Genomic DNA, 54,568 nt, shown 5'->3' with positions numbered 1-54,568 from the left:
CTTTGTCTCATACGGCGCGGCCCGGCTGGTCGGCGGCCAGGGAACGTCTTATGGCGCAAGATTGGCGTTGTTTTGGGCGCTATTGTCCTCAACACCTCTGGTTTTGTTGAATGGTTTGGTCGGTGGTTTCATAGGATCTGGCCCGGCCCTGACACTCGTCGGGATCGTCTGGTTCGCAGTTTTCCTGTGGTTCTGGCTGGCAGGTCTCAGTCAAGCGCAAAGGCGGCAAGAATGAATCCCACTGGCTTTGTCGATCTTGCGATCTTGACCCTGACACACCCCGCCCAAGCGGCCCGACGCCTTTTGGACATGCGGCCGGGGCGTGAAATCCTATGGCTGGCTTTCTTTCTGGCTGTGGTGCTGAACGGCCTTGTGCAACTGGGTATTGATCACTTGATTCCGGTCCCCAATGGTGAATCCGTACCCCCACCTACGCCGGTGTTCCTGGGTCTGGTCCGATCTGCGGGCGCCATGTTGCTCAGCGTCGGGGCATTCCTGTTCGTGGGGCGGTTACTGGGTGGCCGTGCAACATTCGATGACATTCTGACGCTGACGATCTGGCTGCAATACCTTCAGATCGCTGCGATGGTTATCACGCTGGTCATCACCATCGTGCTGCCGTTTTTGATGCTGATGTTTTTGCTGGCCACGGCGATTATCAGCCTTTACGTCACGCTCCATTTTCTGAATGAAGCGCATCAGTTCGGTTCGCTTGCTAAATCCTTCGGGGTCATCGTGTTATCTGCTTTGATTGCAGTGCCCTTTGTCCTCGCATTAACGCCCGGCGGCCCCGTATAGGGAATAAAAGACCATGTATGACGTGCAGAAAATCCGCTCAGATTTTCCAATCCTGTCTCGGGAAGTGAACGGCAAGCCGTTGACCTATCTGGACAATGGCGCATCGGCGCAAAAACCGCAGGTCGTGATTGATGCGGTAACACGGGCATATTCCGAAGAATACGCGAATGTTCACCGCGGCCTGCACTACCTGTCCAATCTTGCAACCGAGAAATACGAATCCGTTCGCGGAACCATCGCCCGTTTTCTGGGCGCGGCGGACGAGGATGAGATTGTCTTGAACTCGGGCACGACCGAGGGGATCAACCTGGTCGCCTATGGCTGGGCCATGCCGCGCATGGAGGCCGGAGATGAGATCGTGCTGAGCGTGATGGAACACCACGCCAATATCGTTCCCTGGCATTTCCTGCGTGAACGTCAGGGCGTCGTCCTGAAATGGGTCGACGTGAACGCGGACGGAGGGCTTGACCCGCAGGCCGTGATCGACGCGATCGGTCCCAAGACCAAGCTGGTTGCAGTGACGCAGTGTTCGAACGTGTTGGGCACGGTGGTCGACGTCAAAGCGATCACGGAAGGCGCGCACGCGAAAGGCGTACCGGTGTTGGTCGATGGCAGTCAGGGCGCCGTGCACATGCCTGTCAACGTCGCCGACATCGGATGCGATTTCTATGCAATCACCGGTCACAAGCTTTACGGCCCTTCGGGGTCGGGTGCGATTTACATCAAATCCGAACGCATGGCCGAGATGCGCCCCTTTATCGGTGGCGGCGATATGATCAAAGAGGTCAGCAAGGACCAGGTGATCTACAACGACCCGCCAATGAAGTTCGAGGCCGGAACGCCCGGTATTGTCCAAACCATCGGTCTGGGTGTTGCGCTGGATTACATGATGGATCTGGGGATGGAAAATATCGCCGCTCATGAGGCCGGGTTGCGCGACTATGCCATGCAGAAACTGACCGGTCTGAATTGGTTGCAGGTTCAGGGCACACGCCCGGACAAGGCCGCGATCTTCAGCTTTACGATGGACGGGGCCGGGCACGCACATGATGTCTCGACCATTCTGGACAAGAAAGGCGTGGCTGTTCGTGCCGGGCACCATTGCGCTGGTCCTCTTATGGATTTCTACGGTGTCACGGCGACTTGCCGCGCAAGCTTTGGTCTGTACAACACCACGGACGAGGTCGACATACTGATCGACGCGCTGGAATTGGCACATGATTTGTTTGCGTGAAACCTGGCCGATCCGGAAAGATTTGCAGTTGCACCCGGATCGGAACAAGGTTAGCTAACGGCCAAGGCACCTGTAGCTCAGCTGGATAGAGCGCTGCCCTCCGAAGGCAGAGGCCAGAGGTTCGAATCCTCTCAGGTGCGCCATTACTATTAATGGCTTACGGCTAGCTGGGTGATGATTTTGCCCTCTTAAGCCCGCTTTCGCTTCGGCATTCAATTGATCGGGCCGTGAAATGCACCAGCTCAGAACTGCCGCTATCGTGAAAGACCGAATGCCTTGCGATACTTTGGGATAAAAAGCTCTTTTCCCTTCATCTTGCGGGTGATCCAATCGCCAACCGTCGCAAAGAGCCAACTATTGCCGACATGAGGTCCCAGCGGAACGAGGATTGGTGCCTTCTTCCAAGGCGCATAGGGCTTTTGATCTTCGACCGCCTGTCCCTTCAACACCTGTTTCAATGTCTTGATCAACCATGGGTTTTGTCTGGTGATCGCGACAATCGTCATACCGTCACCAATGTCGGCGATGTCGCCCGCGATGAAGACATTCGGAAAACCCGACGGGCGCATCCATTTGTCGGTCTTGACCCGACCGGATGGTAGAGCATTCACGCCAGGTAAAGTCTGAATCAAGGTCGAATTTGGTTTTGATCCGACGACCGGAAACACCAGATGAGCCGAGACAACCCGGCCATCGGTCAGTTTCACTGATCCCGCGTAAGGCATATCCATACGCTGTAGATCCTCGGCCCTTTGACCAAGCACGACAGATACACCGGCGCGTTCAAGTTTGCGTTTGATCTGGTTGCCAAACTTAGCGGGATACATCGGGAAAAGGGTGTCGTCCGACGAAATCAAAGTGATGTCCTTGTCCGGTCGTGCCGCAGCAATTTCCCCCGCCAGTTCTGTGCCAACAGCACCAGCCCCGACGATTGCCACCGATTTCGCGGCTGCCAATTGCGCGCTGACATCCGCGCTGGCCCGACGAAAATCATCGATGCTGTCGCCCGATGGTTTGAACGGTGCCGCATAGGACGAACCTGTGGCCACGACGATGAAATCAGCGGGATGGACATTGCCATCTTCCAGGGTCACTTCGGTTTGAGACACCGATACAGCGCGGCCACGCACGACCCGCCCGGTCTTTAGCAGGCGATCATACGGCAGAACGATCTGATCCAGCAAAGCAGGGTCCAGGAGCGCCCGGATTGTCGCTGGCGGCTGCATAAAAGCTTCGCGTTGTTCGATCAGTGTGACATCGGCATGTGCATCCAATTCTTTAGCAACTTCAAAGCCGACATATCCGCCACCAACAATCACTACTTTCTTCTTGGGCATCCCGATCCTCATTGCGTTTGCGTGTTCCGGACAGTAGTTAGAATTACATGATCAAAACGACAAGTACGGTCATTTAGGATACTGTCATGACAACTCTCGAATCGAAAGAGAATTGCCTCATCGAGCCGTTGATCGAAGCGATTTCTGGTAAGTGGAAACTTTTGATTGTCTATTGGCTGGCGCAGGAAACCTCGCGGTTTAATCAGCTTCAGCGAAACCTTGGCAGCATAACGCACCGGACACTGACCCGCCAGCTAAGTGAGTTGCAAGAAGCGGGCTTTGTGTCACGCAAAGACTTCAAAACCATCCCGCCCCATGTGGAATACAGCCTGACACCTTTAGGGCAAAGTTTGATACCGCTGCTGCAGGCGATGCATGACTGGGCGGCGAGCAACGCGGATCTGCTGCGCGATCCGAAATGATGGCACTGTAGTAAGCTGAGCCGCAATAGCGGGCGTACTGCCATTCGTCACAAATAGGTCGAGAAAGTGCGCTGAGGCAGCGGCGCCCGGAAACCCACAAGCGCTGGCGCCCTTGCGCGGAATGAAGCGGCGCGTGCACCCCAATACCAGACGGGGCGGTTATACCAGAACCAAAAGCAGATAGGCGGCAAGGGCCACTACAATGGAAAACAAAACCACGGGTGGCGGTTTATCAGTATCCTTGAGTTCTTGCTGAAACGAACCAGCGTAGTACGCCAGATAAAGCGCGGCAACCAGCAGGAACAAAGCTATGACTTTGGTGACAATCGAAATCATTAATCTTTCCTCTAACGCCGCAATATGACTCCTTTCTCGTAAAAAATCTCTTCATAAAGTCGCGATATTTTTCATCATGTTATGAACTTGTCGGTGAGATACGAATGGTGGCTCACCAAAGAATGATGTTTCCAAGTTCGTGAAAATACTTTTTTGGCCGCCAATTCCGGACTTGTAAGCGCGGCAATTGGCAATCCCGTATCCGGGCAAAACATGTGCGCAGGTCGTCCAAAAAACAAAGAGCGCCCAAGGGCGCTCGTCGTTGAGAAACAGTTTGGGTGTCTTTTAGCCGCCCCAGCTGCGAACCTCGCCGCAATCCATATGGACGAAGTTCGAGCGGTGGTACTTGCCAACACCACCAGCGCGGCAAGACATGGCTGCTTTGGCCATCTGGGACACAGAACGAGACGAAAGGCGCAAGTCAGCAGCCTGACCTTTCATGTGCAGCGAGTTCTTGGCCACACGGCGCGAACGAGACCGCAGCATTGCATTGGTTTGGGGGGAGCGGTAGCCGGACAAAAGAGTGTAGGGCTCATTCACGTCCAGAAGATTGTGAGAGGCTGCCATGATATCGATGGTGCGCAGATCCATAGACTTGGCCTGGTCAGTGCGCCAGTCGCGCATGAAGTGGTTCACTTCTTTGACGGCGTCCTTGATGTATTTGCCGTCGACCCAATAGATCATATCGATCCGTTCGCCCGTGCGGCCCGAATACATTCGGATACGACGGATATCGCCGCCACCGCGCAAAAAACCTGCTGCATTGGAATAAGTCGGTGCTGCTACAACTGCTGTTGCAGCGAATGCGCCCAATAGGGCACGCCGGGTCAAGCCCGATGTACTGCTCGTGGTCATTTCGTTTCGTCCCGTACTGTTCCTGCCTGCACACGATGTTACGCGCGCGATCTTAATTTTTTCCCATCCCAGATGCGGGATTTATGACACAGTCCGAAAAGCCAGCCAAGAAATCTTTCACATTCATCTTTTCAAGGGGGAATTTTCGGCGAATTTTTGCGCAGGTGATGCAAATCGGTATACTATTGAGGCAATTAGGCGTTCGCGCAACATAGCCGATGCAAACGCGCATCAGGCTCGGATGGATGCTTTGGATTGATGTATTTGTGAATGGACAAAACGTCCAGCTGAAAACCATATTCGTTCGGAACGCGCCTCAGAACGCGCAAAGTATTGAATAATCAAGGTCATCCCATGCGAGCACTTTTTCAGTTGCCTAAAAGTCTTATCTTCGCCGCTTGCATTACGGCGTCAGCCTCTGTGGCAAGTGCCCAGTCGGCACCCGGAACGGCATTTCAAATGGCTGTTGCCGAGTTTGCGCCTGCAGGTTCGGGCCTGGCAGAGTTCTATCGTACCAACGCGTTTGCGCCAATCTGGGTCGGAGACACGCCCGAGCACGAGGCGCGTAGGGCGCGGTTGATCAAGGCTTTGTCGACTACGAACTTGCATGGTTTGCCAGAAGGGGCTTATGACGTTCAGTCGATTGTTTCAAAGATGCAGGACGCCAGATCGCTGCGGGACTTGGGTGCGGTTGAAATTGAACTGAGCAAGGCGTTTGTCAGCTACGCAAGTGATCTGTTTTCGGGCGCATTGCGTCCTGCGCAGATCGACGATGGGCTGGTCCGCAAGGTGTCGCGTCGGTCAGTCAATGACCATTTGCAGGGCCTGCTGACTGCGGAGGGTGACGGGTATTTCGATCAACTCGCGCCGCAGTCCACCCAGTACCGCGCATTGATGAAACAGAAAATCGCGCTGGAAGCTTTGGTCAACCAAGGCGGTTGGGGTGCCGGTGTGCCCGTGGGTAAGTTGGAGTATGGCGATACCGGATCTAATGTAATTAAACTTCGTAACCGTCTGATCACAATGGGGTATCTAAGTCCGACCGCAAGCCCCGAATTCGATGAGGCAATGCTGGGTGCTGTCAAAGACTTCCAGCAGGCGCACGGTCTGGCCACCGATGGTGTCGCCGGAGAGGGCACGATCACCGAACTTAACCGCACGGCGTCCGAGCGTTTGAAGGCCGTGTACGTTGCACTGGAACGAGAACGCTGGTTGCCGCGGGAACGGGGTGAGCGGCACATTCTGGTCAACCAAGCCGACTTTTCGGCCAAGATCGTGGACGATGGCCGGGTTACCTTTGAAACCCGCGCCGTGATCGGCAAGAACGTGCATGACCGTCGTAGCCCGGAGTTTTCGGACGAGATGGAGCATATGGTCATCAACCCCAGTTGGTATGTACCGCGTTCGATCATCACCAAGGAATATCTGCCAAAACTGCAGTCAAATCCAAACGCCGTAGGTCACATCCAGATCACGGATCGCAGCGGTCGTCTGGTCAATCGGGGCGCGGTTGATTTCACCCAGTTCAACACCAGAAACTTCCCGTTTGCTATGCGTCAACCCCCGAGCAAAAGCAACGCACTTGGGTTGGTGAAGTTCATGTTCCCCAATAAGTACAACATCTATCTGCATGATACGCCTCAGAAATCTCTGTTTGCACGTGAGACGCGGGCGTTCTCGCACGGGTGTATCCGTTTGGCGCAACCTTTTGAGTTTGCCTATGCGCTTTTGGCCAAGCAGGAAGAGGACCCAAAGTCGTTTTTCCACCGTATATTGGCGTCCGGCAAGGAAACGACTGTCCCGCTGGAACAGCATGTTCCGGTTCACCTGGTCTATCGCACCGCCTATGTCGGTCCGAAAGGTGAGGTTCAGTACCGCCGCGATGTCTATGACCGGGACCGAAAAATCTGGGACGCTCTGCAGAAAGCAGGGGTAGCCCTGCCGGACGTTCAGGGGTAATCACCGGGGGCAGGTCCTTAATTCGGGAAGCCCGTCATGCAGTACACTATTCAGCAAATCGCCGAAGCCTTGGGCGCGGACTGTCAGGGTGATCTTGGCCTTGTCATAAAGCGCGCCGCAGAACCGGCCGATGCCGGGTCGTCTGATCTGGCAATGGCGATGTCGCCGAAATATGCTGACGCGCTTAGCACGGGTGCCGCCCGTGCCGCCGTCTTGTGGGAGGGCGCGGATTGGCAGGCTCTAGGGCTGGAGGCCGCTATTTTTGTGCCACGTCCACGCATGGCCATGGCAGGTATCACGTCGATGCTCGATCGCGGGCAGGGGGTTGAGCCGGGCATTCACCCTTCGGCCGTAGTCGACCCGACAGCGGAGATCGGCGACGGCGCCTCGATCGGTCCATTGGTAGTTGTTGGTGCCGGTGCGCGTATCGGCAAAAATGCGGTTATCGGCCCACATTGCGTGATCGGTCTGGAAGCCGTTCTGGGCGACGACGCGTTTCTGCGCGAGATGGTGAGTATCGGAGCAAGGGCTCAGATCGGTGATCGTTTCATTGCGCAACCCGGCGCTAGGATCGGCAGTGACGGTTTCAGCTTTGTGACGCCCGAGGTATCAGGCGTGGAAAACGCCCGCAAATCCATGGGCGATCAGGGTGAAGCCCGGGCGCAAAGCTGGCTCCGCATTCATTCTTTGGGTGCCGTTGAGATTGGCGATGATGTCGAAGTCGGTGCGAATTGCACCATTGACAATGGAACCATCAGGAACACCCGCATCGGCGATGGCTCAAAGCTCGATAACCAGGTTCATATTGGGCACAACACACGTGTCGGGCAGGATTGCCTGTTATGCGGGCAATCCGGTGTGTCCGGATCAGTTGAAATTGGAAACAACGTTGTTTTGGGCGGACAGACCGGAGTGTCGGACAATATCTTTATCGGCGATGGTGTGATTGCGGGCGGGGGCACAAAAATCCTATCCAACGTTCCCAAAGGGCGCGTGGTTATGGGCTATCCCGCCATCAAAATGGAAACGCATACAGACATTTACAAAGCGCAGCGCCGGCTGCCGAGATTGGCACGTGACGTTGAGGCGCTGAAAAAGGCTGTTTCCAAACAGCCTCCGAGCGATTAAATCAACCACAACATGATAATTAGAGGATCGACATGAGCATCAGCGACCGCGTCATCGCAATCATTGCAGAGCAGGCCGTGCTGGAGCCGTCGGATGTGACACCCGAAAGCACGCTCGAAGATCTGGGTATCGACAGCCTTGGACTGGTCGAGAGCATTTTTGCCATCGAGGAAGAGTTCGATATCTCGATTCCGTTCAACGCAAACGAGCCGAGCGCCAGCGACTTCGACATCTCGAATGTCGCGGCCATCATCACCGGTATCCAAAAGCTGGTGTCGGAAAAGGTCTGACATAATCCTATGAAACGCGTCGTTATCACCGGGGCCGGTACAATCAATTCACTGGGCCATTCGGTGCCTGATACGTTAGAGGCTATGCGCGAAGGGCGCTGCGGTATCTCTGCGCTTGAATTTCGCGATGTTGAAAGACTGGCCATTCAGATTGGTGGTCAGGTCCGCGGGTTCGAGGCCGAGGGGCGGTTTAACCGCCAGCAAATGACCCTGTATGACCGGTTCACACAATTCACTCTGACAGCGGCCAAAGAAGCAATTGATCAATCCGGGATCGAATTCCACGGTGACCTCGCGGCCCGCTCGGGCGTTGTGTTGGGAACCGCTGGTGGAGGCGTTTCGACCTGGGATGACAACTACCGTTCCGTTTACGAGGATGGCAAAAACCGGGTGCACCCGTTTGTCGTTCCCAAGCTGATGAACAATGCGGCGGCCAGTCACGTCTCGATGGAGCATAACCTTAAGGGCCCCAGCTTTACGGTGTCGACGGCCTGTGCCTCGTCCAACCACGCAATGGCGCTGGCGTTCCAGATGGTACGCAGCGGTGCTGCTCCGGCGATGCTGACCGGTGGGTCAGAGTCGATGTTGTGTTTTGGTGGTGTCAAAGCCTGGGAAGGGCTGCGTGTCATGTCCAAGGACGCCTGCCGCCCGTTCAGCGCGAATCGCAATGGCATGGTGCAAGGCGAAGGCGCAGGTGTCTTCGTGTTCGAAGAATTCGAGCACGCCCGCGCCCGTGGGGCTGATATCCTGTGTGAGGTCGTGGGTTTTGCGATGTCGTCAGATGCGTCGGACATTGTCATGCCCAGCAAACAGGGCGCTGCGCGTGCCATGTCGGGCGCGCTTGCGGATGCAGGGTTAAGCGCGGACAGTGTTGGATATATCAACGCGCATGGAACCGGCACCGCGGCCAATGATAAGACGGAATGCGCGGCCGTGGCCGGTGTTTTTGGCCCCCATGCAGATGAGCTGATGATTTCTTCGACAAAGTCGATGCACGGCCACCTTATCGGTGGCACCGGCGCGGTCGAACTGCTGGCCTGTATCATGGCACTGCGGGATGGCGTGATCGCTCCGACCATCGGCTATGAAGAGCCGGACCCCGAATGCGCGCTGGATGTTGTGCCAAACGAAGCCCGCGAAGCGAAAGTGGACGTAGCACTTAGCAACGCCTTTGCTTTTGGCGGGCTGAATGCGGTAATAGCCCTAAAACGCATATAAATGCTGATTTCAAACAAAGACGCCGCCGGTAAATCCGGGCGGCGTTTTTAGCTTAGCGAAACCTCAGTTCTGCAGAACTTTCAAGCCTTCAAAACCTGCTGTAAAGCCTGACAGCGATACTTCAAGTTGCAGCAGTTGGTTTGGTGCGAGAACCGACACAAGCGACAAGGTCGCTTTGGTTCCGACCTTCATTGCCTCCACGTCGCCCTCGGTAAAGCCCATCTGCGCGACACAGCCAACGGGGTTACAGTGGTGGTAGTCATAGCGCTTGCCCGGAGCACCATCGATCGAAAGCGCCAGCTGCGCCTGTAGCATCGTTTCCAGCGGGACAACCACAGTTGCTCCGGCAACCGCGGCCACGCCTTCGGGCAATTTTTCCAGAGTAATTTCCGCGATCGGCTGGCCTTGCTCGCCGGTCAGGATCTGACGCATCGCGCAGGGGTCTTCGTCGGCATCGGTCTTGATGCACAGGATCGCCCAGTCGCCTTTTTCTTCCTTGACGTATTGTTCGCCGTTACGCGGACCGGTTTCACCCAGGTCCAGATCGTTGCCGATCTGAGTTTGCGAGGTCTGGGGTTGCTGTTCGGTTTCCTGCGTCGTTTCCTGAGCGTATGCGACTCCGCACCACAAAGAAGCGGTCACCAGGCTGACTGAAAGGGTGTTCTTGATCATGATTGCCTCGGTCTTATGTTGGACTTTTTCACTCGTCTATCACCCTTGTCCCACACTGTCAGGGGCTAAGGTGGGTCATTTCAACATGTGAACGGTTTTTCGCCGGGTTATCGGAAATCTAGCGCGACGGCAAAAAGAACAAAGGGAGCCGGTGGAGCGGCTCCCTTCTAAAAATTTTCTCCCCGTCGGACTGGCCGACTTATTTATGCGCAGACGTTACGAAAGGCAGGGGCATCGGTCAACTGAAAACCTGAAATTTTAATGTAACGGCCATGATTTGTGAAAAAAACCGCGCCCGAAGGCGCGGTCAGTCGACAGGGAGGAAATATGCCGCCCCGTAACCTTAGCGACGTGGGCAGCAATTAGACTTTCGCAGTTAAAGGTTAACTTTGTATGCTGGCCGCAGATCGGTGGAAATAAGGCCTTACATTCATGGACCAAAACATATTCTTGGGCGGCGGTGGTAACGACTACGGCCAACCGCAGTCGCTGACGCTGAAATATGCCAACCGCCACGGCATGATCGCGGGGGCGACGGGAACAGGTAAAACGGTGACGCTGCAAATTCTGGCCGAGGGGTTTTCCCAAGCCGGTGTTCCGGTTTTCCTGTCTGACGTCAAAGGGGACCTGTCCGGTCTGGCCAAGGCGGGCAGCGAAGGTCACAAGCTTCACAAAGCGTTTCAGGATCGCGCCCAGCGGATAGGCTTTACCGATTACGCGTATGGCGCGTGTCCGGTCACGTTCTGGGATCTGTTCGGGCAACAGGGACATCCCGTTCGGACAACCGTGACCGAGATGGGGCCGCTTCTGCTGTCGCGCCTGATGGATCTGAGCGAAGCGCAAGAGGGTATTCTGAACATCGCGTTCCGGGTTGCAGACGAAGAAGGGCTACCGCTGCTGGACCTCAAGGATCTTCAGTCGCTGCTGGTCTGGATCGGGGAAAACCGGGCACAGTTGTCTTTGCGATACGGGAACGTCTCAACCGCTTCGATCGGGGCTATTCAACGCCGCCTGCTGGTGCTGGAAAACCAAGGCGGCACCAAACTGTTTGGTGAACCCGCATTGGAACTGGCCGATCTGATGCGCGTGGATGAACGCGGGCAGGGCGTCGTGAACATCCTTGCCGCCGACAAGCTGATGGGGTCACCGCGTCTGTACGCAACATTCCTACTGTGGCTGCTAAGCGAACTGTTTGAGGAACTGCCGGAAGTTGGCGACCCGGACAAACCCAAACTGGTGTTCTTCTTCGACGAAGCGCATCTGCTGTTCGATGATGCGCCCAAGGTTCTTGTTGACAAGGTCGAACAGGTCGCCCGCCTCATTCGCTCCAAAGGTGTGGGCGTCTATTTCATCTCTCAGAACCCGGCGGACGTTCCGGAAGATATTCTGGGACAACTGGGCAACCGGGTGCAGCATGCCTTGCGCGCATTCACGGCGCGGGATCGCAAGAACCTGCGGCTTGCAGCAGAAACCTATCGTGAAAACCCAGCCTTCGACACCGAAGAGGCGATCCGTGAGGTTGGTGTCGGTGAGGCCGTGACCTCGATGTTGCAGAAAAAAGGCGTGCCAGGGATCGTAGAACGCACTCTGATCCGCCCGCCGGGAACGCAACTGGGGCCAATCACCAAGGCCGAGCGGAAGGCGCTGATGGATGCGTCAGCGATGAAAGTGAAATACGGGCAGTTGAAGGACCGGAAATCTGCCTTTGAAATCCTTCAGTCCCGCGCAGATGCAGCAGCGCAAGCAGCGGCCGAGGCCGAGGAACAGTTGGAAACGCAATCCACGGCCGAGCGTGAATTTGCGACAGCAAGACGCTATTCCGGCAGCCGGGTTGGGCGGTCATCCTCTCGCGTGATGCGTAAGAAAGACACATTCGCAACCGCTATGAGTGAGGCTGTGATCAAGGAACTGAAAGGAACAACCGGACGTCGCATTGTACGCGGCATTCTTGGCGGTTTGTTCAAGGCCAGATAAGGGTAGTGCCGGGCAGGAACCTTCTGCCCGGCGCACGTATTTTACTTCAGACGGCGCTGGCCTTCTTGCTTGCAATAGGCGTCCGCTTCGGAGACCGACATTTTGGTGGCCGGGAAGTTGGTCGCTCGATCCCAGATCACACGGTCTGGACGATATAGTTGGCACGTAACTTCACCCTTAGGCGTCTGCACTTTTACCGGGGCCGTTTCCAACTCTTCCGGCGACGGGATACATCCAGCCAGCATGGCGAGCAGCGGGACGGTAAGGGCTATTTTAGTGAAGGAAGTATTCATTTGCACTCTTTTTAAACTCGTAGGTTTCCCGAATGATCGCGGGCCAAGCATCAATTTAGCGTAAATACTGGCCAAAAAGAGGGCTGGATCAAGGCGGTACTGGGATTCGTCTAATCCGTATACCGTATAAAATCAAGAAACCGCACCAGTCAGTTGGCGCGGTCTCAAGAATTGATGGAATGTGATCTTACTTTTCCGGAATCAATCCCCTTGGACTGAACCTGAGAACAATCAGCAGGATAAGGCCCATGGTGAACAGACGCATATGCGCGGCACTGTCGATCAAATGAGACTTAAGCGCGCTGCCATCCGGCATGCTCGAAGTGATCAGGTTCATGAACCACAATCCCATCGGCTCGACCTGAACCCATAGGAACCAGATCAGGAATGCGCCTAAAACAGCACCGAAATTGTTGCCCGAACCGCCCACAATGACCATCACCCAGACAAGGAACGTAAACCGTAGCGGATTGTATGTGCCCGGCGTAAGTTGCCCGTCCAGAGTTGTCATCATCGCACCGGCGATGCCACAGATGGCCGAGCCGAGCACGAAGATCTGTAGGTGGCGGCGGGTGACATCCTTGCCCATTGCCTCTGCCGCGACCTCATTGTCGCGGATGGCGCGCATCATGCGGCCCCACGGGCTTTTCAACGCCATTTGCGCCATCCACAGCAGGACAAGCAGAACGATCATGAACAGCAGCGAATAGCCCAGTTTGACCGACAGGGTCGACGCGATGACCGGATCCAACCCGAGCCAGTCAGCGCGGGCGACAAAGCTGGGATCGTTCTGCAATTCGACCTCGTAACCAACCACAGGGGCAGGGCGCGGGATGCCGTAGACGTTCTTTACACCTCGGGCCAGCCAATCCTCGTTCTTCATGATCGCAATGATGATCTCGGCAATGCCCAGTGTCGCGATCGCCAGATAGTCAGAGCGAAGGCCCAGCGCCGTCTTTCCGATCAGCCACGCCGCACCAGCGGCCAGCAAACCGCCCGCAGGCCAGGCCACAAGGACCGGCAGGTTCAAACCGCCGAGATTTCCGGCAACTGCGGGTTCGATTGCCTCGACCCCCGCAACGCTTGGATCAAATATTGCGCGGTAGACAAAGAACCCAACAAGGAGAACGGCAATAATCGTCAAGGTTTGGGCACGCCCCTTTGGCATCCGGGTCGCCACCAGCACAGCCGCCACAACGGTTGCTGCGCCTAAAAGCAACGCCAGAAGAATGCCATAACCACCCGAGGACCATGCTCCTGGGGTCGGCGGGGTCGATACCAACACAACAGCCAGTCCACCCAGTGCGACAAAACCCATGACGCCGACGTTAAAGAGGCCGGCAAACCCCCATTGCAGGTTTACCCCAATCGCCATGATGGCCGAGATCAACCCCATGTTCAGGATCAGGATCGCGGCGTTCCAGCTTTGTGTGAAACCGGTCAGCAGGATCAGACCGCCAACGACAATGAAAAGCAGCGTGTTTTTGACGGACTCGGTCATACCGCTTTTCCCTTAAACAGGCCGGTAGGCTTGAACAGAAGCACGATCAGCAGGATGGCAAAGCTGACGGCGAATTTGTAATCGGTGGACAGGAATTGCACCAATCCCGAAGGCGCCAGACTTTCTGGCGCTACGTAAGTCAGTACCTTTTTCCACGCATAAGTAACGGTGACTTCAGAGAAAGCGATAATGAACCCGCCCGCGATGGCACCCAGCGGGTTGCCAAGGCCGCCGACAATGGCCGAAGCGAAGATCGGAAGCAGAAGTTGGAAATAGACAAAAGGCTTAAAGCTCTTGTCCAAACCATAAAGAACACCAGCGGTGGTCGCCAATGCTGCCACGATGATCCAGGTGATCATCACAACACGCTCGGGGTTAATACCTGAAAGCAGCGCCAGATCCTCGTTATCGGAATAGGCCCGCATCGATTTTCCCGTGCGGGTCTTGTTGAGGAACCAGAACAGCAGCGCCACCGCGATAACGGCAACTACCAGAGTGATGCCCTGAGAGGTCTTGATCGCAAGCCCCTCACGCAGTCCGGTCATCGCCTTGAAATCACGGGCGGATATGATGAACCGCGCGCCGTCCGAAAACCTTTGGTCATCCGGCCCGATGATAAAGCGAACAAGCCCGTTCATGATGAACATGACACCCATCGAGACGATCACAAGGATCACCGGCTTGGCCTTTTGTTCCCGGTAGAACCGATAGACCAACCGATCGGTTATCAGAACAAGTACGATACAGCCCAGGATCGCAAAGGGCAGGGCCAGCAGCGCGGTGGGTAGCGGGCCAAAACTCACGCCGGCGGCTTGCAGGCCCCAGGTGACCAGCACGGCAATCATCGCACCAAAGGCCATCGTGTCGCCATGGGCAAAATTCGAAAACCGCAGGATGCCGTAGATAAGCGTGACCCCTAGCGCGCCAAGCGCCAATTGGCTGCCGTAAGCAACCGCAGGCACGATGACAAAGTTTGCCAGCGCGACTAACGCATTCAATAAGTCCATTTGATCGTCTCGTTCTTTCGGGTGCGGCTTTATGGCATGCGTTTTGCCATTTGCACAATCATCCCCGCGTCTTTTCCGGCGTTAATTTGGGAAATTTTCAACCCGAAAGCGATAAAATCGGCATTGCTCCGATTGCTGATGACAGCGGCGTTCTCTTTGTGCGTGTTCAGGCGGGGCTGACCCGCCAGAACGGTTGTGGTTTGGGACCCCAACGGGGCGTATTGGACCTGGTGTCGTCAGCTGACCGTGCAGGTTCCACGCTCGTTTCGGCTGTTGGCTCCCGTTGCCCGGATCGCGAGCGTACCGCTTTCGTCGATAGTGTAACCGACGCTGCCGCCATTGGTGATTTGCAGAAATTCATAAGAACCAAGCCCTTTGAAAACATGCAGCTCGGCAATATCGCCATCGACGCTCAGGGTTCCTTTGGATGCGCCCTCAACACGTTTCAGCATGATTTTCTTGGGCGCTGCGGCAGGGGAACATTTGCCGGACTTGCAAATCTCTTCAATCTGACACTCGTAAACAAACTCAGCTCCCGGTGTATTCTGCGTTGTGGCCTGCGCGACAGCGGGCAGCAACAAGGCAGCAAGAGCGGCCAGATATTTCATATAAGCTCTCCTAAAAGGTGTTGGCCGACAAATCGGTCCATGTGTTGGTAAACCGGCCATCGAAGGGCGCGATTTCTGGGCCTCACTAGGTGGGAAAAATGGCGAGAATTAATCCTTCTGGGGACAGATTTCTGAATGCTGAAATTTCCAGAAGTCTGAGGCCACAGAAATTATACATTGAAAACTCAGGATATAATTCGATGAAGATTGGTTTCCTGACCGTTCCAGCGTAAAATCCGCCTTATTTTGGACAGATTTACCGACCGTCGCTGTAACGTTGTGCAAATCCTTGCGTACCGACATTGAAACAACCAGATTCGGGGATGCTCTCAGTAACCAGCAAATTATGGCGTCCGACGTTACGAACAGTATCACGCAACCTCAAGATGAAGTGATCCGCTTGGGACAACGCTTTGATCTCGGTGGGATATCCCTAGCTTTCCAGAACGGCTCGCCGGGAAATGCGAAGCCCAACTTACGGAATACGGATCACGTCATGGCGCAGACCCAGCGGCTCCGGGGAACAGAAAGGCAAGACATGAAACACGCGGCGATTTTGGTTTTAAGTTTGGTAGCGCCCGGTGTTGCGGCGGCTCAGAACGATCCTCTGAACGGTGAGGATTTTGTAGTGAACTGCGTCTCGGACAGCACGGGCAACGCGGTGACTCTGGCGCGGTCAGGGGCCACGGACAAAGGGTTCATTGTGACAGACGAGATCAAGGGCGAGGCCACAATCATAGGCGGGCTGAACTCGCTGACGTTTTTGCACATTAAGGACAAAGATGTGATTACCTTTGTCGTCGACTTCGAGAATCTTGACTACGACATGTCGATCAAGGGCCCGCATGCCGCGCAGGACTTTGGGTCTTGCGGTGATCCGATAGGGTAGGATTTTAAACTTCCTGCCAAAAACAGGGCTTTTGGAGTCCTGTTTTTTTTGGGGATGGAGTTGTAGTGACCTGAAATTCATGGCCGGTATTTAATCAGAATGCTGTTTTGCATTCTCCTGAGAATACCAGGCGAGAATTCTGGAAGTCCGTATACTCCTGATAGCGCATCGGAACTTCAACGAGAGTAACGACCAGTTCGTTTGGTGCGGGCTTTGCAATGTACATTACGGCCGTTCCATTTTCGGTCCTGTTGGTCGCTACTAGAAGATCGCTTGTTGTGACAACCTTGTATTCCTTCCCGTCGGCCATCTGAATCTTTGATGTCGTTTCTCCTGCCTTGGCGATGGACGTGACGGTGAAGGTTCCAAAGTCGCTCCTAACATCGTTGGGAGGACTACCAACAAATTCAATTTCCAAAGTTGAGTGCTGGCAGTCGCTTTTTTCCGGGCAGTTTTTTTCCAGGTGACAAGTTTCAGCGATGGCAGCTGTGCTTAAGGAAATCAAAGCCATAGCTGTCAGCGTTCGCATTCTCAGCCCCCGAGGAAACTCTTCCGAACTTCCGGATCTGCCAACAGTTCTTTGCCCGTTCCGGTATAGGCATTCCGCCCCTGTACCAACACATATCCTTTGTCCGCGATCTCCAGCGCCTGACGGGCGTTTTGCTCTACCATCAGGATCGGCAGACCGGTCCGCGAAACTTCTATGATCCGGTCGAACAGTTCATCCATCACGATCGGCGAAACACCAGCGGTCGGCTCGTCCAACATCAGAACTTTGGGCTGGGTCATCAGCGCTCGACCAACAGCGACCTGCTGACGTTGACCGCCCGATAGCTCTCCGGCCGCTTGATTTCGCTTGTCGCGCAGGATGGGGAAGAGGTCGTAGACCTGTTCCATGGTTTGGCTGATGTCGTCGCGACGGATGAAAGCGCCCATCTCAAGGTTTTCTTCAACCGTCATCGAGGTGAAGATGTTTGAGGTTTGCGGCACAAACCCCATCCCGCGGATAACGCGGTCCTGCGGGGTGAGATTGGTGATATCTTCGCCATCAAGCCGGACAGATCCCGACCGGACATCCAGCATTCCGAAAACGGCCTTCATCGCAGTAGACTTACCTGCGCCATTGGGGCCAACGATCACCGCGATCTGACCTTTGTCCACGGCGATGGTGCACTCATGCAAGATGTCCGGCCCCTTGCCATAACCACCGGTCATGGTGTCACCGATCAGAAACGGCTCAGACATTCACGGGATCCTTCTTCATCTGGCCTGCCAATATCCCGAGGGTTTGGGGGCAGAGCCCCCATTCGCGCAAACTGTGTGCACTCACTCTCATCACATCGCTCATGCCCCGGCCTCTAGTTTGTCTTTGTTCTTCAGGCCAGTGCCCAGATAGGCTTCGATCACGTGCTCATTGGCCTTGATCTCGTCCAGTGTACCCTCGGCCAGGACTTTCCCCTCGGCCATACAGATGACCGGGTCGCAAATCTTGCCGATAAAATCCATGTCGTGTTCGATAACGACAAAGGTATAACCGCGTTCTTTGTTCAAACGCAGGATGGTGTCGGCGATGGTCATCAGCAGGGTGCGATTCACGCCCGCGCCGACCTCGTCCAGAAACACGATCTTGGCGTCGACCATCATGGTGCGGCCGAGTTCCAGCAGCTTCTTTTGCCCGCCAGAGACCTGACCTGCCTTGTGGTCGGCCAGGTGCTCAATGGTCAGAAACTCCAGAACCTCATCCGCTTTAGCCTTCAGGGCTCGTTCTTCGTCGGCAATGCGCTTGCGACCAAACCAGGTGTTCCACAGGGATTCACCTGATTGCGTGCCGGGCACCATCATAAGATTCTCGCGGCAGGACATCGAAGAGAATTCGTGCGCGATCTGGAAGGTGCGCAGCAGACCCTTGTGAAACAAGTCATGCGGAGGCAGGCCGGTGATCTCTTCGCCGTCCATGAACACTCTGCCGCTTGTCGGAGGCAGAACGCCCGCGATCACGTTGAAAAGGGTGGTCTTTCCCGCCCCGTTTGGCCCGATCAGGCCTGTGATCGAACCTTTTTGGATTTCCAGCGACGCCCCATCCACCGCGTGAAACCCGCCGAAATGCTTGTGCACGTCCTCGACGACGATCATCTATTCCCCTAGCCACCCTTGTCGGTGTTTCTGCTTCCTTGACCCCAAAAGGTGAGGTGCGGCCTTTTTTCATTGAAACAGCCCGGACACAAGGCCCGGGCTGCTTGATTTTATGACGTTTAAGACCGGATCAACGGAAGTTGACGGTCTTGTTTTCGCCGTCGGTCACTTCGATCTCGCGATAAGAACCCGCGCTTTCACCGGGGCCGATCAGCTCAACACCCGACGCGCCGACATAGTCGATGTCCTGACCAGCGGCGAGAAGCTCCAGACCTTTGGCCAGTTCACCCGGATAGATCTTCTCACCCGGGGCGTTGGCGACATCCAATATCTTGGCGCCGTATTCAGCCGGGTTAGTGGAACCTGCCGCCTGCATGGCCAGCATGAACAGCGCGGCAGCGTCATAGGATTCAGGCGAATAGGGCGACGAACCGTCAAAGCCTGCGGCTTCGGCCATGGCAAAGTACTTTTCAGCACCTTCACCGCCCGAACCGGCGATCTGACCGAACGAGCCGTTCAGGTCGGGACCGACGTTGGAAGGCAGCGAGTCACCGATCATGCCGCCCGGCAGACCGAATGTGTCAAACGCACCGCTGTCCAACGAGGACTGGATGATGCCCAGACCGCCCTGGTCCAGATAGCCTGCGACAACCAGAATGTCGCCACCAGCCGATGCCAGCGCACCAACTTCAGCCGAGTAGTCAGCCTTGCCGTCTTCGTGCGCGGCAACGATGGTCACTTCACCGCCGGCTGCTTCGAACGAGGATTGGATCGCGTCTGCCAGACCCTTGCCGTAGTCGTTGTTGGTATAGGTCAGGGCGATCGAGTTGATGCCGCGATCCTTCAGGATGTCAGCCATCACTTCGCCTTCACGCGCATCCGACGGTGCGGTGCGGAAGAACAGACCATTGTCTTCCATAGTCGACAGACCCGGCGATGTTGCCGACGGCGAGATCATGACCATGCCATTCGGGATCGCAACGTTTTGCAGGATCGCGCCGGTCACACCCGAGCAGTCGCCACCGACGATGCCCGCAACGCCGTCCGCAATCATGCGTTCGCCGTTCGATGTCGCCAGACCGTTGTCGATACAGCCGGTGTCAGCGCGCGATGCGGTGACCTTTGAGCCGTCCAACAGTTTGCCGGATTCGGTGACTTCGGCCATCGCCATTTCGGCGCCTGAACCCATTGCCGGTGCCAGCGATTCAATCGGACCGGTAAAGCCGAACAGAACGCCCAAAGTGACGTCTTCGGCCAGGGCCGGACCGGCCAGCAGAGCGGATGCTGCGGTTGCAGTAAGCAGCTTTTTCATATGGTTACTCCCTTATTGGAACGTATTCGTTCTGGGCAAGACCCTAGGCAAGCTGTCTGGAAAAGAAAAGTCCTAACGCAAATGTGTTTTTGCCAAGAATAAACCTATTTGTTTTGATGAGTTTGTCACGTTTTACCAAAGTTGGAGATTCTCATGCTTAGGGCTGCCGCGATTCTGGTCCTGTCGGTTTTTGCCGGCCCCATCAGCGCCGATACCCTTCAAACCTCAGCCGGGACGGTTCAGGTCACGGCGATGGTCACCGGGCTGGATGCACCTTGGGCGATCGGCTTATTGCCCGGAGGCGGAACATTGGTGACCGAACGGGACGGCGATCTTTTGTTTGTCTCGCAAGGCAAGGTCAAACGCATTGCCGGGGTGCCCAAGGTGGCTGCGAACGGGCAGGGCGGGCTGCTCGATATCACCGTGGCACGGGATTTTCCGCAGACCCGCGAAGTATTTCTGACCTTCTCCAAACCCCAAAATGGCGGGGCGGGAACAGCGGTGGCCGTGGCGCGCCTGTCGGAAAACGGGAGCCGCTTGAATAACGTGCGGATCATTTTCGAAGCAGTTCCGGGCGGTTCGACTGGCCGACATTTCGGTTCGCGCGTGGTCGAGGCACAGGACGGAACGCTGTTTGTAACGATTGGGGATCGCGGCGACCGTCCGTCAGCGCAGAACAGGTCAAACCACATGGGCACCGTTATTCGCATCAATCGCGATGGCACGGTACCTGCCGACAATCCTTTTGTCGGACAGGCTGAAATTCGCCCTGAGATCTGGTCATTTGGTCATCGCAACCCGCAGGGCGCTGGGTTGGACAGGCAAGGTCGCTTGTGGATTTCAGAGCATGGTGCGCAGGGCGGGGATGAGGTGAACCTGATCCAACCGGGGCGGAATTTCGGCTGGCCGGTGATTTCCTACGGCGTTCACTATTCGGGCCAAAAAATCGGAGAGGGGACCTCGAAACCCGGTATGGAACAGCCGGAACACTATTGGGATCCGTCCATCGCACCGTCCGGTTTGCTGGTCTATTCCGGCAAGCTTTGGCCAGAGTGGCGGGGCGATATCTTTGTCGGGTCGCTCAAGTTTGACTACATCTCGCGCCTTGAAGGATCACCGCTGCGCGAGGTCGAACAGATCAAAGGGCCGGAAACCGAGCGCGTTCGCGACATTGTCGAAGCCCCGGATGGGGCAATCTGGTTTATTTCGGTGGGACAGGGAGCCATCTATCGCATGACCCCCAAATAGGCGCGGATCAGACGGACAGCCGCCCGCTTTGCGCACCACGTTCACGATAAGGCGTGGTGTTATAATGCGCCCGATAGCATTTTGAGAAATGGCTGGGCGAGGCAAAGCCGCAAGCAAGAGCCACATTGATCACGCTCATATCTGTCTGCATCAGCAGGTTGCGCGCTTTGTGCAGGCGCAGTTCCATATAGTATCGCTTGGGCGAGCGGCTGAGGTAGCGCCGGAACAGGCGTTCCAGCTGGCGCGTGGACATGCCGACATCCTTGGCCAGTATCGAGGGTGAGATCGGCTCTTCGATGTTCTTTTCCATCATCAGGATGACCTGGCTTAGCTTGGGGTGGCGTACACCAATCCGGGTCGGGGTCGACAGGCGCTGTGTGTCCTGATCGGTACGGATCGAGGAATAGATCATCTGATCCGCTACGGCATTCGCCAGATCCTCACCATAATCATCGGCAATGATCTTGAGCATCAGGTCGATTGAGGATGTGCCGCCCGCGGTCGTCATCCGGTTACCGTCGATCTGAAAAACCGATTTGGTAAGCTCAACCTCGTCGAATTCTTCGATAAAGCTGTCAGAATTCTCCCAGTGGATCGTGGCGCGTTTGCCGTCCAGCAACCCGGCTTTGGCCAACGTATAAGCTGCCGTACACAATCCGCCGATGCGCAAACCGCGCCGGGCCTCGCGCCGGACCCAATTCAGCACTTTCTTTGTTGTCGCCAATTGAACGTCTACGCCACCGCAGATCAGAATCACGTCGTCGCGTTGCAGTTCGACCAAGTCGGTTTCAACATTAAAGGTAGTCCCGGCAGAACAGCTGACCGTATCACCACCTTCACCGGCCAGGGCCCACGTGTAGAGTTCTTTGTCTGCCATACGGTTGGCAATCCGCAGGCTGTCCAACGCCGAGGCAAAAGACAGCAGGGAAAACTTGTCCAAAAGGACAAACACGAAATGCCGAGGATTGGCCTCAGCGCCTTCCACTGTGACAACTTGGCGTTGCTCTTGCATGGCTTGGTGTCCTTGATTCGGCGCGTTGTTACGTCGCGTCCGGCGTCGTTGTTGCCAGCCACCATGATCAAAGCTTGTTTCCGACGTCAAGAGGCGCAAAAGGGATATGGTCAGTCTTCAATGCATTTTGTATAGAGACGACCTGACTACTTCAGCGGAGATCAAAGCTATGACCGAATGGCAAAAAACGAACTGGCGCAACAAGCCCCGGGTTCAGATGCCAGACTATATCGATGCGGCCGCGTTGGCCAAAGTCGAGGCTCAGCTTTCTCAGTATCCCCCGCTGGTCTTTGCTGGCGAAGCACGGCGTCTCAAGCAACATCTGGGTGCGGCCGGTCGCGGCGAGGCTTTCCTGTTGCAGGGCGGGGACTGTGCTGAAAGCTTTGAACAATTCAGCGCGGATGCAATTCGTGACACCTTTAAGGTGATGCTGCAGATGGCGATGGTACTGACCTATGGAGCCAAGGTGCCCGTGGTCAAAGTGGGCCGCATGGCTGGCCAGTTTGCCAAGCCGCGCAGTGCGCCGACCGAGATTTTGGACGGTGTTGAGCTGCCCAGCTACCGTGGTGACATCATCAACGAGCTGGCCTTCACACCCGAAGCCCGCATCCCGAATCCCAGCAAGATGCTGCAGGCCTACACGCAGGCTGCCGCAACCTTGAACCTGTTGCGTGCATTCTCGACCGGCGGATTCGCCGATATGAGCATGGTGCATTCGTGGACATTGGGCTTCACGGATGAACAGGATGTTCAGAAATACTCGGAAATTGCTGACCGTATTCAAGACACGATCGACTTCATGGATGCCGCCGGAATCACAGCGGACACTACGCATGAGTTCTCAACCGTGGAGTTTTACACCAGCCACGAAAGCTTGCTGCTGGAATACGAAGAGGCTCTGACCCGTCTCGATTCGACTTCTGGCAACTGGTTGGCAGGGTCCGGTCATATGATCTGGATCGGCGACCGTACGCGTCAGCCAGACGGTGCGCATGTGGAATTCTGCAGCGGTGTACTGAACCCGATTGGTCTAAAATGCGGCCCGACCACGACAGCCGAGGACCTCAAGGTTCTTATGGCCAAGCTGAACCCGGAAAACGAAGAGGGTCGCCTGACCCTGATCGCACGGTTTGGCGCAGGCAAGGCAGGCGAGCACCTGCCGCGCCTGGTCAAGGCGGTTAAGGAAGAGGGCGCCAAGGTCACCTGGGTTTGCGACCCGATGCATGGCAACACGATCAAGTCGGCAACCGGGTACAAAACCCGTCCGTTCGACTCGGTCCTGCGTGAGGTACGCGACTTCTTTAGCGTTCATCAGGCCGAGGGTACGGTTCCCGGCGGTGTGCATTTCGAGATGACCGGTTTAGACGTCACCGAATGCACCGGGGGTGTGCGCGCGGTGACCGAAGAGGACCTGTCGGACCGCTACCACACAGCGTGCGACCCACGCTTGAACGCGTCGCAGTCCTTGGAACTGGCATTCTTGGTCGCAGAAGAACTGACCAACTTGCGCCGCGACCGCAAAAAGCGCGCAGCAGGTTAAGGTTATAAACAAAAATCGGAAAAGGCGGGCTGCACAGGCCCGCCTTTTTTGTTTGAGATTAGTCGTCGCGCGACACAACCAGCCTCAAATGTGAACCGGGGCGGTCAAATTTTTGCTGATCTTCGGCGAAGCCAGTCTCGACCGTTTGCGACGGTTTGGGAACCTGCACATGCGACACCGGGCGCAAGTTGGTTTCTGAGATTGTGAACCGTCGGGGTGTTGCGCCGATAGCGCCGTCGCTGACCATTACACCCAGAATGCGGCTGACATCACCCAGATCACTTTTCAGGGGTAACAGAAGCATGCGGGCTTGTAATTGCACACGCCCCAACCGACCTGATGATTCCAGGGTCAGATTGGCGATAGCTGGTTGTGCGAATACCTGTTCCGACACGGTCTTGATCTTGTCCCGCGCGCCGGGTTCAAAGAAAGAGGTCAGCGGCATACCGCGCACTTCCATCCCGGCCAACTGGTTCAAATGCCTCCCGGCCAGACGGAACCGGGTAAGTCCAGGGGCGATGCGTTCCAGAACGAAAGTGTATTCCAAAATGTTTTCAAGCCCGCGCGGGTCGATTTGCGACCGCATGGGAACCCCGTCACCTGTCAAAAGTGCCTTCCAATACGCCTCGGCCTGCCGGATGGGCGAAAGGCTGCGCCCGCTGTCAAAACGATCCATAGAGACGATCTTTCCAAAACTTGACCCGAAACCGTTCCCGAAAAAGGTTTTCATCATTATCACCCTGGCGCCTATCGACCGTCATTTTCCTAAAATGCGAAGTACTGGGGACCTCTATCCGAGACCGGTGTTCGCAGCTGTAAGACTGACGCAGGTTGATTCAATTTTGGAGTAAATCTTTAACGAATGGTTAACGACTGGCAGACAAAGGCAGAGTCAGCAAACTCTTGCCCTGTGCGCGCAGTTCGCATTAGGTGCGCCCAGCAAACTGAAAACGGGCAGCTATGGAAAGGGCAGGCATGATTAAATCCATGACGGGTTTCGCCTCGGGCAAAGGGGCGTTTGGCCCGCATAGCTGGACGTGGGAGTTGCGCAGCGTGAACGGCAAGGGGCTGGACATGCGTCTGCGCGTGCCGGACTGGTTGACCGGGCTTGAGGCTGCGTTGCGCGCCGCGATGTCGAAAAAACTCAGCCGGGGCAATGTGACATTGTCTTTGCGCCTCAGCCGAGATGAGACGCAGGCGGACCTGGTCCTGAACGAGACTGCCATGGGTGCCGTTCTTGAGGCTGTGGCGCGAACGCAGGAAATGGCCATTGCGCGGGACGTGACCCTTAGGCCCTCGACGGCCGCTGATCTGATCTCGCTCAAGGGTATGTTGGATGCGGGCAGTGATGGGGATGACCCGGGCCCATTGGTTGGCCAACTGACGGCAGAATTCAGTGGCCTATTGGGCGAATTCATAGAAATGCGCCAGTCCGAGGGTCGGGCGCTGGCAACTGTTCTGGAAGATCAACTAGGGCAGGTGGCTTCATTGACGGCCCAAGCGGCAGAGCTGGCAGAGCAACGCAAGGACAAGATGACCGAGGCGCTGCGGGATAATCTGGCGCGGGTAATGGACAACGCGCAGGGGGCTGATCCGGACCGCGTCGCTCAGGAATTGGCGTTGATCGCCGTCAAGGCGGACATCACCGAAGAGATTGATCGCCTGAAGGCGCATGTCGTGGCGGCGCGGGATCTGCTGGCGCAGGACGCGGCGGTCGGGCGCAAGCTGGATTTCCTAATGCAGGAATTCAACCGTGAGGCAAATACTCTGTGCTCAAAGGCGCAAAGCGCGGAATTGACAGCGGTCGGCCTTGAGTTGAAGGCCGTAATAGATCAGATGCGTGAGCAAGTGCAGAACGTAGAATAACCACAGGAGCGCCCAAATGGCGGATCGACGCGGCCTATTAATCATTCTGTCCTCGCCTTCGGGGGCCGGTAAATCGACCCTGGCGAAACGGCTGATGCAGTGGGATTCCGAGCTTGAGTTCTCGGTCTCGGCCACCACCCGCGCACCACGCCCGGGTGAGGAAGACGGGCGCGAGTATTACTTCCTGAGTGAAGATGCGTTCCGGCAGCAGGTGTCCGAGGGACAAATGCTGGAACACGCGCACGTGTTCGGTAATTTCTACGGCTCACCGGCGGGTCCGGTACGCGAGTCCATTAACAGCGGCAAAGACGTTCTGTTTGACGTGGACTGGCAAGGCGAGGTGCAAATCCGCAATTCGGATCTGGGCAAGCACGCTTTGTCGATCTTTATCCTGCCGCCGTCTATCCCCGAGCTGCGCCGCAGGCTGGAAAGCCGCGGTCAGGACAGTGAAGACGTGATCGCCAAGCGGATGTTGAAAAGCTGGGATGAGATTAGCCACTGGGGCTATTATGACTATGTTCTGATCAATGACGATCTGGATGCCACCGAAGAGAAGCTGAAAACCATCGTCAGCGCCGAACGCATGCGCCGCATCCAGCAGCCCAGCCTGCAGAACCATGTCCGCACGTTGCAAAACGAATTTGAGGGCTTGGCATGACCATTTACGCTTTGGGTGACCACGCGCCGCAAATCCACGAAGACACCTGGGTTGCGCCGGACGCCAACCTGATTGGGAAAGTCGTTCTGGAGCAGGGTGCCTCGGTCTGGTTCGGCTGCACCATCCGCGCCGACCACGAAGAGATCCGCGTGGGCGAGGGCAGCAACGTCCAGGAAAACTGCGTCATGCATATCGACGCCGGGTATCCGCTGACCATTGGTAAGAACTGCACCATCGGACACAAGGTCATGCTGCATGGCTGCACGATCGGGGAAAACACACTGATCGGAATGGGCGCGATTGTCTTGAACGGCGCAAAGATCGGGAAAAACTGTCTTATCGGTGCCGGCGCACTGATTACCGAAGGCAAGGAAATACCCGATAACTCTCTGGTTATGGGGTCACCGGGCAAAGTTGTGCGGGAACTGGATGCGGCGGCAGCGCAAAAAATCACCTTCAGCGCGCTTCACTATCAGCAGAATATGCGCGCGTTTCGCAAAACTTTGAAACCTGTGTCTTAGGTTGATTCCAAACGCATCAAGAGTGACGGAAATGCCAAACGACCTGCTTGCTGAAATTGTGTCGGCCATTCCGATGCCCACGCTTATGGTTGATCAGACCGAGCGCATCATAGCGGCAAACACCGAAGCCAGAACTATGCTGGGTCAGAACATCGAAGGCCGCCATTTCGCGACGATCCTTCGACAACCACAAGTCATCGACGCGATGGAGCAGAGCCTGCGCAGCAAGGGCCCGTCCAAAACGCGCCATTTGTCCAATGATGGCGCCCAAGACACCACTTTCGAAGTGCAATGCCGTTACATGAACGGCGTGGGCGCGGTGGAGGGCGGTGCCGTGATGGTCGTTTTCCAGGATGTCACGTATCTGGAACAGGCCGGACAAATGAGACGCGACTTCGTGGCGAATGTCAGCCACGAACTGCGCACACCTCTGACCGCTCTGATGGGCTTCATAGAAACATTGCGTGGTCCGGCGCGAGACGATGCAGCCGCCCGTGAGCGGTTTCTGCAGATCATGACCGACGAAGCCAACCGGATGAACCGGCTGGTCGGCGATCTGCTATCCCTGAACCGGGTCGAGAGCGAAGAGCGGGTTCGCCCCAGGGAGCAGCTTGATCTGACAGGTCTGTTGCAATCAACGCTTACAACGCTGCGTCCCCTTGCTGAGGCCGCAAAAGTGGACCTGACACTGGATGCGTCATCAGGGCCAATCTCGGTGACCGGAGACAGCGACCAATTGCGCCAAGTGTTCACGAACCTGATCGAGAATGCCATCAAATATGGCGGTAGCGGCGGTAGTGTTGATGTGCGCATTCAGTCATCTGAGCGCGACACCGCCATGCGCGGCCCTGCGGTTCGGGTACAGATCGCAGACAAAGGCCCGGGTATTGATGCCGTTCATCTGCCGCGCCTGACCGAGCGATTCTATCGCGCCGACAGTCACAGATCCCGCGAGTTGGGCGGTACGGGGCTGGGCCTTGCGATTGTAAAACATATTGTAAACCGCCACAGGGGGCGGCTGCGGGTCGAAAGCGATCTGGGCAAAGGCTCTGTATTTACAGTGATTTTGCCGCGCTGATTTTCGGCCAATGACGCAGGTTCATTTCAGACGCGCGCGGTGTTCCGCACTGTCCTGTTAAGAAAACTTAAGAAAATCGTTACGTGTCATAAAACCGTTACGTACTTGTCACAAAAGGCTTACGCACGGCTTTTAGGAGTTCGCGCAGATCATCATGGGGTGATCACAATTTATCTTTTCAGGGAGACTGAAATGTCCTTTGTAAAACTGTCGGCTTCGGCGCTTACCATTGCTGCTGTATCGGCCACCGCGGCCGCCGCTCGTGATCAGGTTCAGGTTGCGGGTTCTTCAACCGTGCTGCCATACGCCTCGATCGTAGCAGAAGCCTTCGGTGAGAATTTTGACTTCCCGACACCGGTTGTTGAATCGGGTGGTTCCTCGGCAGGTCTGAAGCGTTTCTGTGAAGGTGTTGGCGAAAACACCATCGACGTTGCGAACGCATCGCGCCAGATCCGTGAAAAAGAAATCAAAGCCTGTGCTGAAAACGGCGTTACTGACATCATCGAAGTTCAGATCGGTTATGACGGCATCGTTTTCGCATCCGACATCAACGGCAACTCTTTCGAGTTCACGCCGGAAGACTGGTACAAAGCTTTGTCCGCTCAGATCGTCGTTGACGGTGAACTGGTCGACAACCCCAACAAAACCTGGGCCGACGTAAACCCTGCATTCCCGGCACAGCCGATCGCAGCCTTCATCCCGGGCACCAAGCACGGCACTCGTGAAGTGTTCGAAGACAAAGTGATCCTGGCTGGTTGTGAGCACCTGGGTGACTTCGACGTCTACAAAGCGGCCAATGGCGACGACAAGAAAGCCGCCGAGAAAGCCTGTATCGCTCTGCGTACCGATGGCGTTTCGGTCGACATCGACGGTGACTACACCGAAACTCTGGCCCGTATCGACAGCAACAAAGACGGCATCGGCGTCTTTGGTCTGGCGTTCTACGAGAACAACACCGACAAGCTGCAAGTCGCAACCATGTCTGACGTTGTTCCTTCGACCGAGTCGATCGCAACCGGCGAATACCCGGTTTCGCGCCCGCTGTTCTTCTACGTGAAGAAAGCGCATATCGGCGTGATCCCCGGCCTGAAAGAATATGCTGAGTTCTTTGTCGCTGACGAGATCGCAGGTCCCGACGGTCCGCTGGCAGAATACGGCCTGGTATCCGACCCTGAGCTGGTCAAGGTACAGGAAGCTGTTGCCAACGAAACCGTCCTGGGCGGCGGTTCCTAATCACTCTTACGAACGGAACCGGGGCGGTTTTTCTCGCCCCGGTTCTTTTTGACTCCATCTCTGCCATCCCCACGGAGTTCTCATGGCGTTATCCTGGCTGTTGCTTATCCTGCTTGCGCTGGCAGTGATCGGATTTTTTGCGGGTCGGTCCCGCGCTCTGGCAAGTGCGGGTGGTAACGTCCGCGATTTGCATTCTTTACCGTCTTACTACGGTTACAATGTTGCGTTGACGGCTCTGGTTCCCGCAGTTGGGGTGCTGATCGTTTGGCTGCTTGCCCAGCCGATGATCGTAAACAGCACGGTATCCAGCCTCATTCCTGATCAGGCAGTGCCCGAAGGGTCGGAGCGTGGCCTGATCATGAGTGAAGTGCGCCGCGTCGCATACGGGCTGGACGGCGCTGTGGCCAGCGGTGCGATGACCGAAACTCAAGCCCGAAACGGCAATGCGGATATTGAAGCGCTGACCAAAACGCTTAAAGACGCAGGCCAGGTTCTGACTCAGGACATCACACAGCCGATTTTGGTCGCAGCACAGAAGTTCCGCAGCATGACGTCCACAGGGACAGTTGCGATGCAGGTCGTGGTTTTGGCCTTGGCACTGCTTGGGGCCGCCTTTGCTTATGTGCGTACGCACAAGGAGTTTAGGGCCCGCAACGTGGTAGAGCAGGGGGTTCTGGCCCTGCTTTTGTTGGCCGCGTCAATTGCGATCCTGACAACCATCGGCATTGTTCTTTCGATGCTTTTTGAGACGATGAACTTCTTTCAGCTGCATTCGTGGAAGGACTTCTTCTTCGGCAGCACATGGGCACCGAACTTCCGCGGTGGCAGTGAGCTGTCGATCCTGCCGCTGTTGTGGGGCACGCTGTACATTTCAGTGATCGCGTTGCTTGTGGCGGTCCCGATTGGCCTGTTTGCCGCGATCTATCTGTCCGAGTATGCCTCGGGTGTGACGCGGTCCATTGCCAAACCACTGCTGGAAATCCTCGCCGGTATTCCGACCATCGTTTACGGTCTGTTTGCGCTGCTGACTGTGGGTCCGGCGTTGGTGTCGATGTTCGGCGACGGTGGCATGCTGGGAGTGGGTTGGATGGCCAGCTCAAATGCGGTTCTGACTGCCGGGTTGGTTATGGGGATCATGCTGATCCCGTTTGTCTCGTCACTGTCGGACGACATTATTAACGCGGTACCACAAACCATGCGCGACGGCTCGCTGGGTCTGGGTGCGACGCATTCGGAAACCGTGCGCAACGTGATCTTACCGGCCGCGCTGCCCGGCATTGTCGGCGCGATCCTTCTGGCCGCAAGCCGCGCCATTGGCGAAACGATGATTGTTGTGATGGCCGCCGGAGCGATCGCCAAATTCTCGGGCAACCCGTTCGAAGCGATGACAACCATCACCACGCGGATTGTCAGCCAGCTGACCGGCGATACCGATTTTGCCAGCCCCGAAACGCTGGTGGCCTTTGCGCTGGGTCTGACCCTGTTCATCATCACCCTGGGGCTGAACATCTTCGCCCTCTACATCGTACGCAAATACCGGGAGCAGTACGAATGACCGATATTTCCCAAACGCCTGACGCTGCTCCGACCGCGAAGCCCAAAGGTGGTTCGCTGTTCGAAAAGGACGCACGCACCAAGCGCCGCAATGCGGCTGAAAGCCGGTTCAAAATGTACGGCATCGCCGCCATCGGGATCGGCTTGCTGATGCTAATTGTGCTGGTGACCAATATTGTCACAGCCGGAACCGGTGCCTTTCAGCAAAGCTTTCTTGAATTGAATGTCGAGCTTAAGGCCGACAAGCTGGACAAGAAGGGCAACCGGAACATCGAGGATATCAAGAAGGTTTCGACCTTTGGCTATGCCCCTCTGATCGCGTCTGCGCTGGAAAGCGAAGTCGAAAAGCTGGGCATCCAGACAGACTTGAAACCCAAGGAGATGGGCAAGATCCTGTCCAAGGCGGCGCAGGCTGAGTTGCGAAACTATGTCATCGCCAATCCCGATGAGATCGGCAAGACCGTCAGCTTCCGCTTTTTGGTCAACAGCCGTGTCGATGGCTACATGAAAGGCCGCGTAACCCGCGAGTCGATTGCCAACGACAAAAGCATTTCGGTCGAACAGTTGGATTTCGTGGATCAACTACGCGATGCGGGTGTGCTGTACAAAGCCTTCAACCTGGATTTCATTTTCGGTGCGGATGCCTCTGATCAACGGCCCGAAGCGGCTGGGATCGGTGTCTCCATGCTGGGATCATTGTTCATGATGTTGGTGGTTCTGGCGCTGGCCTTGCCCATCGGTGTAGCGGCTTCGATTTATCTTGAAGAGTTCGCACCGCAAAACCGGTTGACCGATATCATCGAGGTCAACATCTCGAACCTGGCCGCTGTGCCGTCGATCGTGTTCGGTATTCTGGGTCTGGCTGTGTTCATCAACTACATGCATCTGCCTACTTCAGCCCCGCTGGTGGGTGGACTGGTACTGACACTGATGACGCTGCCAACGATCATCATCTCGACCCGCGCGTCGCTGAAGGCGGTGCCGCCATCGATCCGAGATGCGGCGCTGGGGGTAGGGGCCTCGAAAATGCAGGCGGTGTTCCACCATGTCCTGCCGTTGGCCGCACCCGGCATTCTGACCGGTACCATCATTGGTCTGGCGCAGGCGTTGGGGGAAACCGCACCGTTGTTGCTGATCGGGATGGTAGGCTTTATCGCCTCAAACCCGCCTGATGGGATCGTCGCGGGCTTCTTGTCGCCGAACTCGGCCATGCCGGCGCAGATCTACGAATGGTCCAAGCGCGCTGACCCGGCCTTTTATGAACGTGCATGGGGGGGCATCATCATCCTGTTGATCTTCCTCGTTACAATGAACACCATTGCGGTACTTCTGCGCCGCCGCTTTGAACGCCGCTGGTAAATGGGGGCTATTATGAATGATATGACACGAGTGGAGAGAACCGTGGACTCCAAAGCCATCAAGATCGCCGCCAACAACGTTCAGGTCTACTACGGCGACACGCACGCCATCAAAGACGTGGACGTCCAGATCGAGGACAAGACCGTAACGGCCTTTATCGGCCCATCGGGCTGCGGCAAGTCCACTTTTCTGCGCTGCCTCAACCGGATGAACGACACCATCGACATTTGCCGGGTCGAGGGCGATATCCTGCTGGACGGCGAAGATATCTATGACAAGCGTGTCGACCCGGTGCAGTTGCGTGCCAAGGTCGGAATGGTGTTTCAGAAACCCAACCCGTTCCCCAAGTCGATCTATGACAACGTGGCCTATGGCCCGCGCATCCATGGTCTTGCAAAGAACAAATCGGAACTGGATGATATCGTTGAGAAATCTCTGCGTCGTGCTGCGATATGGGATGAGGTCAAGGACCGCTTGGACGCCCCCGGTACAGGCCTGTCCGGTGGTCAGCAACAGCGCCTGTGCATTGCCCGTGCCGTGGCAACGGAACCTGAGGTTTTGCTGATGGACGAGCCATGCTCGGCGTTGGACCCGATTGCCACTGCGCAAGTCGAGGAACTGATTGACGAACTGCGCTCGCGCTATTCGGTGGTAATCGTGACCCACTCGATGCAACAGGCTGCGCGGGTGAGCCAGAAAACGGCGTTCTTCCATTTGGGCAATCTGGTGGAATTCGGCGAGACCGGGCAGATCTTTACCAACCCCGAAGACCCCCGCACGGAAAGCTACATCACCGGCCGTATTGGCTGAGGACAGGTATTTGAACATGACCGAACAACATATTGCATCCGCATTCGACCGCGACCTTGAAGCGGTTCAGGCCCATATCATGAAGATGGGCGGTCTGGTCGAGGCCGCGATCATGAACGCCGCGCGCTCGCTTGAAACCCGGGATGTCGAATTGGCCCAACAGGTGCGTCAGGGCGACAAAGCCATTGATGCGCTTGAGGATCTGATCAACGAAGAAACCGCGCGGGTGATCGCGCTGCGGGCACCCACAGCGAGCGACCTTCGTCTGGTTCTGTCGGTTCTGAAGGTCTCGGCAAACCTGGAACGTATCGGCGACTATTCCAAAAACATTGCCAAACGCACCACGGTTCTTGTCGACGCCGGCGAGATCAACGGCAGTGCCGCGGCCCTGCGCCGTATGGCGCGCGAGGTTGAGCGGATGCTGCGCGACGCGTTGGACGCTTATATTCAACGTGACGCCGAATTGGCCGCTGACGTGATCCAGCGGGATGAAGAAGTAGACCAGATGTATAACGGCCTATTCCGCGAGTTTCTGACCTTCATGGCTGAAGATCCCCGCAACATCTCGTCGTGCATGCACCTGCATTTCATCGCAAAGAACATTGAACGGATGGGCGATCACGTTACAGCCATCGCTGAACAGGTGGTTTATCTGGTGACTGGGGAACGGCCGTCGGAAGCACGTCCCAAAGCCGATACCACCTCGCAAACCGCCTAGGAGGCAACGATTATGTCCGCTGATCAGCCTACGGTACTGGTTGTTGAGGATGAACTGGCCCAGCGTGAAGTGCTGGCTTACAACCTCGAAGCAGAAGGGTTTCGTGTATCCAAGGCAGCCAATGGCGACGAGGCATTGCTGCTAGTTGATGAAGACAGCCCGGACATCATCGTTCTGGACTGGATGATGCCCAACCTCAGCGGGATAGAAGTGTGCCGCCGCCTTAAAACGCGCCCGGATACACGATCGATCCCCATCATCATGCTTTCAGCCCGGTCGGAAGAGGTCGACAAGGTGCGCGGGCTGGAAACCGGGGCGGATGACTATGTGGTCAAGCCGTATTCGGTTGTCGAGCTTATGGCGCGCGTGCGCACACAGTTGCGCCGTGTTCGCCCGGCGACGGTCGGTATCAAGCTTGAATTTGCGGATATCATTCTGGATTCCGAGACACATAAGGTCAGCCGCAACAGCAAGCCGCTGAAACTGGGCCCGACCGAGTTTCGTCTGTTGAGCACGTTCATGGAAAAACCGGGTCGTGTCTGGAGCCGCGAACAGCTGCTGGACCGGGTCTGGGGGCGCGATATCTACGTCGACACTAGAACAGTTGACGTTCACATCGGCCGCTTGCGCAAGGCGCTGACTCAGCATGGCGGTGAAGATCCCGTGCGTACGGTTCGCGGCGCAGGGTATGCGCTGGGGTAAAAACACGGGGCAGGGCGCACTGCCCTGTTCTATGCGGTTTACTCATGGTTCGTTGCGAAACTGTAGCTGTTATTTGCGGTTACGGCAGGGTATTTTGCGACAAAGCCGACTAGCGGAGAACCAAAATGAACGCCCCGAACACCAAACCAACTTTGCGCGCCAAAGATGCACCTGACATGGGGGCGTTCTCGTGGGACGATCCATTTCGTCTGGCGGATCAGCTAACAGAAGATGAGCGCATGATCGCCGCGAGTGCGCAGGCATATTGTCAGGAAAAGCTGCAACCACGGGTTCTGGAAGCTTTCCAGAACGAGGAAACGGACCCGGAAATCTTCCGCGAAATGGGTGAAATGGGCCTTTTGGGCACTACGATCCCCGAAGAATACGGCGGTCTTGGTGGCGGTTATGTGTCCTACGGCCTGGTCGCGCGCGAGGTTGAGCGTGTGGATTCTGGCTATCGCTCGATGATGTCGGTGCAAAGCTCATTGGTGATGTACCCGATCTATGCCTATGGCAGCGAAGAACAGCGCCGGAAGTACCTTCCAAAACTGGCCAGCGGCGAATGGATCGGTTGCTTTGGTCTGACAGAACCTGATGCCGGCTCGGACCCGGCGGGCATGAAAACCCGCGCGGAAAAGATCGACAGTGGTTATCGGCTGACCGGCAGCAAGATGTGGATCTCGAATTCACCCATCGCAGACGTCTTTGTGGTGTGGGCTAAATCCGATGCTCATGACGGCAAGATCCGAGGCTTTGTTTTGGACAAGAGTCTCAAAGGTTTGAGCGCGCCCAAAATTCAGAACAAGATGAGCCTGCGGGCATCGATTACGGGTGAGATCGTTCTGGACGGCGTCGAAGTGGACGAGGGCGCCTTGCTGCCGCATGTTCAGGGCCTGAAGGGTCCGTTTGGCTGTCTGAACCGTGCGCGCTACGGGATCAGCTGGGGCGTCATGGGCGCCGCTGAAAGCTGTTGGCACGGTGCGCGTCAGTATGGTCTGGACCGCAAACAGTTCAACAAGCCGCTTGCGCAGACGCAGCTGTTCCAACGCAAACTGGCGGACATGCAAACCGAGATCGCCCTGGGCCTGCAAGCCAGTCTGCGCGTTGGCCGTTTGATGGATCAGGCAGAAGCTGCGCCCGAGATGATCTCGATCGTTAAGCGAAACAACTGCGGCAAGGCTTTGGAGATCGCGCGGAATGCCCGCGACATGCACGGCGGCAATGGCATCTCACTGGAATTCCAGGTTATCCGTCACATGGTCAACTTGGAAACCGTAAACACCTATGAAGGCACACACGACGTTCATGCGTTGATTTTGGGGCGGGCACAGACCGGACTTCAGGCCTTCTACTAGGATATTTTAAATACCGCATAATCGGTATTATGGTAAAAAACCAGCATTGGCAGTTTCCGGTTTTCCCAAAATTGCCAATGCCTTACGATGCCTTTCAAAACGTCCAATTCGGAGCCCCTGATGAACTTGAATGGCAAGACTGTGGTGATAACCGGTGCAGCCAACGGTATCGGTAAAGGTCTGGCAACCCGGTTTGCGCTCGAAGGTGCAACGGTCGTATGCGCAGACATAGACACCGAAGGCGCGCGTTCCGTGGCCACGGAAATCAACGGACACGCGGTCACGTGCGATGTTTCGGACGAAGACAGTATCAAAGCGTTGATTGATCACGTCGAAGATGAGATTGGCCCGATTGATCTGTTCTGTGCAAATGCTGGTATCCTGACCCTTGGTGGCCTGGACGTTCCGGACGAAGACTGGGATCGGATCTGGAAGATCAACGTCATGTCGCATGTCTGGACCGCGCGTCATCTCGTTCCGCATATGATCGCGCGCGGCGGTGGCTACATCATGACAACGGCCTCGGCTGCAGGACTTTTGAACCAGCCTGGCGCTGCACCGTACGGCGTTTCTAAACACGCCGCCGTGGGCTTTGCCGAATGGCTGTCGCTGACATACAGCCATAAAGGCCTGCGCGTTTCCGTTCTATGTCCGCAAGCGGTTCGGTCCGAAATGACACGCGGCTTTGAGGATTCGGTAGCGTCTATTGACGGCATGCTAGAGCCTGAAGACGTGGCCCAAGCCTGTGTCGAAGCCATTGAGTCCGAACAGTTTCTGGTGCTGCCGCATTCGAAAGTGTTGGACTACATTCGGCACAAATCCAGCAATTACGACAGTTGGCTCAGGGGCATGAACAAGTTAAATCAACAATTTACGGGCGATGAATAAAGTTTCTTCTGCGCCTTGCGCATCAGGCCTTCCTGTGTGACCGAAGCAACCAAAGTGCCGTCTTGTGCATAGATCGACCCTCGGTTGAAGTTGCGCCCTCGCCCACTCCATGGCGATTCCATCGAATACAGATGCCAGTTTTCGAAATGTATCGGCGCGTGGAACCACATAGCGTGATCAAGGCTGGCCGCGTTGACTTCACCCGTAAACCAGCTGAGGCCGTGCGGTCGCATACCTGATCCCATCAGATACATGTCAGACGCGTAAGTCAGCAGCAACTGCTGAGTGGCAGCATCAGCGCCCGCGGCACCTGGCATACGGAACCAGATTTGATTTCTGTCATCCGTCTTTTCGGGTGTAAACGGATCAAGATGGCTGGCCTCACGGACCTCGATAGGTCGCTCGCGTGTCAACTCTCCGCGCAGGTGTTTGGGCACCAGATCCACGTACTTCGCGCGTAGTTCTGTGCGTGATGGATAACTTTCGGGGGCTTCCATCTGGGGCATCTCGTGGTGATGATCCCAGCCTTCATCCTGAATGTGAAACGAAGCCGACACGTTCAGGATCTGTTTGCCATGCTGGATCGCGACCACACGCCGTGTTGTGAATGAACCTCCATCCCGCGCTCTATCGACCTGATAAATAACAGGAATAGTTGGATCGCCGGGGCGAATGAAATAGGCGTGCAACGAATGGCACAACCGATCATCCACAGTTCGGTACGCCGCCGCCAGAGCCTGCGACACCACCTGCCCGCCAAAAATTCGCGTCGGTGTTTCGCCGCCTGAACCTGTGCCCCGGAACAAGTCCACTTCGAGCCTTTCGAGGTTCAAAAGGTCAAGAAGGACACGTTCTGCTTCGGTCATTGGCGACTCTCCGATTGGCTATGAAAAAGGCGTATCAGCGCCGCGCGGGTCATTCAACCAACGCGCCCATTACTAGCGCCTTAAGCTCGGATCGGGACGGGTAAGAGCTGGATGGAGACAATTGGGTGAAGAATACGGCCGACAGATCATTGCTGCGGTCAATCCAAAAGAATGTCGAAGCCATACCGCCCCAACTGAAATCCCCCAATGATCCAGGTGTTCGGGTTCTGCCGGGGTTGATGATGACTGACCCGGCCAGACCAAATCCCATGCCTTCCATCGGTTGCTCGGCAAAGCTCTGCGGGCCCATCGAGGCGATATCGCCCGGCAAGTGGTTTTGCAGCATGAAGTCGACTGTCTTTGGGCCCAGCAAGCGGTGGCCGTTGCCCTGCCCCCGGTTTCGCATCATCTCGGTGAATTTGACGTAGTCGTCGATCGTGCTGACCAGACCACCACCGCCCGAAAAGGTCGTGGCCTTTTCAAATGGGGATGCGCCTGCCTCGTCTGTCAATCGCAGGGTGTCATCGCCGGTCTCGGCCGAATTCAGCGCCATCGCGTCCCCGGCCAACGGCGTATAGAGAGACGCGAACCGATCCCCTGCCCCTTTGGGCACAGAAAATCCGGTCTCGGCCATCCCAAGCGGCTCAAAGATTTCTTGCACGAAGAACTGATCCAAGGTTTTGCCGGACACAACCTCGACCACGCGGCCCAATACATCAGTGGAAACTGAATATTCCCAACGGGTTCCGGGCTGGAACGCCAATGGCAGTTGTGCCAGTGCGCCGATCCTGTCCTTCAAAGGCCCTTGATTGGGGCTAAAAATCAGCTTCTGTGCATCCATCGCTGCCGGGAGAACACCGGGATTGAACGGATAGCTGAATCCGCTTGTATGTGTCAGAAGCTGATGCAGTGTTGGGGATGGTGCATCTTCGGTTTGATCCAGCCTCTCCGCCCCGGGAACAAGAGCCTGAACGGAAGCAAATTCAGGCAGAAATTCAGAAAGTTGCGCGTCGAGGTGAAACAACCCACGCTCAGCCAGCATCATCACCGCAACCGAGGTGATGGGTTTCGTCATAGAATAGATCCGCACAAGCGTATCGCGCTGAAATGGTAGGTCCTTGTCTACATTTCTAAGGCCACAGGCGTGAAAAAATCCCTCGGACCCGTGGTGGGTCAATAGTAATGAACTGCCCGCGTATTTGCGCTCATCGACATAGCGCTGCATCCAGTCCCGTATTCGGTTCAGGCGGGCAGGATCAAGGGTCGTCTGGCTGCGCATGGGTTTCTCGAACCTCCTCGGCGGTTTCGTTGATCTTGACCGGTTACGCACTGAATTGACAGAGGAATCCCTGATTTCCCACATCGTGACCAACGGCCAGTGCGCGCCAGCCTTCCCGCCTGTACACTGGACGCGTTACAGATTCGTCTGGTGGTTCAGAGTTCATTTCACAGATCGTCGTATCGGAGTTTAGACAATGACGCAGACCATAGATTTCATTTTCGATTTTTGCAGCCCAAACGCATTTCTAGCCCATAAGGTCTTGCCCAAACTGGCGGACCGAAATGGCATGCGGGTAAGCTATGTGCCCGTGTTACTGCCCACGATATTCAAGGCGACGCATAATCAGAACCCGTTTGAGGCATTTTCGGAAAACCGCCAGAAAACAGCCTATTTGACCCATGATCTTCATCGCTTTGCTCGCAGACGCGGATTGAGCTTTCATATGAGTCCGCATTTCCCGGTGAACACAAAATTTGCCATGCGCGGTGCTGTATTTGCCTCCGGTAAATCCTGGGAATCCAAATTTATAAACGCAATATTTGATGCGATCTGGGTACATGGTCAAAAAGTCGATGAACTGGGTGTGCTGATGGATATCATGCAGGAAAACAAACTTCCCGCGCGCAAGATCCGCGACGCTATGACGGGTGCCGAAATAAAGCAGCAGCTCAAAGAGCAATCCAAGGCCGCCGTAAAACGAGGCGTATTCGGAGTGCCCACAATGTTTGTGGGCACCGAGATGTTTTTTGGCAAGAACAGCCTGGGCAATCTGAAACTAGAACTTTCCAAAGCGCCGGACTGACACCCGAACTACGAATCCAGCGCGGCAAGCCCGTGTTTTGCAAACACCGATACATAAGCCCCAAACACCTGCGCGCGTTTGGGATCAGATGCGTTCCCGTCCAAAGCGCGCTTATACACCCCCTGTAGAATTCCGGCCATTCGGAAGAAATTGAACGCCAGGTGGAACCCGAAATTCTCAATCCCAGGCAAACCGCGACGCTGGCAATATCGCCCGATAAACTCTTGATCCGACGGTATTCCCAGGGCTTGACGGTCGACGCCTGCCAATCCGCGCCCCTCGTTTCCGGGGGGTAATTGCCACTGCATGATGACTGCCGCCAGATCTGCGTATGGGTGCCCAATCGTCGACAGCTCCCAATCCAGAACGCCAATGCAGCGCGAACCGTTTTGCTCGAACATCAGATTATCAATGCGGTAGTCACCATGCACCAAAGTTCGCTGACCGTCATCGTTTGGAATGGCCCCCTCAAGCGCGGAAATAAGCGCGTCCATTTCGGGGATGGTCGTTGTCTCGGATGCGCGATACTGCTTGGTCCAACGGGCAATTTGGCGCTCAAAGTAGTTGCCCGACGGGCCATAATCGGACAGGCCTACCGCGTCCACATCGACCTCATGCAAATCGGCCAGCACGCGGTTCATTTCGTCGAATACACCACTGCGAGTTGCGTTGTCGGCCTCATCCACCGTCGGCTCAAGGAATACACGCCCCTGCAACCGTTCCATGACATAAAACGCCGAACCGATGATGTCGTCATCCTCGCAAAGCAGCATCATCCGAGGGACCGGAACCGCGCTCTTGGCCAGTGCGCTTTGAACGCGAAACTCGCGTTCCACGGCATGGGCTGATTTCAGCAAAACGCCTGGCGGTTTACGGCGCAGCACGTAAGTCTTAGACGGTGTGCGCAGTTCGAAAGTCGGGTTGGATTGTCCAATGGCGAATTTCGTCGCTTCCAGCGGCCCCATGTAACCGTCCAAATTTGCGCTGAGATAGGTGTCTAGCGCCGTCAGGTCGAGTTGTGATTTATCACGCATTTCCAACAACTATTCCCCCGGCCCTATAGTGCTTCGGCGAAGAGATTACCGGCGGTCACCACGTTTAGGCCCCCAGAAACCGGGATGACGGCTCCGGTCACATAGCTGCCGCCACGCCCGCACAGGAACAACATGCACCCGGCGATATCCTCGTCGCGACCAACACGGCCCAACGGAACTGTCTTGCCAACCTTTTCGCGCGTGCCCTCGTCTGCCGTCGCAAAGGCTGTCATCCGTGATACGAATGGTCCCGGTGCAAGCGCGTTAACAGTGACGTGATAGGGCGACAATTCCTTGGCCAGAATCTTGGTCAAGTGCAGCACCGCAGCTTTGGATGCGGAATAGCTGTAGGCACCGTCGCCCATCGGTACCTCACCCATTACCGATCCAACGTTGACCACGCGCGCCGGATCATCAGGTGTTCCGGACTTCATCAGCATCGGCAACAGACGCTGCGTCAGTTCGAACAGACCAGCGACGTTGACGGAATTGACCTTTTCCCACGCGTGATGGGGAAACTGTCCCAGCGGTGAACCCCAAGAGATGCCCGCATTATTCATCAGGATATCAAGGGTATCCGTGCGATTCTTGACCTCATCGACCATGGCCAGAACGCCTTCTTCCGTTCCGACATCTCCGCTGAAACCTTCGGCGCTTCCGGGCGCGTCCAGAGCATTCAGCTCGGCCGCGACGGTTTCACAGGCTTCCCCCTTGCGCGACGCGATCAGCACGCGTGCCCCTGCCCTTACAAGCGATTCCGCAGCCATCCGACCAATGCCGGTGGCACCGCCTGTCACCAGTGCGGTTTTTCCCCGCAGCGAAAATAAGGTTTCAGGGGTCATGGTCTGCTCCTCGGTTTTGAATTGTGGCACAGGTGGCTACTTTCGGCGAGATTTGCACCCAGCGGAATTCTTGACAACATTCACCGCTGCGCCAAAGGTCCTCTCAACCGAATAACAAGGACAAGACAGTCATTATGCAAGCGTTACTCAGCGTCGCGCCGGGCGGACCGGATACATTGGAACTTACGACCCTGCCCGACCCGGTGCCAGGAAAGGGAGAGTTGCTGATCGGGGTCAAGGCTGCCGGCGTCAATTTCCCCGATACGTTGATGATCCAGGACCTGTATCAGATTAAACCACCCAGACCATTTGCCCCGGGTGGGGAAATCGCAGGTGAGGTATTGGGCGTTGGCGAAGGCGTAACTGGGTTCGAGGTTGGGGACAGGGTTCTGGCGTTGACCGGATATGGCGGTTTTGCCACGCAATTGACGATCAAGGCGGCCACAGCCGTGAAATTCCTTACATCGATGCCATTCGATGACGCCGCATGTTTCATTTTCACCTACGGCACGTCCTACCACGCGCTGAAGGACCGTGCCGCATTGCAGCCTGGCGAAACGCTTTTGGTGCTGGGTGCCGCAGGTGGTGTCGGTAGCGCGGCCATTGAGCTGGGCAAGGCGATGGGGGCGCGTGTCATAGCGGCCGTATCTTCTCAGGAAAAGGCGGATTTTTGCCGTCAAATCGGGGCGGACGACACAATCGTATATTCCCGTCAGATGGACCGCGATGCGCAAAAAGCATTCTCCGGTGAAATCAAGGCTATAGCGGGCGCAAATGGCGTGGATGTCGTCTATGATGCCGTTGGTGGGGATTATGCCGAACCAGCGCTGCGCAGCATGGCGTGGAATGGCCGGTTCCTTGTTGTCGGGTTTCCGGCCGGAATACCCAAAATCCCACTCAATCTACCATTGTTGAAGGGCTGCCAGGTCGTTGGCGTGTTCTGGGGGGCTTCGGTCTATCGTGATCCCAAGGGCCATGCCGAAAATGTCAGGGAATTGTTCGACTTATATGCCAAATCTCAGATAAAACCGCAAATCAGCGAACGGTTTCCGTTGGCGGAAGCAAGCGAGGCACTGACATTGCTGAACGACCGCACCGTTCTTGGAAAAGTTGTGATAACGATGCCCGAAACCTGACTGGTTTTCGACGCTCAGTTCAAGATTTGATGGTGTCCGATGCGCGACACTCGCCTGATGAGTGCGCAGGTTGGTGGACATCCATACCTAATCACGTTTATCAACCAGTAATGGGACGGAGAATGAATGCATAAAGTTCTGATTTTGAACGGTCCGAACCTGAACTTGCTGGGCACACGACAACCCGAGGTTTATGGCCGTACAACGCTGAAAATGGTCGAAGAAACCTGTGTAAGTCACGGCGCGTCGATCGGGTTGGACGTATCACACCTGCAATCCAATCACGAAGGTGTGCTGATCGACGCGATCCACGCGGCCAAAGGCAATCAGGGTGGGATCATTCTGAACGCTGGGGCGTATACCCACACCTCGGTCGCCTTGATGGACGCGATATCTTCGGTCGAGCTGCCGGTTGTTGAGGTTCACCTGTCAAACATACACGCCCGCGAACCCTTCCGGCACAAATCCTATGTGGCGCCGGTCGCGCTGGGACAGATCTGCGGCTTTGGGCTTCAGAGCTACGTGATGGCGTTGGATGCGCTGTCGGCGCATTTGCAAAATGAGGGGTCCGTATGAAGCTGGGTGAGTATCTAAATTTCCTCAGCTACGTCAAAACTCTGGAAGAGCTTTGGGACGCTCATTGCCGCCAGATGGCAATTTTCGGGTTCGACCGTCTGCTATACGGCTATACGCGCTACAGGACCGAGACGTCTTTGGGTGACCCCGAAGACTTCACCATCCTTACAAACCATGGCAAAGAATACATTGATGGTTTCGTGCGGGACGGGCTGTACTTTCATGCGCCAATGCTGAAATGGGCGCTGCACAATGAAGGCGCGGCCAGTTGGAGAATGATTCAGGATATGAATTCCGACGGCACGATGACCGCCCAGGAACGCCAAGTATACGAGTTCAACAGGTCAAAAGGCGTTGTGGCGGGATACACTGTCAGTTTCACCTCGGTTTCGATGCGCTCCAAGGGGGCGATCTCTCTTTCGGCTGGTGGTGACACTAGTCAGGATGAGGTCGACGCAATCTGGGCGGAACATGGCGATGACATCTTGTTGATGAACAATGTCGCGCATCTGAAGATTCTCACCCTGCCCTACAACACCCCCAATCGCGCTCTGACGAAGCGTCAGCGCGAGGCGCTGGAATGGGTTGGCGATGGGAAGACAACGCAGGACATAGCGCTTTTGATGGGACTGACATCGGCGACTGTTGAGAAGCACCTGAGGCTTGCCCGTGAGTCTCTGTCAGTCGAAACAACAGCGCAAGCCGTGCTCAAAGCATCCCTTCAAAATCAGATGTTCATCATGGAAGCATGATGTGTTTTTTTGACGCTAAATTGCGTCAATTTACGTAGGGTAAGGAAAACATGACTTCCCGAATCTGAGCTCCAGTTGCACAGTGATATTGTTCCGTGAGTGGTGGCTTTAGCCTGGGAACGTTTTGATCGGATCTTTGCAATACCAAAGCTCTCCGATCGCTCTGACATAAAGGCGTCTATTTGTCCGCGTCTCTTAGTCGGAATTTTGGGGGGCCTCGACCATCCCCATCTGCGGGGCCCCTCAATCCTTCCAATAGTAGTGTATGATCTGTTCCTACGCCGAAAGGCGCAAAAAAACCGACTACTGGGAAAGTAGCCGGTTTAATTCTGTTCAGGTTGAGGCCCCTTTCAGGGCCTCTGTCAGACTTAGCCCTGTACGGCCTTGGCAACTTCGGCTGCGAAGTCTTCTTTTTCGACCACGATGCCTTCGCCAACTTCCAGACGGACGAAACCGGTGATGGTTGCGCCTGCTTCTTTGGCAGCGGCTTCGACGGTCAGGTCAGGGTTCACAACGAACGACTGGTTCAACAGAGTTGATTCCGCGACGAATTTCTTCATACGGCCAACGATCATTTTTTCGATCACCTGCTCCGGCTTGCCGGATTCGCGGGCGATGTCCATCTGAACCTGCTTTTCTTTTTCGACAACAGCTGGGTCCATGTCCGCTTCGGACAGAGCCGCCGGGTTCACAGCTGCGATGTGCATCGCAATCTGCTTGCCGATCACTTCGTCACCACCGGACAGAGCAACCAGAACACCGATTTTGCCCATGCCGTTGGTGGCCGCGTTGTGAACGTAGGACACAACAGTGTCGCCTGACAGTTTCGCCATGCGGCGAACCGACATGTTTTCACCAATAGTGGCGATCTTGTCGGTCAGGGTGTCAGCAACATTCTTGCCGCCCAGATCGGCCGCCAACAGAGCTTCGACATTGTCGACGCCTTCTGCCGCGTAAGCAATCTTGCCAACCATTTCCTGGAACTCGGCGTTCTTCGCAACGAAATCGGTTTCCGAGTTCACTTCGACAGCAACACCGTTGCCACCGTTGACGTGAACTGCAACCAGACCTTCTGCTGCGGTACGGCCGGATTTCTTGGCCGCTTTGGCCAGACCTTTGGTGCGCAGCCAATCAACGGCTTCGTCCATGTTGCCGCCGGTTTCGGTCAGCGCTTTTTTCGCGTCCATCATGCCTGCGCCGGTCGAGTCGCGCAGTTCTTTAACCATTGCTGCTGTGATTGCCATCTTTTGGCTCTCCTCAATTCAAACGGAATTGGGGCAGGTCTACCCTGCCCCATATGTCATTTACGTGACGGGCAGCTTACGCTTCGGCTTTGGCTTCCGGCGTGGCTTCTTCTGCAACGGGTGCTTCTTCCGCAACGACTTCTTCAACCGGTGCTTCTTCGAATGCGCCCAGGTCAACGCCTGCAGCACCCATCTGAGCGGTCATACCGTCGAGAGCGGCACGAGCAACCAGATCGCAATACAGAGAGATCGCGCGCGCTGCGTCGTCGTTGCCGGGGATGATGTAATCAACACCATCGGGCGAGCAGTTGGTGTCGACAATTGCCACAACCGGGATACCCAGCTTGTTGGCTTCGGCGATGGCCAGTGCTTCTTTTTTGACGTCGATGACGAACAGCAGATCAGGAACGCCACCCATCTCGCGGATACCGCCCAGCGATGCCTGCAGTTTGCCCTGGTCACGTTCCATGCCCAGACGCTCTTTCTTGGTCAGGCCTTCGGCGCCCGTTTCCATGGCTTCGTCGATCTGGTTCAGACGGTTGATCGACTGGGAAACGGTTTTCCAGTTGGTCAGCGTTCCGCCCAGCCAGCGGTGGTTCATGTAGTACTGAGCCGACTTTTCAGCGGCTTCTGCGATCGGCTGAGCAGCCTGACGCTTGGTACCAACGAACAGAACACGGCCACCTTTTGCAACGGTGTCACGAACGGCCTGCAGAGCCTGATCCAACATTGGAACGGTCTGGGTCAGGTCCATGATGTGGATGCCATTGCGCGAGCCGTAGATGAACGGGCCCATGCGGGGATTCCAACGCTGCGTCTGGTGACCAAAGTGAACGCCAGCTTCCAACAGCTGACGCATGGTGAACTCGGGAAGAGCCATGCTATTTTCCTTTTCCGGTTTACGCCTGGGCGGGGGTGAAAGAAGCGGATGCTCCAACCGGCGGGCCAGATAAGGATGTCTCCCTCAAATAGCCCAAACCCCGCCTGCGGGTTTTAATGGCGCGCGTATACGGTAGGAATTCGTCCTGTGCAAGTGGCAAATGGCCTTATTTTTCAAGCCGCGCAATTGCATGCGCGTGGCGCACTGCCTCTTCGCAATGTGCGGCCAACGCCTTGCGGTCGGCAAAATCGCTGACTTTGGCTGGAACGTGGTAAATCAATTCCACCGTACCCTGCCGACGCGCGCCCAAGGTCTTGAGAAGATGCGGGGCAAAATCCATATCGCCCCACCAACCATAGAACCTGTCAGGCTGCCCTTTGGGTGCGTGAAAGACTACGGATACAGGCTGAACATACATAAAGTCCCGCAATTCATCCGAGAAGAACGCGGCGAAAAGGGTTGTTTTAAAAGGTAAAACGCGAAGACCATCGGTCGAGGTGCCCTCGGGGAAAAACAACAGCTTATGCCCGACTTTCAAGCGCTCTTCAAAGATCAGTGTCTGTTCGCGGGCTTTATTGCGGTCACGCTCGATAAACACCGTGCCCGTGGCGCGGGCCAGCCAGCCGATACCCGGCCATTTGGCCACCTCGGCCTTGGACACGAAGTAAACCCGTTTGCGTGCGTTCAGCGCAAAGATGTCGAGCCATGATGTGTGGTTTGCGACCACCGCGCCGCGTTCGCGCATCAATTCGCCGGAGCTGCGAAAGCCGATGCCAAGAAGCCGGAGCGCATTGCGGCAGACAAACTGCGCAATGAACGGAGTGATCGGACGACGTAAACCGAACAGCGGGCGCTCGATCAGGCGAACGGTCAACAAAACGAGCAGCCCGCCAAACACCAGTAGCGCCAAGGGAAGGCCGCGCAAGATCACCAAAACCCAGCCCAGAATTCCCAATTCAATCGGGTCTGGTGCGTCGTCACTGTCCCAAAGTGGATCGTTCACTGGATCAGGCTCCGCCGTAGATACGCCGCTGGCGCTCGTTCATGCGCGCCGTGTCGAGGATCAGGCAAACATCTGTTGTGTTGAACGCGTGGTCGATAAACGCCCCCTCGCCCACAAAGCCACCCAACCGCAGGTACGCCTTGATCAGCGCGGGAACCTGTACCATCGCCCCACGGCGATCCAGCGCATCCGGCGCGACAAGGTCCATGCTTTGAAACACATCGGGTTGCGCCCAGACCCGCAGGTCCGGCGGGGCCAGATGATTGTGGTGCAACATCGACAAAGGCTGGGCCAATTCCTGTACATTGATGCCGTGGAAGCTGGCGACCCCGAACAGCACCTCAATCTCGCGCTCAGCCACATATCCCGCTAGACCATTCCAAAGATGGTACATCGCCGTTCCGCCCCGATAGTCCGGGTGAAGGCAGGAACGTCCAAGCTCCAACAATTTGCGGCCGCTTTGTTTCAGCACGGTCAGGTCGTATTCATCCTCGGAATAAAACTGCCCTAACTCGATGGCTCGTTCACCCGGTAACAGCCTGTAAACGCCCACAACTTCGCCAGTGGTGTCATCATAGGCCAGCATGTGATCAAAATAAGGATCGAACTGATCTTGCTCTAACCCTGCCTCGTGGTCCACCATCTTGCCGCCGCCGCCCAATTCGCGGACGAATACGTCATATCGCAGCCTTTGGGCTGCGCGCAGTTCGGCCTCGGATTCGGCAAGTTTAACGGTGAAAGAAGGGCCTGCATCCGACATCGGGTATTCCGCTTTTGTTTGCGCGCTGATACCGCAGTTTTTGGTCAAATGGCAACCGGCGCGGCGGTGGCCCATCGTTAACCATTCTTAAACCAGTTTCACGGATCAAAGACGGGCGTCAGGGCGATGCGGGTTCCGTCAATCACCACTTTTCCCTGTTCTTGGAAATTCACGGTGATCTTGCCCCCAATGTTGGACTGCACCTGTCCGACACCCCAGTCGGGGAAATCGGGGTGGCGGACATACATGCCCGGTGCAAGTATGGCATTGAGGTCTGTCATGGTCGGGCTCCGGTCCGGCGGCAGATACAACAGGAGAGGTACGCATGGGCGACACCAACGTCAATCTGGCCGAACTGATCGGGTCGCGAATTTGTCACGATCTGATCAGCCCCATTGGCGCAATAAACAACGGGCTGGAACTGCTTGAGATGGTCGGAACCATGCAGGGCCCCGAGATGGAGCTGATTTCGGGCAGCGTCGGAAGCGCCGGAGCAAAGATCAGGTTCTTTCGCGTCGCTTTTGGGTCGGCCAGCGATCAACCGTTGGGTCGGGCCGAGGTCACAGAGCTTTTGAAAGACGTCGAAAGCGTTGGTCGTGTGCGTGTAAACTGGCACGTGACCGATGCCATGCCCCGCAATCAGGTCAAGCTCGCCTTTCTGGCCCTGATGTGTTGCGAAAGCGCGATGCCGATGGGGGGCGATGTCACTGTGGCAAACAACGGTGGCAGTTGGACAGTGGTCGGTGTCGCGGACAAGCTGAATATTGACGCCGATCTTTGGAAGAACCTGCCCAAAGGCCAATTTGCGAACAAGGTGACGCCAGCGCAGGTGCAATTCGCGCTACTTCCGCAAACGGCCGCGTCCATGGGGCGGCGGGTTGCGGCAGAAACCACCTCAACCCGCGTCGCTATCCGGTTTTAAGACCGGACGGTCCCGTTGCCGCGGACAAGATATTTGAAGCTCGTCAGCTGAGCGGCCCCGACCGGGCCGCGCGCATGCATTTTGCCGGTTGCGATTCCGATCTCGGCCCCCATTCCGAACTCGCCACCATCGGCAAACTGGGTTGAGGCATTGTGCATCAGAATCGCACTGTCCAGCCGTTCAAAGAACCGGGCAGCGGCATCAGCATCCTCGGTCATGATGCAATCGGTGTGGTTCGAGCCGAACTGGCGGATATGCGCGATCGCTGCATCGATATCAGCCACCGGCTTGGCCGCGATGATGCTGTCGAGGAATTCCTTGCCCCAGTCGTCGCCCGTGGCCGCAATGGTGCCGTCCAGGGCCAACGCGCCTTCGGCATGGATTTCGACGCCTGCAGCAAGCAAGGCGGAAATGATATCCCGGCCGAGTGTTTCAGCCACATCCTGATGGATCAGCAAGCACTCGGCAGCACCACAAATCCCAGTGCGCCGGGTTTTGGCGTTCAGCACGACGTCCAGCGTTTTCTGGGGGTCCGCAGCCTTGTCGATATAGATGTGCACGATACCTTCCAAGTGCGCAAAGACGGGCACGCGTGCTTCGCGCTGAACCAACCCCACCAGACCTTTTCCGCCACGCGGAACGATGACGTCCACACAATCGGTCAGGGTCAGCAACTCTTGCACTGCGGCGCGGTCTCTCGTGGGCACAAGTTGAATGGCGTCTTCTGGCAAGTTTGCAGCCTTTAGCCCTTGGACCAGACAGGCGTGAATGGCGGTTGAGGAATGGAAACTTTCCGAGCCGCCACGCAGGATCACCGCGTTCCCCGACTTCAGGCACAATGCGCCTGCATCCGCCGTCACATTCGGACGGCTTTCGTAGATCACTCCAATCACGCCCAGAGGCGTTCGAACACGCTGGATGTTCAGGCCCGAGGCCATGTCCCATTCGGTCAGAACCTCGCCTACGGGGTCTGCCTGATCCGCGACCGTGCGCAGGCCATCAACCATGCCCTGAATGCGCGCATCATCCAGCATCAGCCGGTCCATCATCGCCGGGCTCAGGCCCTTTTCACGCCCAAACTCCAGGTCTTTCTTGTTGGCCTCAATGATATTTGCGCGGTTGGCCCAAACAGCGTCAGCTGCAGCAATTAGGGCGGCATGTTTACGCTCGGCGCTAGCAAAGGCCAAATCGGCCGAGGCCGCTTTGGCGCGTTTTCCAAGATCGGCCATCAGGGCGGGAATGTTGTCGAAATCCTTCATCTCAGGTGCCTTTCGGTCGGTCTTTGCGTTTTAACATCGCGCCGTTACAGCGCCAAATCATCTCGGTGGATCAGGACGGCGCGGCCCGGATAGCCCAACGTCTCTTCGATTTCCGAGGACTTTCGTCCCTTGATCGCATCCGCCTCTTGCGCGGTGTATCGGCTGAGCCCCTGTGCCAGCCGTCGTGCCTGCGGGTCCATAATCGCAACTGGGTCACCGCGCCCAAAGTCGCCTGTGACTTCAACGATTCCAGCGGGCAGCAGGCTTTTACCATTGCCCAATGCTTTGGCCGCGCCTGCGTCCACCACGATTTCACCACGCGGTTTCATGGCCGAAATCCAGCGTTTGCGCGCGGCATGCGGGTCCAGAGTTGCTGTGAACCAGGTGCAATTGGCACCTTCTTCAAGCGATTTCAACGGGTTCAGCGTCGAACCTTCAGTGATCGCCATATCGCAACCGGCAGCAGTTGCCATCTTGGCGGCCAGCAGCTTGGTCTTCATCCCTCCTTTGGACAGGCCGGAACCAGCATCGCCTGCCATCTCTTCGATCTCGGGCGTGATGGTCTCAATCACATCGAAACGCTTGACGTTTTCGTCTTCACTTGGGTTTCCGGTGTAGAATCCGTCGACATCCGACAACAGGATCAATTGATCGGCCCCAACTGTCACCGCGATCTGCGCCGCAAGGCGATCATTGTCGCCATACCGGATCTCATCCGTGGCAACTGTATCGTTTTCGTTGACAATCGGAACCACGCCCAAACTCAGCAGCGTTTCCAGCGTCGCGCGAGAGTTCAGATACCGCCGCCGGTCTTCGCTGTCTTCCAGCGTTACCAGAACTTGCGCGGTTGTGATTTTGTGCGGCGTCAGGGCCTCTTCATAGGCCCGCGCCAGCCGAATTTGGCCAACAGCAGCGGCGGCTTGAGATTGTTCCAACGGCAAGTCCGCCATGGGCAGGCCCAAAACGCCGCGTCCCAACGCAATCGAGCCCGACGAGACCAAAATGACGTCAGTCCCCTGCCCTTTGAGCCAGGCCACGTCTTGGGCCAGCGAGTGCAGCCAATCCGACCTCAGCAACCCGGTATCGCGGTCCACCAGCAAGGCAGAGCCGATTTTGACCACCAATCGGCGTGCTGCGGTCAGGGTTGCCAAGACTTGGTCTCCTCAACGGGTTTTTGTCGCAGACGGTTTTCGTCGATCTGGGCACGCAAGGCGCGCAACACTTCGGTTACGCCCAGATGCGCGACGCCAGACATGGTCATCACAGGGCCACCAACAGCCTCTTCCAGCTCGGCCCGTTGCAGCGCCTGTTCCTCTTCGTCCAGCGCATCGACCTTGTTCAGAACTGTGATCCTGGGCTTTTCAGCCAGTTCACCGCCGTAAGCTTCGAGTTCATGAATGATGGTGCGGTAATCCTCGGCGACGGTTTCCGAGGTGCCATCGACCAGATGCAGCAGAACGGCGCAACGTTCCACGTGGCCAAGGAATCGGTCACCGATCCCGCGTCCCTCATGGGCGCCTTCGATCAGGCCGGGAATATCCGCGACCACGAATTCTACATTGTCGACACCGACCACACCAAGATTGGGATGCAGGGTCGTGAACGGATAGTCAGCAATCTTGGGTCGCGCGTTCGATGTGGCCGCAAGAAAAGTCGATTTACCAGCATTGGGCATGCCAAGCAGACCCACATCCGCAATCAGCTTCAGCCGCAGCCAGATCGTGCGGTCGATCCCTGCCTGACCGGGGTTAGCCCGGCGCGGAGCCTGATTGGTTGCCGATTTGAAGTGCAGGTTGCCAAAGCCACCATTGCCGCCCTTGGCCAGCAGAACACGCTGCCCAACCTCTGTCAGGTCGCAGATGACGGTCTCTTCGTCCTCGTCCAGAATCTCAGTCCCAACAGGCACACGCAGGATGATATCGTCACCATCCTTGCCCGTGCGCTGCTGACCACGACCGGGTTGGCCGTTTTTGGCAAAGAAATGCTGCTGATAGCGGAAGTCGATCAGGGTGTTCAGCCCATCCACAACTTCGGCCCAGACCGAACCGCCTTTACCGCCGTCACCGCCATCGGGACCGCCGTATTCAATGTACTTTTCACGCCGAAAGCTGACGCACCCGCCACCGCCGGCCCCTGACCGGATGTAGACCTTTGCAAGATCGAGAAATTTCATGTGTGTCCCCTACTGCAAAGGCCCCATCGGCCACAAGTCAGAGTTTTTTACTATATGTCCAGGTGGGCACATTCGCATCGCGCGCCACCGAGTAACTTTCGGCATCACCCAGATACTGGAACCCACAATGGGTCAGAACCCGGGCCGAGGCAGGATTGTCCTGAAACACGCTGGCAAACAAATTCGAATTTTCAAGCGGGTTAGCTTTCACCAACACCTCGACGGCCAGTGAGGCTACGCCTGTATTCCAGTAAACAGGCGCCACCCAATAGCCAACTTCGGACTGATTGCGATCCAGCCGTGTAAGCGAAATCAGACCAATCAGTTCCGGCCCACCATCTTTGGTGGCGTCCATCGCCCAGACGTCCTCATCCCGGTCTTCAGCCATCGAACGCGTCACAAACGCCTCGACCGACCCCGGTGGCAGCGGATGCGGGATCGACGTAGTCATACGTGCCACGCGCTCATCGCCTGCATAATGCTCGATGAGACCCATATCCGACCGGCGCAATGGGCGCAGATCGAACCGCTCGGTTTCGAGGACCGGCTGGTTTATTATTGTCTCGAGTTTCATGAGTGCGTTCCTCCTCCGAACAACACAAAAAATACGGACGCAACAGTGAGACTCGCTAACGTCCACATCAGATATTTTTCCACGGGCCGACCTTCAACCACGTGGGCAATTCTATCTCCGGCAAATGTCCAGATCGGGTGTAAAACCATCTGGCAAAGCAATAAACAGAGAGCGATCGTGAACGTCGCGTTAAAGCTGGGCGTGCCAACCGCAACGAACCCGGTAAATCCGGCTATGATCATGGCCCAAGCCTTCGGGTTAAGGGGATGAACGATCAGCCCCGCCCAAAAACCGGGCACGTCTCCCACAGTTTCACTGCGCGAAAGACGCAGATTGGCGATCTTCCAGGCCAACCAGCAGATATACGCCGCCGAGGCGTATTTCAGGACCGTAAAGACAATCGGTGCCTGATCTGCGAGTTGCAACAGACCAAAACCAACGGGCCAGATGATCAGCTGTTTGCCCAGGATCACACCGGCCACAAACGGCAGAGCCGCCCGAAACCCATAGCGTGCACCTGTACCCAGCAGGACCATATTGGCGGGACCGGGCGTTCCGACCTGAGAGGCTGCGAAGATTAGGAAACTGGTGGTTGCAACGGTCATTGCATCGCCTCCCAGCCCGCACGACGCAGCAGAACGTCCTGAATTATCACATCTTCGTTGGTCGACTGCACCGTCGCACGATGCTGGCCATTTGGTTTGAACCCAAGTTTGGACAGAACCGCCTTGGACCGTTCGTTACCGACATGATAACCCGAGGTCAGTTTCTGCTGATCAGCCGCAAAGAACCTCGAAATCATCGCGCGGGAGGCTTCGGTCACATAACCTTGCCCCCAGAACGCTTTGGCAACCCAATACCCCAGCTGTGATCCGGTCGAGATGCAGCCGATAAGGTTCTCTTCCCGAGTAATGGCAAAGGCATCATGCTCGGCAGCCATCTCGTCCACAAATTCGGTCGAATGCGCGTTCTCATAGGGGTGCGGTACAACCGTCAACCAGCGCACCACGTCCAGATCGTTCAGAAGAGTGACAAGACGCGACGAGTCCTCACGCCGAAACCGACGTAAGACAAGACGCTCTGTTTTTATCACTTCGGTCATGGGACCGCTCCTGAAAACGAGAAAGGGGACCGGCACTTTCTGCCGGTCCCCCATGAAATTTTCTTAAACCTTCTGGGTTTCGGCTTACTCTGCGGCCTCCGCCACTGGCAGGACCGAAATAAAGGTGCGGTTTTTCAGTCCCTTGTGGAACTTCACGGCGCCATCCACAGTTGCAAAGATGGTGTGATCTTTGCCCATGCCTACGCCTTCGCCCGGCCAGAACTTGGTGCCGCGCTGACGCACGATGATGTTGCCTGAAATGGCGGCCTGGCCACCATACAGTTTCACGCCAAGGCGGCGACCAGCTGAGTCGCGACCGTTACGGGAGGAACCGCCAGCTTTTTTATGTGCCATTCTGTCTCTCCTTAGCCTTTAGCCAGATCTTTGGCCTGCTCAACCCATTCGGGTTTCACTTTGACCGTTTCGATAGCAGCAATCTGATCGTCCGACAAGGCGGCCAGAGCGGCAAAGCTCTCGATACCGGCTTCGGCCAGCTTCTTGGCAGCGGCGGGGCCGACACCGGTCAACTGGGTCAGATCGTCAGCGGCAGCGGCAGGTGCCTCTGCTTTGGCTTCAGCTTTCTTGGCAGGCTTTTTTGCCACGGGGGCAGCTTCGCCAGCCGGCGCCGAACCGGTTGCAGCTTTGATGCCCGACTTGTCGGCGCCTGACGCCAAAATGTCGGTGATCTTGACCAGAGTCAGTTTCTGACGGTGGCCAACGGTACGCTTCGAGCTGTGCTTACGACGGCGTTTTACGAAGTTGATGACCTTGTCACCTTTGATCTGTTCGATCACTTCGGCCTGAACGCCTGCGCCTGCGACGAACGGTGCACCAACAACCGGAGCGTCGCCGC

At 56.3% G+C, this 54,568-nt stretch carries 59 protein-coding genes, 1 tRNA gene and 1 pseudogene (2 of these 61 cut by a window edge); 30 read left to right on the top strand and 31 right to left on the bottom strand.

What is annotated here, in order from left to right; all coding sequences use genetic code 11:
• The 4 genes from AC2FJF_RS03425 to AC2FJF_RS03410 form a co-directional block, all read left to right on the top strand.
• Nucleotides 1-235: the final stretch of a YIP1 family protein gene (locus tag AC2FJF_RS03425; RefSeq protein ID WP_058277968.1), read on the top strand. 251 nt of this gene lie to the left of the window's left edge; 235 of the gene's 486 nt are visible here — the last part of the coding sequence; its start codon lies beyond the left edge, outside the window; the stop codon is at nt 233-235.
• Nucleotides 232-798 (top strand): Yip1 family protein, encoded by a 567-nt coding sequence (locus AC2FJF_RS03420; protein WP_496722935.1) that lies wholly within the window; start codon nt 232-234, stop codon nt 796-798. The genes AC2FJF_RS03425 and AC2FJF_RS03420 overlap by 4 nt, the downstream gene beginning before the upstream one ends.
• Nucleotides 799-811: 13 nt before the next feature.
• Nucleotides 812-2,032 (top strand): cysteine desulfurase, encoded by a 1,221-nt coding sequence (locus tag AC2FJF_RS03415; protein ID WP_496722933.1) that lies wholly within the window; start codon nt 812-814, stop codon nt 2,030-2,032.
• A gap of 66 nt (nt 2,033-2,098) precedes the next feature.
• Nucleotides 2,099-2,175: transfer RNA gene (locus AC2FJF_RS03410), tRNA-Arg, on the top strand.
• A gap of 111 nt (nt 2,176-2,286) precedes the next feature.
• Here the strand turns inward: AC2FJF_RS03410 and AC2FJF_RS03405 are convergent.
• Nucleotides 2,287-3,384, bottom strand: a pseudogene (locus AC2FJF_RS03405) (NAD(P)/FAD-dependent oxidoreductase); the annotation flags it as partial.
• A 71-nt stretch (nt 3,385-3,455) separates the two neighbouring features.
• Here AC2FJF_RS03405 and AC2FJF_RS03400 point away from each other — a divergent pair.
• Nucleotides 3,456-3,791 (top strand): winged helix-turn-helix transcriptional regulator, encoded by a 336-nt coding sequence (locus AC2FJF_RS03400; RefSeq protein WP_058271907.1) that lies wholly within the window; start codon nt 3,456-3,458, stop codon nt 3,789-3,791.
• Nucleotides 3,792-3,950: 159 nt separating this feature from the next.
• Here AC2FJF_RS03400 and AC2FJF_RS03395 read toward each other — a convergent pair whose 3' ends face one another.
• Together AC2FJF_RS03395 and mepK are read right to left on the bottom strand one after the other, a co-directional pair.
• A complete protein-coding gene (locus tag AC2FJF_RS03395; RefSeq protein WP_186437361.1) occupies nt 3,951-4,127 on the bottom strand; it encodes a hypothetical protein in 177 nt (58 codons plus the stop codon).
• 285 nt (nt 4,128-4,412) lie between these two features.
• A complete protein-coding gene (mepK, locus tag AC2FJF_RS03390) occupies nt 4,413-4,982 on the bottom strand; it encodes a peptidoglycan L,D-endopeptidase MepK (protein WP_058271601.1) in 570 nt (189 codons plus the stop codon).
• Between the two features lie 354 nt (nt 4,983-5,336).
• Here mepK and AC2FJF_RS03385 point away from each other — a divergent pair, with 354 nt between their 5' ends.
• The 4 genes from AC2FJF_RS03385 to AC2FJF_RS03370 are packed head-to-tail and all read left to right on the top strand — an operon-like array spanning nt 5,337 to nt 9,577.
• Nucleotides 5,337-6,941: a L,D-transpeptidase family protein gene (locus AC2FJF_RS03385; protein ID WP_496722930.1), complete on the top strand. Its 1,605-nt coding sequence runs from the start codon at nt 5,337-5,339 to the stop codon at nt 6,939-6,941.
• Between the two features lie 36 nt (nt 6,942-6,977).
• Nucleotides 6,978-8,069, top strand: a complete 1,092-nt coding sequence (gene lpxD, locus AC2FJF_RS03380) for a UDP-3-O-(3-hydroxymyristoyl)glucosamine N-acyltransferase (RefSeq protein ID WP_496722928.1) — start codon at nt 6,978-6,980, stop codon at nt 8,067-8,069.
• A 32-nt stretch (nt 8,070-8,101) separates the two neighbouring features.
• Entirely contained in the window at nt 8,102-8,359 is a 258-nt protein-coding gene (locus AC2FJF_RS03375; RefSeq protein ID WP_058271604.1) for an acyl carrier protein, read from the top strand.
• A 9-nt stretch (nt 8,360-8,368) separates the two neighbouring features.
• Nucleotides 8,369-9,577, top strand: a complete 1,209-nt coding sequence (locus tag AC2FJF_RS03370; RefSeq protein ID WP_282168295.1) for a beta-ketoacyl-[acyl-carrier-protein] synthase family protein — start codon at nt 8,369-8,371, stop codon at nt 9,575-9,577.
• A 63-nt stretch (nt 9,578-9,640) separates the two neighbouring features.
• Here AC2FJF_RS03370 and AC2FJF_RS03365 read toward each other — a convergent pair whose 3' ends face one another.
• Entirely contained in the window at nt 9,641-10,249 is a 609-nt protein-coding gene (locus tag AC2FJF_RS03365) for an invasion associated locus B family protein (protein WP_109311523.1), read from the bottom strand.
• Between the two features lie 432 nt (nt 10,250-10,681).
• Between AC2FJF_RS03365 and AC2FJF_RS03360 the strand changes: the two genes are divergently transcribed.
• Nucleotides 10,682-12,223, top strand: a complete 1,542-nt coding sequence (locus tag AC2FJF_RS03360) for a helicase HerA-like domain-containing protein (RefSeq protein WP_496722926.1) — start codon at nt 10,682-10,684, stop codon at nt 12,221-12,223.
• 41 nt (nt 12,224-12,264) lie between these two features.
• Here AC2FJF_RS03360 and AC2FJF_RS03355 read toward each other — a convergent pair whose 3' ends face one another.
• The 4 genes from AC2FJF_RS03355 to AC2FJF_RS03340 all read right to left on the bottom strand — a co-directional run bounded on the left by AC2FJF_RS03355 (nt 12,265) and on the right by AC2FJF_RS03340 (nt 15,632).
• On the bottom strand, nt 12,265-12,516 hold the full coding sequence (locus AC2FJF_RS03355) for a hypothetical protein (RefSeq protein WP_496722924.1): 252 nt from the start codon (nt 12,514-12,516) through the stop codon (nt 12,265-12,267).
• Between the two features lie 187 nt (nt 12,517-12,703).
• Nucleotides 12,704-14,017 carry a branched-chain amino acid ABC transporter permease gene (locus AC2FJF_RS03350; protein ID WP_496722922.1) on the bottom strand — a complete coding sequence of 438 codons (1,314 nt, stop codon included), beginning with the start codon at nt 14,015-14,017 and terminating at the stop codon, nt 12,704-12,706.
• Nucleotides 14,014-15,024 (bottom strand): branched-chain amino acid ABC transporter permease, encoded by a 1,011-nt coding sequence (locus tag AC2FJF_RS03345; protein ID WP_496722920.1) that lies wholly within the window; start codon nt 15,022-15,024, stop codon nt 14,014-14,016. The genes AC2FJF_RS03350 and AC2FJF_RS03345 overlap by 4 nt, the downstream gene beginning before the upstream one ends.
• A gap of 236 nt (nt 15,025-15,260) precedes the next feature.
• Nucleotides 15,261-15,632: a hypothetical protein gene (locus tag AC2FJF_RS03340; protein ID WP_496722918.1), complete on the bottom strand. Its 372-nt coding sequence runs from the start codon at nt 15,630-15,632 to the stop codon at nt 15,261-15,263.
• Between the two features lie 496 nt (nt 15,633-16,128).
• Here AC2FJF_RS03340 and AC2FJF_RS03335 point away from each other — a divergent pair, with 496 nt between their 5' ends.
• On the top strand, nt 16,129-16,521 hold the full coding sequence (locus AC2FJF_RS03335; RefSeq protein ID WP_496722916.1) for a hypothetical protein: 393 nt from the start codon (nt 16,129-16,131) through the stop codon (nt 16,519-16,521).
• A gap of 94 nt (nt 16,522-16,615) precedes the next feature.
• On the opposite strand, the gene AC2FJF_RS03330 is transcribed toward AC2FJF_RS03335, so the two are convergent.
• The 4 genes from AC2FJF_RS03330 to AC2FJF_RS03315 form a co-directional block, all read right to left on the bottom strand.
• Complete coding sequence (locus tag AC2FJF_RS03330) at nt 16,616-17,050, bottom strand: hypothetical protein (protein ID WP_496722914.1); 435 nt, start codon at nt 17,048-17,050, stop codon at nt 16,616-16,618.
• Nucleotides 17,051-17,052: 2 nt separating this feature from the next.
• Nucleotides 17,053-17,766: an ABC transporter ATP-binding protein gene (locus AC2FJF_RS03325; RefSeq protein WP_496722912.1), complete on the bottom strand. Its 714-nt coding sequence runs from the start codon at nt 17,764-17,766 to the stop codon at nt 17,053-17,055.
• A gap of 99 nt (nt 17,767-17,865) precedes the next feature.
• Entirely contained in the window at nt 17,866-18,654 is a 789-nt protein-coding gene (locus tag AC2FJF_RS03320; protein ID WP_496722910.1) for an ABC transporter ATP-binding protein, read from the bottom strand.
• 130 nt (nt 18,655-18,784) lie between these two features.
• Nucleotides 18,785-19,966, bottom strand: coding sequence for an ABC transporter substrate-binding protein (locus tag AC2FJF_RS03315; RefSeq protein ID WP_108858629.1), 1,182 nt, complete (start codon nt 19,964-19,966; stop codon nt 18,785-18,787).
• Nucleotides 19,967-20,119: 153 nt separating this feature from the next.
• Between AC2FJF_RS03315 and AC2FJF_RS03310 the strand changes: the two genes are divergently transcribed.
• Complete coding sequence (locus tag AC2FJF_RS03310) at nt 20,120-21,214, top strand: PQQ-dependent sugar dehydrogenase (protein WP_496722907.1); 1,095 nt, start codon at nt 20,120-20,122, stop codon at nt 21,212-21,214.
• 7 nt (nt 21,215-21,221) lie between these two features.
• On the opposite strand, the gene AC2FJF_RS03305 is transcribed toward AC2FJF_RS03310, so the two are convergent.
• Nucleotides 21,222-22,226: a GlxA family transcriptional regulator gene (locus AC2FJF_RS03305; protein WP_496722905.1), complete on the bottom strand. Its 1,005-nt coding sequence runs from the start codon at nt 22,224-22,226 to the stop codon at nt 21,222-21,224.
• Nucleotides 22,227-22,395: 169 nt separating this feature from the next.
• On the opposite strand from AC2FJF_RS03305, the gene AC2FJF_RS03300 reads away from it, so the two are divergent.
• Nucleotides 22,396-23,766 (top strand): class II 3-deoxy-7-phosphoheptulonate synthase, encoded by a 1,371-nt coding sequence (locus AC2FJF_RS03300; protein ID WP_496722903.1) that lies wholly within the window; start codon nt 22,396-22,398, stop codon nt 23,764-23,766.
• A 58-nt stretch (nt 23,767-23,824) separates the two neighbouring features.
• Here the strand turns inward: AC2FJF_RS03300 and AC2FJF_RS03295 are convergent, their stop codons facing one another.
• On the bottom strand, nt 23,825-24,442 hold the full coding sequence (locus AC2FJF_RS03295) for a PAS domain-containing protein (RefSeq protein ID WP_496722901.1): 618 nt from the start codon (nt 24,440-24,442) through the stop codon (nt 23,825-23,827).
• 299 nt (nt 24,443-24,741) lie between these two features.
• Here AC2FJF_RS03295 and AC2FJF_RS03290 point away from each other — a divergent pair, with 299 nt between their 5' ends.
• The 12 genes from AC2FJF_RS03290 to AC2FJF_RS03235 all read left to right on the top strand — a co-directional run bounded on the left by AC2FJF_RS03290 (nt 24,742) and on the right by AC2FJF_RS03235 (nt 36,508).
• Nucleotides 24,742-25,632 carry a YicC/YloC family endoribonuclease gene (locus AC2FJF_RS03290; protein ID WP_496722899.1) on the top strand — a complete coding sequence of 297 codons (891 nt, stop codon included), beginning with the start codon at nt 24,742-24,744 and terminating at the stop codon, nt 25,630-25,632.
• Nucleotides 25,633-25,648: 16 nt separating this feature from the next.
• Nucleotides 25,649-26,290, top strand: a complete 642-nt coding sequence (gene gmk, locus AC2FJF_RS03285; protein ID WP_058271617.1) for a guanylate kinase — start codon at nt 25,649-25,651, stop codon at nt 26,288-26,290.
• A complete protein-coding gene (locus AC2FJF_RS03280; protein ID WP_496722896.1) occupies nt 26,287-26,811 on the top strand; it encodes a gamma carbonic anhydrase family protein in 525 nt (174 codons plus the stop codon). Before gmk ends, AC2FJF_RS03280 begins: the two co-directional genes overlap by 4 nt.
• A 31-nt stretch (nt 26,812-26,842) precedes the next feature.
• Nucleotides 26,843-27,889: an ATP-binding protein gene (locus AC2FJF_RS03275; protein WP_496722894.1), complete on the top strand. Its 1,047-nt coding sequence runs from the start codon at nt 26,843-26,845 to the stop codon at nt 27,887-27,889.
• A 192-nt stretch (nt 27,890-28,081) separates the two neighbouring features.
• Nucleotides 28,082-29,122, top strand: coding sequence for a substrate-binding domain-containing protein (locus AC2FJF_RS03270; RefSeq protein ID WP_496722892.1), 1,041 nt, complete (start codon nt 28,082-28,084; stop codon nt 29,120-29,122).
• An 82-nt stretch (nt 29,123-29,204) separates the two neighbouring features.
• Entirely contained in the window at nt 29,205-30,677 is a 1,473-nt protein-coding gene (gene pstC / locus AC2FJF_RS03265) for a phosphate ABC transporter permease subunit PstC (RefSeq protein WP_282151223.1), read from the top strand.
• Nucleotides 30,674-32,035: a phosphate ABC transporter permease PstA gene (gene pstA / locus AC2FJF_RS03260; protein ID WP_282118432.1), complete on the top strand. Its 1,362-nt coding sequence runs from the start codon at nt 30,674-30,676 to the stop codon at nt 32,033-32,035. The genes pstC and pstA overlap by 4 nt, the downstream gene beginning before the upstream one ends.
• Before the next feature lie 12 nt (nt 32,036-32,047).
• Nucleotides 32,048-32,845 carry a phosphate ABC transporter ATP-binding protein PstB gene (gene pstB, locus AC2FJF_RS03255; protein ID WP_058271912.1) on the top strand — a complete coding sequence of 266 codons (798 nt, stop codon included), beginning with the start codon at nt 32,048-32,050 and terminating at the stop codon, nt 32,843-32,845.
• A 16-nt stretch (nt 32,846-32,861) separates the two neighbouring features.
• Entirely contained in the window at nt 32,862-33,563 is a 702-nt protein-coding gene (gene phoU, locus AC2FJF_RS03250; protein WP_496722889.1) for a phosphate signaling complex protein PhoU, read from the top strand.
• Between the two features lie 12 nt (nt 33,564-33,575).
• Nucleotides 33,576-34,265, top strand: a complete 690-nt coding sequence (gene phoB, locus AC2FJF_RS03245; RefSeq protein WP_109311502.1) for a phosphate regulon transcriptional regulator PhoB — start codon at nt 33,576-33,578, stop codon at nt 34,263-34,265.
• A 125-nt stretch (nt 34,266-34,390) separates the two neighbouring features.
• Entirely contained in the window at nt 34,391-35,620 is a 1,230-nt protein-coding gene (locus AC2FJF_RS03240; RefSeq protein WP_282118434.1) for an acyl-CoA dehydrogenase, read from the top strand.
• 120 nt (nt 35,621-35,740) lie between these two features.
• On the top strand, nt 35,741-36,508 hold the full coding sequence (locus AC2FJF_RS03235) for an SDR family oxidoreductase (protein WP_496722886.1): 768 nt from the start codon (nt 35,741-35,743) through the stop codon (nt 36,506-36,508).
• Here AC2FJF_RS03235 and AC2FJF_RS03230 read toward each other — a convergent pair.
• Together AC2FJF_RS03230 and AC2FJF_RS03225 are read right to left on the bottom strand one after the other, a co-directional pair.
• Nucleotides 36,484-37,374, bottom strand: coding sequence for an acyl-CoA thioesterase (locus tag AC2FJF_RS03230; protein ID WP_496722884.1), 891 nt, complete (start codon nt 37,372-37,374; stop codon nt 36,484-36,486). The genes AC2FJF_RS03235 and AC2FJF_RS03230 overlap by 25 nt on opposite strands.
• Nucleotides 37,375-37,423: 49 nt before the next feature.
• Nucleotides 37,424-38,653 (bottom strand): serine hydrolase domain-containing protein, encoded by a 1,230-nt coding sequence (locus AC2FJF_RS03225; protein WP_496722882.1) that lies wholly within the window; start codon nt 38,651-38,653, stop codon nt 37,424-37,426.
• 196 nt (nt 38,654-38,849) lie between these two features.
• Between AC2FJF_RS03225 and AC2FJF_RS03220 the strand changes: the two genes are divergently transcribed.
• Complete coding sequence (locus AC2FJF_RS03220) at nt 38,850-39,458, top strand: 2-hydroxychromene-2-carboxylate isomerase (protein ID WP_496722880.1); 609 nt, start codon at nt 38,850-38,852, stop codon at nt 39,456-39,458.
• Between the two features lie 8 nt (nt 39,459-39,466).
• On the opposite strand, the gene AC2FJF_RS03215 is transcribed toward AC2FJF_RS03220, so the two are convergent.
• Both AC2FJF_RS03215 and AC2FJF_RS03210 read right to left on the bottom strand, forming a co-directional pair.
• Nucleotides 39,467-40,492, bottom strand: a complete 1,026-nt coding sequence (locus tag AC2FJF_RS03215; RefSeq protein ID WP_496722878.1) for a phosphotransferase family protein — start codon at nt 40,490-40,492, stop codon at nt 39,467-39,469.
• A 23-nt stretch (nt 40,493-40,515) separates the two neighbouring features.
• On the bottom strand, nt 40,516-41,334 hold the full coding sequence (locus AC2FJF_RS03210; protein WP_496722876.1) for an SDR family oxidoreductase: 819 nt from the start codon (nt 41,332-41,334) through the stop codon (nt 40,516-40,518).
• A 134-nt stretch (nt 41,335-41,468) separates the two neighbouring features.
• On the opposite strand from AC2FJF_RS03210, the gene AC2FJF_RS03205 reads away from it, so the two are divergent.
• From AC2FJF_RS03205 to AC2FJF_RS03195, 3 genes are all read left to right on the top strand, one after another.
• Nucleotides 41,469-42,470, top strand: coding sequence for an NADPH:quinone oxidoreductase family protein (locus tag AC2FJF_RS03205; protein WP_496722874.1), 1,002 nt, complete (start codon nt 41,469-41,471; stop codon nt 42,468-42,470).
• Nucleotides 42,471-42,596: 126 nt separating this feature from the next.
• Nucleotides 42,597-43,046, top strand: a complete 450-nt coding sequence (gene aroQ / locus AC2FJF_RS03200) for a type II 3-dehydroquinate dehydratase (RefSeq protein ID WP_496722872.1) — start codon at nt 42,597-42,599, stop codon at nt 43,044-43,046.
• On the top strand, nt 43,043-43,798 hold the full coding sequence (locus tag AC2FJF_RS03195; RefSeq protein ID WP_496722870.1) for a LuxR family transcriptional regulator: 756 nt from the start codon (nt 43,043-43,045) through the stop codon (nt 43,796-43,798). Before aroQ ends, AC2FJF_RS03195 begins: the two co-directional genes overlap by 4 nt.
• A 368-nt stretch (nt 43,799-44,166) precedes the next feature.
• Here the strand turns inward: AC2FJF_RS03195 and tsf are convergent, their stop codons facing one another.
• The 5 genes from tsf to AC2FJF_RS03170 form a co-directional block, all read right to left on the bottom strand.
• Nucleotides 44,167-45,042, bottom strand: a complete 876-nt coding sequence (tsf, locus tag AC2FJF_RS03190; RefSeq protein ID WP_108858613.1) for a translation elongation factor Ts — start codon at nt 45,040-45,042, stop codon at nt 44,167-44,169.
• Nucleotides 45,043-45,118: 76 nt separating this feature from the next.
• Nucleotides 45,119-45,922, bottom strand: coding sequence for a 30S ribosomal protein S2 (gene rpsB, locus AC2FJF_RS03185; RefSeq protein WP_496721825.1), 804 nt, complete (start codon nt 45,920-45,922; stop codon nt 45,119-45,121).
• A gap of 166 nt (nt 45,923-46,088) precedes the next feature.
• Nucleotides 46,089-46,925 (bottom strand): lyso-ornithine lipid O-acyltransferase, encoded by an 837-nt coding sequence (gene olsA / locus AC2FJF_RS03180; RefSeq protein WP_496722866.1) that lies wholly within the window; start codon nt 46,923-46,925, stop codon nt 46,089-46,091.
• A gap of 4 nt (nt 46,926-46,929) precedes the next feature.
• Nucleotides 46,930-47,685, bottom strand: coding sequence for an L-ornithine N(alpha)-acyltransferase (olsB, locus tag AC2FJF_RS03175; RefSeq protein WP_496722862.1), 756 nt, complete (start codon nt 47,683-47,685; stop codon nt 46,930-46,932).
• 98 nt (nt 47,686-47,783) lie between these two features.
• Nucleotides 47,784-47,966: a DUF3553 domain-containing protein gene (locus tag AC2FJF_RS03170; RefSeq protein WP_058271637.1), complete on the bottom strand. Its 183-nt coding sequence runs from the start codon at nt 47,964-47,966 to the stop codon at nt 47,784-47,786.
• 44 nt (nt 47,967-48,010) lie between these two features.
• Between AC2FJF_RS03170 and AC2FJF_RS03165 the strand changes: the two genes are divergently transcribed.
• Nucleotides 48,011-48,607 carry a histidine phosphotransferase family protein gene (locus tag AC2FJF_RS03165; RefSeq protein WP_496722860.1) on the top strand — a complete coding sequence of 199 codons (597 nt, stop codon included), beginning with the start codon at nt 48,011-48,013 and terminating at the stop codon, nt 48,605-48,607.
• On the opposite strand, the gene AC2FJF_RS03160 is transcribed toward AC2FJF_RS03165, so the two are convergent.
• From AC2FJF_RS03160 to AC2FJF_RS03125, 8 genes are all read right to left on the bottom strand, one after another.
• Complete coding sequence (locus AC2FJF_RS03160; protein ID WP_496722858.1) at nt 48,604-49,866, bottom strand: glutamate-5-semialdehyde dehydrogenase; 1,263 nt, start codon at nt 49,864-49,866, stop codon at nt 48,604-48,606. The genes AC2FJF_RS03165 and AC2FJF_RS03160 overlap by 4 nt on opposite strands.
• 44 nt (nt 49,867-49,910) lie before the next feature.
• Nucleotides 49,911-51,017: a glutamate 5-kinase gene (gene proB / locus AC2FJF_RS03155; protein ID WP_496722855.1), complete on the bottom strand. Its 1,107-nt coding sequence runs from the start codon at nt 51,015-51,017 to the stop codon at nt 49,911-49,913.
• Nucleotides 51,005-52,039 carry a GTPase ObgE gene (gene obgE / locus AC2FJF_RS03150; RefSeq protein ID WP_496722853.1) on the bottom strand — a complete coding sequence of 345 codons (1,035 nt, stop codon included), beginning with the start codon at nt 52,037-52,039 and terminating at the stop codon, nt 51,005-51,007. Before obgE ends, proB begins: the two co-directional genes overlap by 13 nt.
• 37 nt (nt 52,040-52,076) lie before the next feature.
• Nucleotides 52,077-52,613: a GNAT family N-acetyltransferase gene (locus AC2FJF_RS03145; protein WP_496722851.1), complete on the bottom strand. Its 537-nt coding sequence runs from the start codon at nt 52,611-52,613 to the stop codon at nt 52,077-52,079.
• Nucleotides 52,610-53,218, bottom strand: a complete 609-nt coding sequence (locus tag AC2FJF_RS03140; protein WP_496722849.1) for a LysE family translocator — start codon at nt 53,216-53,218, stop codon at nt 52,610-52,612. The genes AC2FJF_RS03145 and AC2FJF_RS03140 overlap by 4 nt, the downstream gene beginning before the upstream one ends.
• On the bottom strand, nt 53,215-53,715 hold the full coding sequence (locus AC2FJF_RS03135) for a GNAT family N-acetyltransferase (RefSeq protein ID WP_496722846.1): 501 nt from the start codon (nt 53,713-53,715) through the stop codon (nt 53,215-53,217). The genes AC2FJF_RS03140 and AC2FJF_RS03135 overlap by 4 nt, the downstream gene beginning before the upstream one ends.
• A gap of 84 nt (nt 53,716-53,799) precedes the next feature.
• Nucleotides 53,800-54,069: a 50S ribosomal protein L27 gene (gene rpmA, locus AC2FJF_RS03130; protein ID WP_058271644.1), complete on the bottom strand. Its 270-nt coding sequence runs from the start codon at nt 54,067-54,069 to the stop codon at nt 53,800-53,802.
• An 11-nt stretch (nt 54,070-54,080) separates the two neighbouring features.
• Nucleotides 54,081-54,568, bottom strand: partial view of a 50S ribosomal protein L21 gene (locus tag AC2FJF_RS03125; RefSeq protein ID WP_282118448.1) — the 3' portion only. 124 nt of this gene lie beyond the right edge of the window; the window shows 488 of its 612 coding nt (coding positions 125-612); the start codon falls outside the window, past its right edge — the gene reads right to left on this strand; it ends in the stop codon at nt 54,081-54,083.

Source organism: Ruegeria sp. CDSB013, assembly GCF_059611165.1.
This window is presented reverse-complemented; position numbering and strand designations above follow the sequence as displayed.

Excerpts from the sequence above, each read along its gene's own strand:
- AC2FJF_RS03420 (WP_496722935.1), top strand. The coding sequence starts at position 232 with ATGAATCCCACTGGCTTTGTCGATCTTGCGATCTTGACCCTGACACAC.
- AC2FJF_RS03415 (WP_496722933.1), top strand. The coding sequence starts at position 812 with ATGTATGACGTGCAGAAAATCCGCTCAGATTTTCCAATCCTGTCTCGG.
- AC2FJF_RS03400 (WP_058271907.1), top strand. The coding sequence starts at position 3,456 with ATGACAACTCTCGAATCGAAAGAGAATTGCCTCATCGAGCCGTTGATC.
- AC2FJF_RS03395 (WP_186437361.1), bottom strand. The coding sequence starts at position 4,127 with ATGATTTCGATTGTCACCAAAGTCATAGCTTTGTTCCTGCTGGTTGCC.
- mepK (WP_058271601.1), bottom strand. The coding sequence starts at position 4,982 with ATGACCACGAGCAGTACATCGGGCTTGACCCGGCGTGCCCTATTGGGC.
- AC2FJF_RS03385 (WP_496722930.1), top strand. The coding sequence starts at position 5,337 with ATGCGAGCACTTTTTCAGTTGCCTAAAAGTCTTATCTTCGCCGCTTGC.
- lpxD (WP_496722928.1), top strand. The coding sequence starts at position 6,978 with ATGCAGTACACTATTCAGCAAATCGCCGAAGCCTTGGGCGCGGACTGT.
- AC2FJF_RS03375 (WP_058271604.1), top strand. The coding sequence starts at position 8,102 with ATGAGCATCAGCGACCGCGTCATCGCAATCATTGCAGAGCAGGCCGTG.
- AC2FJF_RS03370 (WP_282168295.1), top strand. The coding sequence starts at position 8,369 with ATGAAACGCGTCGTTATCACCGGGGCCGGTACAATCAATTCACTGGGC.
- AC2FJF_RS03365 (WP_109311523.1), bottom strand. The coding sequence starts at position 10,249 with ATGATCAAGAACACCCTTTCAGTCAGCCTGGTGACCGCTTCTTTGTGG.
- AC2FJF_RS03360 (WP_496722926.1), top strand. The coding sequence starts at position 10,682 with ATGGACCAAAACATATTCTTGGGCGGCGGTGGTAACGACTACGGCCAA.
- AC2FJF_RS03355 (WP_496722924.1), bottom strand. The coding sequence starts at position 12,516 with ATGAATACTTCCTTCACTAAAATAGCCCTTACCGTCCCGCTGCTCGCC.
- AC2FJF_RS03350 (WP_496722922.1), bottom strand. The coding sequence starts at position 14,017 with ATGACCGAGTCCGTCAAAAACACGCTGCTTTTCATTGTCGTTGGCGGT.
- AC2FJF_RS03345 (WP_496722920.1), bottom strand. The coding sequence starts at position 15,024 with ATGGACTTATTGAATGCGTTAGTCGCGCTGGCAAACTTTGTCATCGTG.
- AC2FJF_RS03340 (WP_496722918.1), bottom strand. The coding sequence starts at position 15,632 with ATGAAATATCTGGCCGCTCTTGCTGCCTTGTTGCTGCCCGCTGTCGCG.
- AC2FJF_RS03335 (WP_496722916.1), top strand. The coding sequence starts at position 16,129 with ATGGCGCAGACCCAGCGGCTCCGGGGAACAGAAAGGCAAGACATGAAA.
- AC2FJF_RS03330 (WP_496722914.1), bottom strand. The coding sequence starts at position 17,050 with ATGCGAACGCTGACAGCTATGGCTTTGATTTCCTTAAGCACAGCTGCC.
- AC2FJF_RS03325 (WP_496722912.1), bottom strand. The coding sequence starts at position 17,766 with ATGTCTGAGCCGTTTCTGATCGGTGACACCATGACCGGTGGTTATGGC.
- AC2FJF_RS03320 (WP_496722910.1), bottom strand. The coding sequence starts at position 18,654 with ATGATCGTCGTCGAGGACGTGCACAAGCATTTCGGCGGGTTTCACGCG.
- AC2FJF_RS03315 (WP_108858629.1), bottom strand. The coding sequence starts at position 19,966 with ATGAAAAAGCTGCTTACTGCAACCGCAGCATCCGCTCTGCTGGCCGGT.
- AC2FJF_RS03310 (WP_496722907.1), top strand. The coding sequence starts at position 20,120 with ATGCTTAGGGCTGCCGCGATTCTGGTCCTGTCGGTTTTTGCCGGCCCC.
- AC2FJF_RS03305 (WP_496722905.1), bottom strand. The coding sequence starts at position 22,226 with ATGCAAGAGCAACGCCAAGTTGTCACAGTGGAAGGCGCTGAGGCCAAT.
- AC2FJF_RS03300 (WP_496722903.1), top strand. The coding sequence starts at position 22,396 with ATGACCGAATGGCAAAAAACGAACTGGCGCAACAAGCCCCGGGTTCAG.
- AC2FJF_RS03295 (WP_496722901.1), bottom strand. The coding sequence starts at position 24,442 with ATGGATCGTTTTGACAGCGGGCGCAGCCTTTCGCCCATCCGGCAGGCC.
- AC2FJF_RS03290 (WP_496722899.1), top strand. The coding sequence starts at position 24,742 with ATGATTAAATCCATGACGGGTTTCGCCTCGGGCAAAGGGGCGTTTGGC.
- gmk (WP_058271617.1), top strand. The coding sequence starts at position 25,649 with ATGGCGGATCGACGCGGCCTATTAATCATTCTGTCCTCGCCTTCGGGG.
- AC2FJF_RS03280 (WP_496722896.1), top strand. The coding sequence starts at position 26,287 with ATGACCATTTACGCTTTGGGTGACCACGCGCCGCAAATCCACGAAGAC.
- AC2FJF_RS03275 (WP_496722894.1), top strand. The coding sequence starts at position 26,843 with ATGCCAAACGACCTGCTTGCTGAAATTGTGTCGGCCATTCCGATGCCC.
- AC2FJF_RS03270 (WP_496722892.1), top strand. The coding sequence starts at position 28,082 with ATGTCCTTTGTAAAACTGTCGGCTTCGGCGCTTACCATTGCTGCTGTA.
- pstC (WP_282151223.1), top strand. The coding sequence starts at position 29,205 with ATGGCGTTATCCTGGCTGTTGCTTATCCTGCTTGCGCTGGCAGTGATC.
- pstA (WP_282118432.1), top strand. The coding sequence starts at position 30,674 with ATGACCGATATTTCCCAAACGCCTGACGCTGCTCCGACCGCGAAGCCC.
- pstB (WP_058271912.1), top strand. The coding sequence starts at position 32,048 with ATGAATGATATGACACGAGTGGAGAGAACCGTGGACTCCAAAGCCATC.
- phoU (WP_496722889.1), top strand. The coding sequence starts at position 32,862 with ATGACCGAACAACATATTGCATCCGCATTCGACCGCGACCTTGAAGCG.
- phoB (WP_109311502.1), top strand. The coding sequence starts at position 33,576 with ATGTCCGCTGATCAGCCTACGGTACTGGTTGTTGAGGATGAACTGGCC.
- AC2FJF_RS03240 (WP_282118434.1), top strand. The coding sequence starts at position 34,391 with ATGAACGCCCCGAACACCAAACCAACTTTGCGCGCCAAAGATGCACCT.
- AC2FJF_RS03235 (WP_496722886.1), top strand. The coding sequence starts at position 35,741 with ATGAACTTGAATGGCAAGACTGTGGTGATAACCGGTGCAGCCAACGGT.
- AC2FJF_RS03230 (WP_496722884.1), bottom strand. The coding sequence starts at position 37,374 with ATGACCGAAGCAGAACGTGTCCTTCTTGACCTTTTGAACCTCGAAAGG.
- AC2FJF_RS03225 (WP_496722882.1), bottom strand. The coding sequence starts at position 38,653 with ATGCGCAGCCAGACGACCCTTGATCCTGCCCGCCTGAACCGAATACGG.
- AC2FJF_RS03220 (WP_496722880.1), top strand. The coding sequence starts at position 38,850 with ATGACGCAGACCATAGATTTCATTTTCGATTTTTGCAGCCCAAACGCA.
- AC2FJF_RS03215 (WP_496722878.1), bottom strand. The coding sequence starts at position 40,492 with ATGCGTGATAAATCACAACTCGACCTGACGGCGCTAGACACCTATCTC.
- AC2FJF_RS03210 (WP_496722876.1), bottom strand. The coding sequence starts at position 41,334 with ATGACCCCTGAAACCTTATTTTCGCTGCGGGGAAAAACCGCACTGGTG.
- AC2FJF_RS03205 (WP_496722874.1), top strand. The coding sequence starts at position 41,469 with ATGCAAGCGTTACTCAGCGTCGCGCCGGGCGGACCGGATACATTGGAA.
- aroQ (WP_496722872.1), top strand. The coding sequence starts at position 42,597 with ATGCATAAAGTTCTGATTTTGAACGGTCCGAACCTGAACTTGCTGGGC.
- AC2FJF_RS03195 (WP_496722870.1), top strand. The coding sequence starts at position 43,043 with ATGAAGCTGGGTGAGTATCTAAATTTCCTCAGCTACGTCAAAACTCTG.
- tsf (WP_108858613.1), bottom strand. The coding sequence starts at position 45,042 with ATGGCAATCACAGCAGCAATGGTTAAAGAACTGCGCGACTCGACCGGC.
- rpsB (WP_496721825.1), bottom strand. The coding sequence starts at position 45,922 with ATGGCTCTTCCCGAGTTCACCATGCGTCAGCTGTTGGAAGCTGGCGTT.
- olsB (WP_496722862.1), bottom strand. The coding sequence starts at position 47,685 with ATGTCGGATGCAGGCCCTTCTTTCACCGTTAAACTTGCCGAATCCGAG.
- AC2FJF_RS03170 (WP_058271637.1), bottom strand. The coding sequence starts at position 47,966 with ATGACAGACCTCAATGCCATACTTGCACCGGGCATGTATGTCCGCCAC.
- AC2FJF_RS03165 (WP_496722860.1), top strand. The coding sequence starts at position 48,011 with ATGGGCGACACCAACGTCAATCTGGCCGAACTGATCGGGTCGCGAATT.
- AC2FJF_RS03160 (WP_496722858.1), bottom strand. The coding sequence starts at position 49,866 with ATGAAGGATTTCGACAACATTCCCGCCCTGATGGCCGATCTTGGAAAA.
- obgE (WP_496722853.1), bottom strand. The coding sequence starts at position 52,039 with ATGAAATTTCTCGATCTTGCAAAGGTCTACATCCGGTCAGGGGCCGGC.
- AC2FJF_RS03145 (WP_496722851.1), bottom strand. The coding sequence starts at position 52,613 with ATGAAACTCGAGACAATAATAAACCAGCCGGTCCTCGAAACCGAGCGG.
- AC2FJF_RS03140 (WP_496722849.1), bottom strand. The coding sequence starts at position 53,218 with ATGACCGTTGCAACCACCAGTTTCCTAATCTTCGCAGCCTCTCAGGTC.
- AC2FJF_RS03135 (WP_496722846.1), bottom strand. The coding sequence starts at position 53,715 with ATGACCGAAGTGATAAAAACAGAGCGTCTTGTCTTACGTCGGTTTCGG.
- rpmA (WP_058271644.1), bottom strand. The coding sequence starts at position 54,069 with ATGGCACATAAAAAAGCTGGCGGTTCCTCCCGTAACGGTCGCGACTCA.